A 57,671-nucleotide genomic window follows, 5' to 3' on the forward strand; every position below is an offset into this window, starting at 1 on the left:
TCGGTCTTGCGTTTCCGACTCTATCAGATCTTTCCGATCCGATTTCCTCGGTGCTTTCCAGGTTCCCGCTTTCGCGTTTCCCTTTCCGGCGACTCCGACTTTATCAGAGATTCTGAGTCGGATTTCCCGCCCCTTCCGGGTACTGGTTCCGACGCACGAGGTGGTCGGGTGCCCGATCGGGGGGAGTTGTAAACGTACTGGAGCGGGGCGCCTCGATGCAAATCGAGGCGCCCCGCTCCGGGTTCGCTCGTATGTGCGGCCCGACGGACCGTCAGACCTCCACGACCACGGGCAGGATCATCGGCCGGCGCCGGTAGTTGTCGGAGACCCACTTGCCCAGTGTGCGGCGGATGAGCTGCTGCATCTGGTGCGGTTCGACGACACCGTCCTGAGCCGACCGCTCCAGGGTCTCCGTGATCTTCGGGATCACCTCGCCGAAAACGGAGTCCTCGATGCCGGAGCCCCGGGCCTGGACGTGCGGTCCACCCGTGATCTTGCCGGTGGACGAGTCGATGACCACGAAGACCGAGATGATGCCCTCGTCACCGAGGATCTTGCGGTCCTTCAGCGCCGGCTCGCCGACATCACCGACGGACAGGCCGTCGACGTAGACGTATCCCGCCTGGACCTTGCCGGAGATCTTGGCCTTGCCCTCGACGAGGTCGACGGCCACGCCGTCCTCGGCGATGACGATGCGGTCGTGCGGGACACCGGTGAGGGCGCCCAGTTCGGCGTTGGCCCGCAGGTGGCGCCATTCGCCGTGGACCGGCATCAGGTTCTTCGGGCGGCAGATGTTGTAGAAGTACAGCAGCTCGCCCGCGGAGGCGTGACCGGAGACGTGCACCTTGGCGTTGCCCTTGTGGACGACGTTGGCGCCCCAGCGGGTCAGGCCGTTGATCACGCGGTACACCGCGTTCTCGTTGCCGGGGATGAGCGACGACGCAAGGATCACGGTGTCGCCGTGGACGATGCGGATCTGGTGGTCGCGATTGGCCATGCGGGACAGGGCCGCCATCGGTTCGCCCTGCGAGCCTGTACAGACCAGGACCACTTCGCTGTCCGGCAGGTCGTCCAGGGTCTTGACGTCCACGACCAGGCCCGGCGGGACCTTGAGATAGCCGAGGTCGCGGGCGATGCCCATGTTGCGGACCATGGAGCGGCCGACGAAGGCGACCCGGCGGCCGTACTCGTGGGCCGCGTCCAGGATCTGCTGGATGCGGTGGACGTGGCTGGCGAAGCTGGCCACGATGATCCGCTTGCGGGCGCCGGCGAAGACCTGGCGCAGCACGTTGGAGATGTCGCGCTCGGGCGGGACGAAGCCCGGGACCTCGGCGTTGGTCGAGTCGGCGAGGAGAAGGTCGATGCCTTCCTCGCTGAGTCTGGCGAACGCGTGCAGGTCCGTGAGGCGGTTGTCCAGCGGAAGCTGGTCCATCTTGAAGTCGCCGGTGTGGACGACCATACCGGCCGGGGTGCGGATGGCCACGGCGAGCGCGTCGGGGATCGAGTGGTTGACGGCGACGAACTCGCAGTCGAAGGGACCGATGCGCTCGCGCTGTCCTTCCGCCACCTGGAGGGTGTACGGGCGGATGCGGTGCTCCTGGAGCTTCGCCTCGATGAGGGCGAGCGTGAGCTTGGAGCCGATCAGCGGGATGTCCGGCTTCTCGCGCAGCAGGAAGGGGACGCCACCGATGTGGTCCTCGTGACCGTGGGTGAGGACGATGCCCTCGATGTCGTCGAGGCGGTTCCGGATGGACGAGAAGTCCGGCAGGATCAGGTCGATTCCGGGCTGCTCCTCCTCGGGGAAGAGCACTCCGCAGTCGACGATCAGCAGGCGGCCGCCGTATTCGAAGACCGTCATGTTGCGGCCGATCTCGCCGAGACCGCCGAGCGGGGTGACGCGCAGGCCGCCCTCGGCGAGCGGCGGCGGCGAGCCGAGTTCAGGATGCGGATGACTCAAAAGACTCTCCTCACCACACACGCCACGTACCGGTGGGGCACGTGGCGCGCATGACGTTCGTGCAGAAGCAGTTGTCGTTGTGGGGCGCGGGCACCGGTGGCCCGCTATTCAGTTGTGAAGTCCGTCTGCGCGAGCTGTCGCGCGAAGTCTGTTACTGGAGCTGTACCCCGCCGGCGGCAAGATCGATCTTGAGCTGCTCGATCTCTTCCGGCGTGCACTCGGCCATGGGGGCGCGCAAGGGGCCGGAGGGCAGGCCCTGGAGCGCGAGCGCCGCCTTGGCGGTCATGACGCCCTGGGTGCGGAACATGCCGGTGTAGACCGGGAGCAGCTTCTGGTGGATCTCGGTGGCCTTCTGGACGTCTCCCGAGGTGTACGCCTCGACCAGGGCGCGCAGCTCGGGGGTGACGAGGTGGCCGACGACCGAGACGAAGCCGACCGCTCCGATGGAGAGCAGCGGGAGGTTGAGCATGTCGTCGCCGGAGTACCAGGCGAGGCCGGAGCGGGCGATGGCCCAGCCGGCGCGGCCGAGGTCGCCCTTGGCGTCCTTGTTGGCGACGATGCGCGGGTGCTCGGCGAGGCGGACGATCGTCTCCGTGCTGATCGGGACGCCGCTGCGGCCGGGGATGTCGTAGAGCATGACCGGCAGCTCGGCGGCGTCGGCGACGGCCGTGAAGTGCCGGTAGAGGCCCTCCTGCGGGGGCTTGTTGTAGTAGGGGGTGACGACGAGCAGGCCGTGCGCGCCGGCGCGCTCCGCCGTGCGGGCCAGTTCGATGCTGTGGCGGGTGTCGTTGGTGCCGACTCCGGCCACGACATGGGCGCGGTCGCCGACCGCCTCCACGATGGCCCGTACGAGGTCCTCTTTCTCCGCGTCGCTGGTGGTGGGGGACTCGCCGGTGGTGCCGTTGACGATCAGGCCGTCGTTGCCTGCGTCCACCAGGTGGGTGGCGAGCCGCTGTGCGCCGTCGAGGTCGAGTGCGCCGTCCGCCGTGAACGGCGTGACCATGGCGGTGAGGACCCGCCCGAAGGGGGTCTGCGGAGTGGAGGTCGGAGCCATGGGTTACACGCTACTCGTTGCTCAGGTCGGGGTCTTCCCTCGGGGGAGGCGACGAGGTGGGGCACAGGGGGAGCCCGGCACTGCCTGCTCGGGGGTTCAGGCAGTGCCGGGCCCGTTTGATCAGGCTAGATGAACTTCACGAAATACCGCAATACGGACACTTCGCTCGACTGATCCGTACATATGTGCCGCCCTGCGGAACGGGCGCCGCTTACGGGGCCACGCGTCCGTTGGCGTTGAAGGCGGCGTACGTGAGCGGCATGAGACGGGCCCACTCGGCCTCCATCTTCTCGCCGACCATCTCGATCTCCCGCTGCGGGAAGGACGGGACCTTCGCCTGCTCGTGCTGGGTGCGCAGGCCGAGGAAGTGCATCAGCGAGCGGGCGTTGCAGGTGGCGTACATCGAGGAGTACAGGCCGACGGGGAGCACCGCGCGGGCGACCTCGCGGGCGACGCCCTCGGCCAGCAGCTTCTGGTAGGCCTCGTAGGCCTGGTGGTAGGTGTCACCCAGCACGTTCCGCACGGTCGCGTGCTGTGCGGGGGTGCCCTCGACGAAGACGTACTTGCCCGGGCGGCCCTCCTGGACCAGCTTGCGGGACGCGTCCGGGACGTAGAAGACCGGCTGCAGCTCGCGGTAGCGCCCCGACTCCTCGTTGTACGACCAGCCCACCCGGTGCCGCATGAACTCGCGGAACACGAAGATGGGGGCGCTGACCAGGAAGGTCATCGAGTTGTGCTCGAAGGGGCTGCCGTGCCGGTCCCGCATCAGGTAGTTGATCAGGCCCTTGGAGCGCTCCGGGTCCTTCTGCAGCTCCCCGATGGACTGCTCCCCCAGGGTCGAGACACGGGCGGCGAACAGGACGTCCGAGTCCGAGGCGCTGGACTTCACCAGCTCGACGGTGACGTCGCTCCGCAAGGTGACGTCGATGTGCTGTGACGGCTTGGGATCGTCGGCGGAGGTCAAGGGGGTCCTTCCCATCGCAACTGCAGGGCGGCGCCCACTCTACGTGGCGCCTCCCACGGCGGAGGAAGCGCCCTGCCGTGGAGAAATTTGCGGATCTGGGCACCTTTTCCGGCGTCCGTTCGTCTGTGTCGGTGACAGTGATCCGTTCGATCCCGAGGGGAGAAGCACCACTGATGTTCCGTCGGCGTGAACCCGTGCCGTTCGCCTTCGTCGCCGAGGCCGACAGGTTCCGCAGCAATGTCGCCCCGCCGCCCCGTGAGCGGGCCTCCGCCGGCCGGATAGCCGGGCGGTGGCTGCTGGGGCTCACCCTGGTCGCCGGGCTGGTGGGTTCGCTGGTCGTCGGCATGCCGGCGCTGTCCACCGGTCCGTCGGACGCGGGGACACAGCAGTCACAGGCGTCCGAAGGACGGTGAGCCGCCCGGCGGCCGGACGCCTGCGCCGTCCGGACCCCCGATGGTGGTGACCGGGAACACAGATCGGTAGCCTCACCGGGCACAGCCCATGCATGGATCGAGTGAGGACCCGCCGTGCCCCTGCCCTTCCTGACGGCCGACCGCGCTTTCGACACGGCGGACGACGTCGCCCTGCCGTACGACGACCGGGACCGCTGGCGGCGTCCGTACCGTCCCGGTCCGTGGCGCGTGGGGGCGGCGGCGCTCCTGCTGCTGCTCGCCTCGTTCGTGCTGTTCGCGGCGGTGATCATCGCGGCGACCGCGCCGCTGTCGTCCGCCGGAACGGTGTTCGCCCTCGCGCTGGCCGCCGTCGCCGGAGCGCTGCGGCTGCTGCGGATGGGGGTGTGGGTGAGCGCCCGGGGGCTGCGTCAGGTGGTCTTCTTCAGCACGCGGACGACGCCCTGGGAGCAGGTCGGCGCCGTGCGCACGGTGCAGCAGCCGGTGCGCTGGCTGGGGCTGCCGCGGACGGTGCAGGGGCAGGCGCTGGTCCTCACCCGGCAGGGGCGCGGCGCGGGCGCCCTGCCGCCGCTGCTGACCTCGCACAACGCGGACTTCCTGCACCGGGACCAGCTGGCCTTCGATCGGGCTGCCGACTCCGTGGAGGCGTGGACCGCCGAGTACGGGCGCGGCTGAGCCTCGGACGGGGCCTCCGGCGGCTCAGTGGGAGGTCTTGCGCAGGTTGATCGCCCGCTGCATCGCCTTGCGGGCGCGCGGGGTGTCGCGGGCGTCGTGGTAGGCCACGGCGAGCCGGAACCAGTTGCGCCAGTCGTCGGGGGCGTCCTCCGTCTCGGCCTTGCGCCGGGCGAAGACGGCGTCGGCCGAGTCGCGGTCGACCCGTCCGCTGGGCAGGCGCTCGAGCTCGTCGACGGGCAGTCCGCCCTCGGCGTCGAGCTCGGCGGCGAGCCGGTTGGCGGCGCGGACGAACTCGGTGTTCTTCCACAGGAACCACACGCCGATGACCGGCAGGATCAGCACCGCGACCCCGAAGGTGACGGTGAGGGGTGTGCCGGTCTCGATGAGCAGCACGCCACGGCTGCCGACCAGGACGAAGTAGACGACCAGGACGGCGGCCGTGACCGCGTAGGAGATCTTCGCGCGCATGGGGTTCGGCTCGTGCTCAGTTCAGGTCGAGGAAGTGTTCCAGGCCGAAGGTGAGGCCGGGAGTGGTCACCACGCGGCGGGCGCCGAGCAGGATGCCCGGCATGAAGCTGCTGTGGTGCAGGGAGTCGTGCCGGACGGTGAGGGTCTCGCCCTCGGCGCCGAGCAGGACCTCCTGGTGGGCGAGCAGGCCGCGCAGCCGGACCGCGTGCACCGGGACCCCGTCGACGTCCGCGCCGCGGGCGCCGTCCATGGCGGTGGTGGTGGCGTCCGGGGCCGGGGCGGAGCCGGCCCGGCGGCGGGCCTCGGCGATCAGCTGGGCGGTGCGGGTGGCGGTGCCGCTGGGGGCGTCCACCTTGTTCGGGTGGTGCAGTTCGACGACCTCGACGGACTCGAAGTACGGGGCGGCGATCTGCGCGAACTTCATGGTGAGCACGGCGCCGATGGAGAAGTTCGGGGCGATGAGCACGCCCGTCTCCGGGGACTGGTCGAGCCAGCCCTTCAGCTGTGCGAGGCGGTCGTCGGTCCAGCCCGTCGTACCGACGACGGCGTGGATGCCGTGACGCACGCAGAAGTCCAGGTTGCCCATGACCGAGGCGGGGGTGGTCAGCTCCACGGCGACCTGGGCGCCCTGCTCGGCGAGGGTCTCCAGCTTGTCGCCCCGGCCGAGGGCGGCCACCAGCTCCATGTCGTCGGCGGCCTCGACCGCCCGTACCGCCTCGGAACCGATCCGGCCGTTGGCGCCGAGGACCGCCACGCGCAGCTTGCTCATGTTCGTTCTTCCTTACCGGGGTGGGTCAGGCGACGGCGTCGTGCAGCCGGGACGCCTGCTTGTCCTTGAGCGGGCCGATGACCGACAGGGAGGGGCGCCGTCCCAGCACGTCGCGGGCGACGGCGCGGACGTCGTCCGGGGTCACCGAGGCTATCCGGGCCAGCATGTCGTCGACGGACATCTGCTCGCCCCAGCACAGTTCGCTCTTGCCGATACGGTTCATCAGCGCGCCGGTGTCCTCCAGTCCGAGGACGGTGGAGCCCCGCAGCTGGCCGATGGCGCGCTCGATCTCGTCGTCCGGCAGACCGTGCTCGGCGGCCCGGTCGAGCTCGTCGCGGCAGATCTTCAGCACGTCGTGCACCTGGGAGGGGCGGCAGCCGGCGTACACGCCGAACAGGCCGCAGTCGGCGAAGCCCGAGGTGTAGGAGTACACGCTGTAGGCCAGTCCGCGCTTCTCCCTGACCTCCTGGAAGAGGCGGGAGGACATGCCGCCGCCGAGGGCGGTGTTGAGCACGCCGAGCGCCCAGCGCCGCTCGTCGGTGCGGGCCAGGCCGGGCATGCCGAGGACGACGTGCGCCTGCTCCGTCTTGCGGCCGACGACCTCGACGCGGCCGGCGGTGCGCAGGGCCCGGCGGCCGGAGCGCGGGTCGACCGGCTCCACGTCGAGGTTCTTGAACGCGCCGGCCTTCTCGAAGGCGGCGCGGACCTGGCGTACGACCTTGTTGTGGTCGACGTTGCCGGCGCAGGCGACCACCAGGTGGGTGGGGTCGTAGTGCTTCTTGTAGAAGCGGCGGATGCGGTCGGCGGTGAGGGCGTTGACCGTGTCGACCGTGCCGAGGACCGGGCGGCCGAGGGGGTTGTCGCCGAACATGGTGTGCGCGAACAGGTCGTGCACGCAGTCGCCCGGGTCGTCCTCGGTCATCGCGATCTCTTCGAGGATGGCGCCGCGTTCGACGTCGACGTCCTCCTCGCGGATCACCGAGCCGGTGAGCATGTCGCAGACCACGTCGATGGCGAGCGGCAGGTCGGTGTCGAGCACGCGTGCGTAGTAGCACGTGTACTCCTTGGCCGTGAACGCGTTCATCTCGCCGCCGACGGCGTCGATGGCGGAGGAGATGTCCAGGGCGGAGCGGCGGGCGGTGCCCTTGAAGAGCAGGTGCTCGAGGTAGTGCGTGGCGCCGTTCAGGGCCGGGGTCTCGTCGCGGGAGCCGACGTGGGCCCAGATCCCGAAGGTCGCCGAGCGGACCGAGGGCAGGGTCTCGGTGACGATGCGCAGGCCGCCGGGGAGGGTGGTCTTGCGGACCGTACCGATGCCGTTCGCGCCCGGGATGAGGGTTTGGGTACGGGCGACGGCCCGCGCCTCCGAGGAGGTGCGGGCCGTCGCCTTGGAGCTACGCGACGTCACTGCTCGGCGTCGTCCTTCTGCTCGTCGGAGCCTTCCTCGCCCTCGATCACGGGGATGAGGGAGAGCTTGCCGCGGGAGTCGATCTCGGCGATCTCGACCTGGACCTTCTGGCCCACGCCGAGGACGTCCTCGACGTTCTCCACGCGCTTGCCGCCGGCCAGCTTGCGGATCTGCGAGATGTGCAGCAGACCGTCCTTGCCGGGGAGGAGGGAGACGAAGGCGCCGAACGTCGTCGTCTTCACGACCGTGCCCAGGTAGCGCTCGCCGACCTCGGGCATCGTCGGGTTGGCGATGCCGTTGATCGTGGTGCGGGCGGCCTCGGCGGCCGGGCCGTCGGCGGCACCGATGTAGATCGTGCCGTCGTCCTCGATCGTGATCTCGGCGCCGGTGTCCTCCTGGATCTGGTTGATCATCTTGCCCTTGGGGCCGATGACCTCGCCGATCTTGTCGACCGGGATCTTCACGGTGATGATCCGCGGCGCGTTCGGGGACATCTCGTCCGGCGTGTCGATCGCTTCCATCATCACGTCGAGGATGTGGAGGCGGGCGTCACGGGCCTGCTTCAGGGCGGCGGCCAGGACGGAGGCCGGGATGCCGTCCAGCTTGGTGTCGAGCTGGAGGGCGGTCACGAACTCCTTGGTGCCGGCGACCTTGAAGTCCATGTCGCCGAAGGCGTCCTCCGCACCGAGGATGTCGGTGAGGGTGACGTAGTGCGTCTCGCCCTCGATCTCCTGGGAGATCAGGCCCATGGCGATACCGGCGACCGGGGCCTTGAGCGGCACACCGGCGTTCAGCAGCGACATGGTGGAGGCGCAGACCGAGCCCATGGACGTCGAGCCGTTGGAGCTCAGCGCCTCGGAGACCTGGCGGATCGCGTAGGGGAACTCCTCGCGCGTCGGCAGGACCGGCACGAGGGCGCGCTCGGCGAGGGCGCCGTGGCCGATCTCGCGGCGCTTCGGGGAGCCGACGCGGCCGGTCTCGCCGGTGGAGTACGGCGGGAAGTTGTAGTTGTGCATGTAGCGCTTGCGGGTCACCGGGGAGAGGGTGTCCAGCTGCTGCTCCATGCGGAGCATGTTGAGGGTGGTGACGCCCAGGATCTGGGTCTCGCCACGCTCGAACACCGCGGAGCCGTGCACGCGCGGGATGGCCTCGACCTCGGCGGCCAGGGTGCGGATGTCGGTGACACCGCGGCCGTCGATGCGCTTCTTCTCCTTGATGACGCGCTCACGGACCAGGGTCTTGGTCAGCGAGCGGTACGCGGCGGAGATCTCCTTCTCGCGGCCCTCGAACTCCGGCAGGAGCTTCTCGGCGGCGAGCGCCTTGACGCGGTCCAGCTCGGCCTCGCGCTCCTGCTTGCCGGCGATGGTCAGCGCGGAGGCGAGCTCCGGCTTCACGGCGGCGGTGAGGGCCTCGAGGACGTCGTCCTGGTAGTCCAGGAAGATCGGGAACTCGCCGGTCGGCTTGGCGGCCTTGGCGGCGAGGTCGGCCTGGGCCTTGCAGAGCACCTTGATGAAGGGCTTCGCGGCGTCCAGACCGGCGGCGACGACCTCCTCGGTCGGCGCCTCGGCGCCGCCCTCGACCAGCTTGATGGTCTTCTCGGTGGCCTCGGCCTCGACCATCATGATCGCGACGTCGCCGTCCTCCAGGGTGCGGCCCGCGACGACCATGTCGAAGACGGCGTCCTCGAGCTCGGTGTGCGTCGGGAACGCCACCCACTGGCCGCGGATCAGCGCGACGCGGACGCCGCCGATCGGGCCGGAGAAGGGCAGGCCGGCCAGCTGCGTCGACGCGGAGGCGGCGTTGATCGCCACGACGTCGTACAGGTGGTCGGGGTTGAGCGCCATGATCGTGGCGACGACCTGGATCTCGTTGCGCAGGCCCTTCTTGAAGGACGGGCGCAGCGGGCGGTCGATGAGGCGGCAGGTGAGGATGGCGTCCTCGGAGGGCCGGCCCTCACGGCGGAAGAAGGAGCCGGGGATCTTGCCGGCCGCGTACATCCGCTCCTCGACGTCCACCGTGAGCGGGAAGAAGTCGAGCTGGTCCTTGGGGTTCTTGGAAGCGGTGGTGGCCGACAGCACCATGGTGTCGTCGTCCAGGTACGCCACGGCGGAACCGGCGGCCTGCTTGGCCAGGCGGCCCGTCTCGAAGCGGATGGTGCGGGTGCCGAAGGAGCCGTTGTCGATGACGGCCTCGGCGTAGTGGGTCTCGTTCTCCACCAGCGTTTTCTCCGTTACTTGTCGTCTTTCGTCCCTCTCCGCCCGTGTGGCGGGGGGACGGTGGCGGAGAAGCGCTCCACTGGTGCGGGCCGGTCTTCGATCGAAGCACCCGGGGTTCACTCTCCCGGGGGCCACTACCGAGGACCGGCGGCGGCGAGGTGCGCTTCTCCTCGTGCGTCGTGACGTCGGGTGACGTCGCCTGTTCTTCGGTGATGCCCATGATCCGCATACCCGATGCGGCACGGGTCATCACGCTGAGTCGTACCTCTTGCGTTGTGCTACCACACTACAAAGACGCGGTGACACTCCGCACGTACAGCAAAGGGAGCGGTCCCCTTCTCCCGGGGAACCGCTCCCTCCACGGCGTCTTACTTGGCGCCCGCCGCACCGCGGCGGATGCCGAGGCGGTCGACCAGCGCACGGAAGCGCTGGATGTCCTTCTTGGCCAGGTACTGCAGCAGCCGGCGGCGCTGACCGACCAGGATCAGCAGACCACGACGGGAGTGGTGGTCGTGCTTGTGGGTCTTGAGGTGCTCCGTCAGGTCGGAGATCCGACGGGACAGCAGAGCGACCTGGACCTCGGGGGAGCCGGTGTCACCCTCCTTGGTACCGAACTCGGAGATGATCTGCTTCTTCACTGCGGCGTCGAGCGACACGCGTACTCCTCATAGTCTGTGAGTGGCCACCGAGTGCCCCCGGTCTGCGTCTCGGGGGGTCTTCCATGACTCGGAAGGCGGGGATCCGCTGGGCGCGGCCTCCAGGGCGGGACTCGCTCCGGGGGTGCGTACACAAACGGCCGTCAGTCAGGGTACCAGGGCATCGACCGGCCCTGGTCCGGCCCCCTGCCCCGCCGGGCGGCGCCGGCCTCAGCCGGTCAGCGAACGGACGGTGCCGAGGACCCCCAGCGCGGCCAGGCACAGCGGCACCAGGGTGAGCAGGACGGCCGACTCGGTGAGGTCGAGGAAGCGGCCCCAGAAGGGGGTGAGCCCCCTGCGCGGGACGACCAGGCCGATGGCGGTGACCAGGGCGGCCCCGGCCGCGACGGCCGTCGACAGCCAGATCGTACGCAGGTCCAGCGCTCCCCTGTCGCCGTGCAGCACGAACTCGGTCAGGGCCTCGGCCGGCGGGTTCAGCACCATGCCCAGCAGCAGGAGGGCGACGGCGGCGATGCCGGCGACGAGGGCGCAGGCCACCTGCGAGGTGTAGCGGAACAGGCGGGCGCGGATCAGCAGGGACAGCCCGGCGGCCAGCGCCAGCAGCCGGCCCCACACGTCGTCCGAGAAGCCCAGGACCGCGGCGGACACGACGACGACGGCCGACGTGCCGCCCACCAGTCCCAGCAGCAGTTCGTGGCCCCGTCGCGCCTGGGCGGCGATGCGTTCCGCGTCGAGGGCCTCGGCGTCCGGCGTCCGGGAGGGGTCCGCGTCGAAGTCGTCCTGGAGCGCGGAACGCGGGGCCGCGTAGCCGATGGGCAGCCGCGCGAAGCGTGCGGACAGACCGGGCAGGAACGCGACCAGTCCGATCGCGCAGGGCGCGCACACGGCGGCGGCGGCGCTCGCGGAGGCTTCGGCGACCACCGCGAGGAAGGAGGCCAGAGTGCCCACCGCCGCGACGAAGGCGGCGGCCACGAACGGCGCGTCCGATCCGGGGGCGAGCGCGAGGAGGGTCACCGACGCCACCAGCACCGCCGCACAGCCGAGCATGAACTGCAGCCTGCCGGGCCCCTGCCCGTCCGGGGCGGCGATGATCCCGGACCCGGCGACGAGGACCAGGGGCAGGGCCCCCAGGCCCAGGGCGACGGCGGCGGCCCGGTCCTCGTACACCCGCGCGCGGACGCCCGCGAACGCGGTCAGCAGCAGGCCGAACCCTCCCGCGATCACGCCGGGCAGGGCGTGCATGTCGTGCCGTACGGGATCGGCGGACCACAGGACGAACGCGAGCAGCAGGAGGAGTACGGCGCCTCCGGTCAGGCCCGCCGCGCGCAGCAGCCCGTCGTTCCACAGGTGCCGGTCGCGGACGACCGCGGAGGCGACCGCGTCGGACACGTCGTCGTGGACGGCGGGCGGCAGCGACTGGGCGAACGGCCGCAGGCTGAGGACCTCCCCGTCCAGGATCCGCTCGTCGGCGAGCGTGCGGGCGCCCTCCAGGACCCTGCCGTCACGCCGCACCAGGTGGTAACCCGTGGGCGTGCCGACCGGCTGGGTCTGCCCCGTCAGGCGCAGGATCTCCGGGTAGACGTCGGCCACGGGGATGTCCACCGGAAGCGCCACGTCGATACGGCTGTCGGGCGCAACCACCGTGACTCGGCAGAACCCCGTCGCCGTGGTCGTACTCACCTTGCATGCCCCCCTGCTTCGCGGATGCGTACGCTGCGGAGCGCAACCCTACCCACTGGGCGTGTCGGTGACGGCACGTAGGATCACCGGCGTGCGGGGGACGACCGTCACCACGGGGGTGCGGTGTGCCAACCGATCACCCGCACAGGGGGATTGAGGCCTCGGTGAGCCAGCTCGTCATCAAGCGCCCACCACGCACGCTGCCGCCCGAAGTGCCGTCGGACGAGGTTCAGTTGGAGCCGCCTCCGGAGCTGCCGCGCGGGCAGCAGGAGGGCATGCTGATGCAGGTGCTGCCGACGCTCGGCATGGGCTCGTCGGTGGTCTTCTACTTCGCCTCCCCCAACGCGCACCCGTTCATGCGGATCATGGGCGTGGTCATGCTGGTGTCGACCGCAGCGATGGTGATCGCCCAGATCGTCCGCCATCGCCGCGGTACGCAGGGGCAAATGGCCGACGCGCGCCGCGACTACCTCCGGTATCTGGCGCAGACCCGCCGCAGGGTCCGCGGGACGGCCCGCCGTCAGCGGGACGCGCAGTTGTACCTGCACCCCGCGCCGGAGCAGCTGTGGGCCGTGGTCGCCGAGGGCAGCCGGGTGTGGGAACGCCGTGTCGCCGACGCGGACTTCGGGCAGGTGCGGGTCGGTCTCGGCCCGCAGCAGCTGGCCACCCCGCTGGCCGCCCCGCACACCGCGCCGGTCGACGAGCTGGAACCGCTGTGCGCCGGTGCCATGCAGCGTTTCCTGTCCGTGCACGCCCAGTTGGACGGCCTGCCGGTCGCCCTGTCGCTGCGCGCCTTCTACCACGTGACGGTCTCCGGTGACCCCGAGGTCACCCGGGCCGCCGCCCGTGCCCTGGTCGCCCAGGCGGTCACGCTGCACTCCCCCGACGACCTGGTGCTCGCCGTGGTGACCGCGCCGGGCGCCGTGAGCCGGTGGGACTGGACGAAATGGCTTCCGCACTGCCAGCTGCCGGGGTCCCTCGACGGCGCCGGCACCCGCCGTCTCTTCGGGGACGACCTCGGTGAGCTGGAACAGCTCCTGGCGGGCCGGCTGGACGGCCGTCCGCGCTTCAGCCGGGACGGCAGGCCGTTGCTGGACCAGCCGCACATCCTGATCGTCCTCGACGGCGGCATGGTCCCGCCGACCTCCGCCTTCGCGGCCGCGGAGGGTCTGCAGGGCGTGACGATCGTCGAGGTCGTGTCCGGCGAGCTGGACCAGCCCCGCGGGGACCTCTCGGTCGTCGTGCGTCCGCAGCGGCTGTGGCTCGACTCCGGCGCCGGTGTCGTCTACGAGGGGGAGCCCGACGGGCTGTCGCTGCCCGCCGCGGAGGCACTCGCGCGGCAGCTCGCCCCGCTGCGCCTGGGCGGCGGGGACGACGACGAACCCCTGCTCGCCAACCTGGACTTCACCGAACTGCTCGGCCTGGGGGACGCGGCGACGGTCGACGTCGGGCGGACCTGGCGGCCGCGGTCGACGCCTGAGCGCCTCAGGGTGCCGATCGGGGTCGGCGAGGACGGCCGGCCGGTGATGCTGGACCTCAAGGAGGCCGCGCAGGACGGCATGGGCCCGCACGGCCTGTGCGTGGGCGCCACCGGCTCCGGCAAGTCCGAACTGCTGCGCACCCTGGTGCTGGGCCTGGCCGTCACCCACTCCTCCGAGACGCTGAACTTCGTCCTCGCGGACTTCAAGGGCGGTGCCACGTTCGCCGGCATGTCACGGCTTCCGCACGTCGCCGCCGTGATCACCAACCTCGCCGACGACCTGACCCTCGTCGACCGCATGGGCGACGCGATCCGCGGCGAACTCCAGCGCCGCCAGGAGCTGCTGCGCGCCGCCGGCAACTACGCCAACATCCACGACTACGAGAAGGCGCGGGCCGCCGGTGCTCCGCTGGAGCCGCTGGCCTCGCTCGTCCTCGTGATCGACGAGTTCAGCGAACTCCTCACCGCGAAACCGGATTTCATCGACATGTTCATCCAGATCGGCCGCATCGGCCGTTCGCTGGGTGTGCATCTGCTGCTCGCCTCGCAGCGGCTCGAGGAGGGCCGGCTGCGCGGTCTGGACACGTATCTGTCGTACCGCATCGGTCTGCGGACCTTCTCGGCCGCCGAGTCGCGTGCGGCGCTCGGCGTGCCGGACGCGTACCACCTGCCCTCCGTGCCCGGTTCGGGCTACCTGAAGTTCGGCACGGACGAGATGGTGCGGTTCAAGGCGGCGTACGTGTCCGGCCCGTACCGCGCGGGCGGCGCCGACACCGGCCGGAGCACGATGCCCGTCGAGCGGCGGCCCGCGCTGTTCACCGCCGCGCCCGTGCCGGTGGTGTACGCGGCCCCGGACCCGGAGCGGACGCCTGTTCCCGGCCGGCGCGAGGAGGACGACGCCCTGGCGGACACCGTGCTGGACGTCGTCGTGCACCGGCTGGAGGGGCAGGGCGCGCCCGCGCACCAGGTGTGGCTGCCACCGCTGGACCGGGCACCGGCGCTGAACGAGCTGCTGCCCGCCCTGTCCGTCTCCGCCGGGCGCGGCCTCCACGCGGCGGAGTACACCCGGCCGGGCGGCCTGGCGATTCCGCTCGGACTGATCGACAAGCCCTTCGAGCAGAAGCGGGAAATTCTCCACCAGGACTTCTCCGGAGCGGCGGGCCACATGATGGTGGTCGGCGGCCCCCAGTCGGGCAAGTCGACCCTGCTGCGCACCCTGATCACCGCGTTCGCACTGACCCACACCCCGCACGAAGTGCAGTTCTACGGCCTTGACTTCGGCGGCGGCGGTCTCGCCTCGGTCGCCGACCTGCCGCACGTGGGCGGTGTCGCGTCGCGCCTCGACCCCGAGCGCGTACGGCGCACGGTCGCGGAGGTCGCCGGCATCCTCAACCGCCGCGAGCACTTCTTCCGCGTCAACGGCATCGACTCCGTCGCCACCTACCGCCGGCGTCGCGCGGCGGGCGATCTGCCCGGCGAGCCGTGGGGGGACGTCTTCCTCGTCATCGACGGCTGGGGCGGCTTCCGCAACGACTACGAGGGCCTCGAGGGCGTCGTCAACGACATCGCCGCCCGGGGGCTGGGATACGGCGTCCACGTGGTCCTCTCCGCCTCGCGCTACATGGAGGTGCGCGCGGTGCTCAAGGACCAGATCCTCGGCCGGCTGGAGCTGCGCCTCGGCGATGCCATGGACTCCGAGTTCGACCGCAAGGTGGCCCTGAACGTGCCGGCCGGGGTGCCGGGCCGTGGTCAGGTTCCCGCCAAATTGCACTTCATGACGGCGCTGCCGCGGATCGACTCGTCCCCCACCCCGGAGGACCTGGCCGACGCCACCGCCCAGCTGGTCCGGGCGGTGAAGGACAACTGGCAGGGCCCCGCGGCCCCCACCGTGCGCCTCCTGCCCCGCAAGCTGCCCGCCGACCGGCTGCCCAAGGGCTTCGAGTTCCCGCAGCACGGCATCGCGATCGGCATCGACGAGGCCAACCTGGAGCCGGTGTTCATCGACTTCGACACCGACCCCTTCTTCCTCGTCTTCGGGGAGAGCGAGTCCGGCAAGACCAACCTGCTGCGTCTGATCGCGAAGCAGATCGCGGAGCGCTACACCCCGGCCGAGGCGCGGATCGTGGTCGGCGACTACCGGCGCACCATGCTGGAGGCGGTGCCGGAGACCCACCTGCTGGAGTACGCGCCCATGGCGTCGGCCATGCAGGTGCACATGGACGCCGTACGCCAGTTCATGGAGAAGCGGGCGCCCAAGCCGGACATCACACCGCAGCAGCTGCGGGACCGCAGCTGGTGGAGCGGCCCGCAGCTGTTCATCCTCGTCGACGACCACGAGCTGGTCGCGACCAACTCGGGCAACCCGCTGTCCCAGCTGGTGGAGCACCTGCCCTTCGCGCGGGACGTGGGCGTCAAGTTCGTCATCGCGCGCAGCTCGGCCGGCGCGTCCCGCGCGATGTTCGAGTCGTTCATGCAGCGTCTGAAGGAACTGGGCGCCCAGGGCGTGGTCCTCTCGGGGGACCCGAGCGAGGGCGACATCCTGGGCAATGTGCGCGCCCGGCCCATGCCTCCGGGACGTGGCGTGTTCGTCTCGCGGAAGCGCGGTACGCCCCTGATTCAGGTGGGCTTGCTTCCGCAACGGCATTAGGGTGATCGACCGAGCCTCGGTCCGTGTCCTGTGGCGCGGGGCGAGGCGGTGGAACGGGGTGAACGGGGAGAACGGGGAGGCGGACGGGGTGAGTTCGAACGGGGGCAGTGGTTCGGGTGGTGCGCCGGACACGGGGAAGGCGTTCGACACGCTGTCCGGTGTGAACCCACAGATGGCGCTGGACATCCAGCACAGCGCCATGAAGAGCTTCAAGAAGCGCGTCGACGAACTGCTGCGCGAACTGGACGGTTCCGAGGCGGCCCCGACCAGGGTCGGCCAGGACCGTCTCTCACGCGCCCAGCTGGGATCCGCGGACTTCAAGGAAGCGCAGTTCCTCTACGACTCCTACGCCATCGTGCACGACGAGTTGGAGAACCTCTCCAAGGCACTCGGCGCGCAGATCGAGGGCATGGGGCTGGCGGTGCACGCGTCCCGGGTGGGTTACGAGAACCTCGACGCCGACATCAAGGCGCGGATGAAGGCGGTCAACGCGGAGGCGGAGAAGTATTACGTCGTGGGGCGGGATCCGTATGTGGAGGGGCCGAACCAGAACGCCGACACACCCGGATCCGCATCCGACAAGGGGGCGACCTACTGATGGGAGAGCAGGCGCGCCGCGGAACGCCGCGACCGGCCCGTACGGACTTCGAGTCCATGACCCACGAGCAACTGGCGGCGCTTCTCGACTCGGCGAGCCCTGAGGGGGCGTCCCAGCTCGCGGCCAAACTGTCCAAGGCCTCGTCGACGATCACCAAGATCGGCGACGACCTCATGACGTACGTCAAGGGGCTGGAGTGGCAGGGCGAGGGCGGTGACGCCTTCCGTGACTGGGGTGGACAGAGCGCGGCCGCGACGCTCCGTCTGGGCGAGTACGCCGAGGTGGCGTCGCGTTGGATGGCGACGGTGGCCCAGGCGGTCGCGGAGGCCAAGGCGGCGCTGCCGGACACCTCCGAGACCACCCGGGCCGAGGCGGACCTCGCCGACGCGAGGAAGACGCTGGCAGCAGCAGAGGACCCCGGTGCCCGCAACGATCCCGAGGCCCGCAAGCTGGCGCAGACGGCCCAGTCCGACGCGGCGGCGGCGCAGCAACGGATGGAGGCGGCGCGCGCGGAGGCCGTGCAGCAGCTGCGGAAGCTGGCTCAAACCTACGAGTACTCGGCGTATCAGGTGAACAGCGTGCCGCCGCCCACGTTTGCGCCACCGGCCGATCACCTTGACGAGGGGGAGTGGCGGCAGTCGGACCAGCACGCCGTTGCTGTGCCCGGTGGTTCCTCTGCGGCGACCACGTTCTCCTCCGGGACCAGTGGGTTCCAGGAGCGTACCGGGGCGCCCGCCCCCGTACCGACCGGCTCATACGTGACTCCCTCCGAGGGATCCCGGACGCCTGACAGGGAGCCGTCACGCCCTGCCACGATGGAGATCGACAGCGTGGCCACTGTGCCGGACACCCGATCTCCTTCTTCCACCAATGCGCCGACGCCGCCTAACGGCCCCGGTCCGCGTCCCGACGCCATGCAACAACCGGCTGTCGTCCCTCCTGGCGCACTGGGCCGGTTGAGCCCTCAAGGCTCACTCGGACCTCAGCAGTTGCCGTCGGTCACTCGGCCGCCTCTGCTGCCCGGCCAGGGAACTGCAGGCGGAGGCCGCCTCCGTGTGCCTGGAGAGACCGGGATCATCGGGGGACGTCCGGTGTCGCCCGGTGGGGGCAGGCTGTCGACCGGCATTCCTCAAGGGACGGTGATCGGCGGCGAACGACGTGCACCGCAGGGGTACGGGCCGATGGGGCGTGCTGTCCCTCCTGGCATTCCTGCGGCCGCAGGCCCGTCCTCCGGGCAGAGCAGTACAGGCGGGTCGCGACGCCTCGCGTCGGAGACCGGCGGTGTGTTCGGCAACCGGCCGGCCCAGCCGGGGCGTACCGGGTCTCGGCCGTTCACGCCCGGCGGCGCCGGCCTGGTGCGGCCACCGAGCGCCAGCGACCCGGCGCACGGTTCGGCGTCCGGTCGCACCGGCGGCACCGCGCTCGCACCCCATCAGCAGGTCCCCCGCCGGGAGACTCGGCAGGAGCAGAATCAACGACCGGACTACCTCGCTGAAGAGGAAGAGACCTGGAACCGCAGGGATTCGCGAGCGGTTCCGCCGGTCATCGACTGAGACCCCAGATCACGTCAGCACATAGGCAGGAAGGCACATGCGCAGCAGGAGCAAACGAACGCGGCGGCCTCTCTCGGTGGCATCGGCTGCACTCGGCCTGCTGCTCGTCGGCATCGCCGCCACACCCGCCCACGCCGAGTCGGTACGTGACATGCAATGGCACCTCGACGCCATGCATGCCGAGGAGATGTGGAAGGTCAGCAAGGGAGAGGGCGTCACCGTCGCAGTCATCGACTCCGGCGTCGACGACTCCCTTGCCGACCTGAAGGGTCAGGTCCTCGACGGCAAGGACTACTCCGAGCAGCGTGGTGACGAGCACACCGACATCGATCAGCACGGAACGTCCATGGCGGCACTGATCGCAGCCACAGGCGCACGGGGATCCCAGCAGGGCTCCTACGGCCTTGCGCCAGCCGCCAAGATCCTCCCCATTCGTATGCGCTACGCCACGGAGAACTACGGCCAAGTCGACAACAAGGCCGAGTACTCACGCGTTCTGACGAGGGCCATTCGCTACGCGGCGGACACCGACGCGCAGATCATCAACATCTCCATGGGCAGCTCCAACGCACCAGGCAGGAAGAACGTCGGCACGCCGGAACTCGCCTCCGCGGTCCGCTACGCCATCGCGAAGGGCAAGCTGATCTTCGCCGCCGTCGGCAACGCCGGCGACAGGTCGAACCTTCCGGAGTACCCAGCTTCCACACCGGGCGTCGTAGGAGTCGGGGCGGCGGACAAGAACGGCAACGTGCTGGAGACATCTCAGAGCGGTCCGCAGGTTGACCTCACTGCCCCCGGTGAAGACATCATCAACGCCTGCCTGGAAGGTACTCAGGTCTGCACAGGAAGCGGAACCAGTGCCTCGACAGCGCTGGCCTCGGCCTCGGCCGCGCTCATCTGGGCCCAGCATCCCGACTGGACCAACCACCAGGTACTCCGGGTCATGCTGAACACCGCGGGAAAGGCCAACAGCGGTGCACAGCGAACCGACTTCGTCGGCTACGGCATCGTCCGTCCCCGCATCGCACTGAAGAACCCGGGGGATCCGGGCCCCGCGGACGAGTTCCCCCTCCCCGACCTGGCCGCAGCCGCCTCGAAGCCGCCGTCGGCCGAGACATCCCCATCGGCAGGCGCAGGGGGCAACGACTCCGTCACCGACGAGGCGAGTCCCGCGACCGCCGCCTCGACCAACAGCGACGGCCTCAATTCCTCGTGGATTGCTCTGGGCGCAGCCGCCGGTACCCTCCTCGCGGCGGCCGTCGCCATACCGACACTCCGCGCCCGCCGCCGACGCTCAGCCCCGGTGCCGGCGTCCCCGCCCCTTCCTCCGCCGTACTCCCCCTACGGGCCCGCGCCTCAACAGCCCCCGGCCTACGGCCCCCCGCCGGGGCACATCGCTCCCCCGCCGCCGACCAGCGGCCAGGACAGGGGCCGGCGCTCCTGAGGGGCGCACGCACCGCAAGACCAGTCGTCAGCGACAGTTCGAAGGAACCGACGTGTCATTCGACGAGATGTGGGGCCAGGCCCGCAACGACGCACTCGCGCGGCAGCAGAGCAGCATGCAGCTGAACCAGCTCGCCGCTTCCGGGGGTGGTGGATCCGGCGGCAGTGACTACACAGTGACGTCACCGGACCTGAAGGCCGTCGGTAACGAGGCCCAGGAGCTGTATCACGGCTTGGAGGCGGGCGCGTTCCACGCAGGGGCCAACACCGACACGGCCGCGAGCAGCCTGGACGCGGACGGTTTCCGGACCGGCTCGGCCATGTGGGCCGCATGGGACACCTGGCGGTCACAGGCGGAAGCGCTCCTCAGCGCGTGCGCCCACATCCACAATCACCTGGAGGACACCGTCGTGACGCACGCCAAGCACGAGGAGCTTCTGGTGACCAACCTGTCCGTCGAGCAGATCACCAAGCACTTCAAGTAGGGCGGCGCCGTGTTGGACTTCGAGAAACTACTCAACGCACGCCTGGGCAGTCTCAAGGACGCCGTCGACGACTGGACGGAGACGGTCAAGAAGCTGGAAAAGCTGGAGGACCAGGCCGCCAGGGGCCTGTTGAAGAAGGCCGGAAAGGCCGACTGGTCGGGCGAGAACGCCGGCATCACGTTGCCCTTCGTGAAGAAGACCGCCAAGGAGTTCGGGGACGCCGCGAAGGAGGCGCAGAGCATCCGGAACGTCCTGCGCGACGCACTGGGTGAGTTCAAGGCGGCGAAGAAGGCGCTCCAGGAGGTCGTCGAAGCGGCGCACGGCAAGGGCCTTCACATCGGTGCGGACGGCACCGTCGGCTACCTGGTTCACCCGAGCCGGCGCAGTAAGGACTTCTCCGGGCCGGAACCCGCCGAAGCGGACTTCGAAAAGGCAAGGAGCGCCATCAAGGCAGCGCTGGACAGGGCCAACGATGCCGACGAGATCGCGTCTCGGGCTCTGCGCGCCTTGGTGGGCAAGGACAAGCACAACTTCTCCGGCACGGACTACGACTCTCTCAAGCAGGCGGGCAAGGCGCAGGATGCCCAGGACGCCAGGGCAGCCGCCAAGATCGTCGCCAAGGGGGACGACGCCTCGCCCGAGGAGATCGCCCGCCTGAACAGGTACTTCAAGGACAACAGGGGCGACCAGTACTTCGCCGAACGCTTCGCCCTCGAGGTGGGAGTCAAGGGCAACCTCGAGTACTGGGCCGACATGGGCGACCCGAGCGACGGTTCGAGGCTGGGAGTGGACCACGCCAAGGACCTCAAGGAGCTTCAGAAGAACTGGAGCCTCACACTGGCCGCCGCGACGCACTCGGACAGCGCTGAGATGACGCGCTGGAAGTCGGAGATGGTCAAGGCCGGTGACGACGTCATCCAGACCCGGGGTACATCGGCGTACGGCTTCCAGGTGATGAGCAACCTCATGCGCCACGGCGCGTACGAGACGAAGTTCCTCCGGGACTTCGGTGACGCTGTCGTCGTCGCGGAGCGGCGCATGACCGGGGACGGAAGGATCTCCTCGGGGCTGGCCTGGGGCTCCGGGCTGGCGATGGCGCCCAAGCTGAACTGGGACGGCAAGGACACGGGTTCGGATCCCATGGCCGGCTTCATGGAGGCACTCGGCCACAATCCGAAGGCGTCACTGGAGTTCTTCGACCGCTCGACGAAGCTGGACGGCGAAAAGCTCAGCAACTGGGACTACTTCGTCGGCCAGGGCAAGGACGCGCGGGATTGGCCGGTGGACGGTGACGGGAAGCCGCAAGGCTACGCCAACCTTGGTCATGCCCTCGAATCAGCCACTCTCGGCTACGCCTATGACGCGGAAGATCCCAGCATCCCTCCGTTGAAGACCGAGCAACAGATCGAGTCCCGAGAGGCCAGGACCGAACTGATGTCGAAGATCGTGAGCAACTACAACTCTGCCGACGCGATCGACAAACAGCCCGGGATGATGGAAAGCCTGTCGAGGATGGCGGCAGGCCACATCGACAGCCTCAACTACTCGGCCGCTGACTTCGGTGGCAGCAGTGACAGAAACGGCCGCGATGATCGCTTCGGTCACGAAAAGAACCATCTCGTCGACTTTGGCCCCACGCAAACAACGAACTTCCTACGAGCACTGGCCGGGGACGAAGAGGCATACAACACGCTCTCTTCGGCACAGCAAGCTTATGGAACCAGCGTCATGGCCGCTCAAGGTGACGACCACGGTGATGTGAAGCGCGTCGCGATGCACAGCATCATGATGCATGGAACACTCGATCAAGCCCGTTTCGAGAGCATCGGGCAGGAATTCGCAAATCAGAAGGAGGCTGCGAACCGAGAACTTGAGAAGCAGGGAGCCTGGCGCACATTCGCCGCAGGTGCCGTTATCGGCACCACCGTGGGAGTGGCCTCTGAGCTGATCATCCCCACGCGTGCCGCTGCAGCCATCGCAGTTCCCCTTGCTTTCGAGGTGGCTGGCGGAGCAGCTGAAACATACATGTCGAACCAGACACTCGACTGGCTCAAAGAGAACGAGTTCGACAATAAAAATGAGGCCCTCGAAGGAATCGAAAAAGCGAAATCCACTGGCCAGTACAACGCCATGATTCCACTGCTTAATTACGCAGAGACACAAGACTTGCCCGAAGATGACATCTGGGACCTCTCCGCAGAGGCGGAAAGATCCTACAACGACGGCCGTGCCCGTAGCGATACCAAGGACATCCGAGGTTACTGATGAAGCGAATCGCCGCCATCCCCGTGATCCTAGCTTCTCTCGCCTTTTCAGTGACATCGTGTTCGCCTGGAACGGGCGAACCGCATTCGGCTCCTGACGGCTGTGAAGAAGTACTCGGCGCCTCTGGGATCAAGTGGGTGAATGACCATGCTACCGGAGACACCGGCGAGACCATCGAAAGATCCACGATGAGCCTGAAGGAGAGTCGCGAAGAATACCTCAAGCAGATGCAGTCCTGGGACCCTGAGGGCACCCATTGGTCATCTGAGCTCTGCACGATGAGTAAGTCCGGCGCCGGGAAAAACGCAGTATTGAGGATAGAGTTCGGCCCTTCTTCCACCCCCTTCGATTTCGACTCGAAAGGCAGCGAAGGAACCACCACACTCGTGAATTCCGACGTGCGACTTCATCAGGTGAAGGATCACCGCGAGGTCACGCACTACGGCATCTACGTCAAGTGCAAGATGCCGGGCACTCCGCCACATCAGGCAAGCAGGACACCACTCGCCGGTGTATTGACCGACACTCTGACCGAGAACACGTCTACCGAAGCCCATGTGACCTACCTGTTGCGATCCACGCGAGCAGTGGTAAAAAGCCTGGAGTGTGAGAACAAGCCTACCGTACCCGTAAGTTACCCTGCACCGAAGCAGTAGGCCTGTCCGACCGATGCTCGAATGCAGGGCCTGCGAGCCCCTGTGCTTCAATGATGAAATCTACTGGGGAGGAGTACCCAGTTCCTCCTAATCCTGTCGAGCGTCCACTCGACTCGAGTATGGGCATCTCTCACCACGCCTTCGGACTCGCCCATCAGGATTCGGAACTCCAGAAGAGTGCTGAAGCCTTCCGGCCTCAATCAGGCCGAGGTCGAGGCCGCAGTTCGCGAAGGTCACTTCAAAGGCAACGACCGCACCCGTTCCGTTCTGCACGAGTATCGAGGCAATAGGCACAAGGCGTGACGCAAGGTCCGGGATGATCGGAAGAATCAGGTGACGAAAATGAGTGGGCGTCGGTTGCTGGTCATCATGTCAGCCGGTGCCTTGGCGGTCGTGGGTGTCGGATTGAGCGTGTGGGCCACTGCCTTCAGAGACGACACGAAAGAACTGAGGGCTTCGGAGACATGCAACGAAGGCGTCTTCTCTGCGAACGTCGAGCCCCTGGAGCGGCTTGTCTCACCTGACTCGCCGTTCGCATCGGACTGGTCCCGCAAAGCATCCGACAGCTCGCTGCTGCTCACGTGCGTGAATGCGACCGATCACGCATTTGTCAAGATGACTGCAGAGTTGAAGGACGGCTCCATCGATGAATGGCGGTCGCAGCTGAAGAGGCCCGATGGGGCTGACACTTTTTACTTCGACGTGGGCACGGAAGCGGTAGTCTGGAATCGACAGGCAGCTGTGTACGCCGAATGCAAGCCTCATTCGGTAGGGTCGAGCCATACGGCCGGTATGGACAGCCCGTACCTGTCCGTACTCGTTCGCGCCGGCGGATCGGCCGCTGAAGAGAAGAACAGCACGCAGCGCCAGGACCTCGCCCACTTGGCCAGTCGCATGTTTTTCGAAGCACAATTGCAGACCGGATGTCAGCAGGATTTCGTCGCCCCGTCGGGCCCACCTCGCATGACAAAATAACGTGCATCGCCATGCGCGGAACCTGAACTGATCTCCGCGGGCGTCTCATAGCAGCTGACCTTGCGCTTCCACCAAGCGGGCCGATATCGCGGTGCTGCGGGCCGAGTCGGCCGTGTTCGGGCCGGTCGCCTCCGACCTGACCGTCTCCCGGCTCGTCGACACCCTCGCCGCCGGCGGGATACTGGCCCCGACCGCCCTCCGCGCCGCCCGCGCCCCTGGTCACCCGCGCTTACGGTCGCCGCACACCGCCCGGTCCAGCAGGCGGACCGCGGCCTCCGCCTGCTCGAGGAGGCGCTTCTCGTCACCGAAGCGCGTGGTGAAGGCAGCGGCCGCGGCCGATACCCGGCCGTCGGGCGTGACGGCGGTCTCGGAGGCGGTGCCGAAGGAGGTGCCGCCGTGGTACCAGATCCCGCCCCCGCAGCCCTCGGCCGGGCGCCAGGCGAGGCCGAGCCCGTAGCGGGTCCTGTTGTCGGTGGCGTAGCCGGGCGCCGGGACGGTGGTGCGCATCTGCTCCAGCTGCTCCGGCGGCAGCAGCCGGCCGCCCATCAGGGCGCGCAGGAAGGTGTTCATGTCGCGGGTGGTGCTGATGATGCCGCCGTCCGCGCCGCCGCCCACGGCCAGCGTGGTGTCGGTGAGGTCGTCCCGGCCGGGGAACTGCGTGTACCCGGCGGCCGTCGGCATCGGCACGTACGGCGAGGTGTCCGGTATCAGCGTGCGGCGCAGCCCCAGCGGCTCGATGATCCGGTCGTGCACCTCCTGCGCCCAGGGGTTGCCAGTGGCCTTCTCGATGACCATCCCGAGCAGCACGTAGTTGGTGTTGGAGTACGCCCACTGCGTCTCGGCGCCCGGATCGTCCGCGTCCGGCAGCCAGCCGGGGGCGCGCTCCATCGCCATGGCGACCTGCTCCTCGGGGGTCTGCGAGCGGAACCGCTGTGCGTGGAAGCGCTCGGGTGTCAGCTCCGCCGGGTCCTCGAAGGCGATGTCCGTGTAGTTGGCCAGGCCGCTGGTGTGCTGGAGCAGGTTGCGCAGGGTGATGCGGCTGCCGTCGTTGCCGTTGCCGGCCACCACCCCGGGCAGCCACTGCTCAACGGTGTCGTCCAGGCTCAGTGTGTCCTCGCCGACGAGCTGGAGCGTGGCCACGGCCGTGAAGGTCTTGGTGTCGCTGCCGATGCGGTAGTAGGCGTCGAAGGGCACCCGGCCCCCGTCCTTCAGGCTCGCGGTGCCGGACCGGGCCTTCGTCTCGCGCCCGGCCGCGTCCCGGGCGAGCACCGTCAGCCCGGTGGCTCCCGTGTCCCGTACCGCGTCCGCGTCCCGCTGCAGCCGCGACCGCGCGTCCCCGCCGCCGGCGTCCATGGCCTCGGCCGTGGTGCCCGGCCCGAGAAGCGATGCGGTCCCGATCGTGGCGACCCCGGCCAGGGCCAGCCCCGCACGCCACCGTCCGGACCGGCCCCACCGGGTACTCTTCGTCATCTCCATGGCCGAAACGCTACGGAAGGCCGGTGCCCCGGACCATCCAGCTGGCTACCCGGTCGGGGGTGGTGCTGGCCCCCTAACCACCCGGCGGCCACCGCCCGCCTTGCCGCACCCCCTGCTGATTGTTCCGGTGAGAAGCAGCAACGCGTGATGGTGCGTTCTGAGAGGGCCTTCGATCTGTCCCATCCGTGTGTCCGCGTCGAGGGCAGCGGGCGCGGAGTGGTTGCGCAGGCCGGCGCGGTGCCGCTGGTCGAGACGGTCCGCAGGACCGGTTTGGATGCGGCGATATCGGCGGCGCTTGAGCCGTGGCGCGAGACTCGGGCGGTGCACGACCCGGGCAAGATCCTGCTGGAGCTGGATGTGGCGCTCGCGGTGGCGCTGGGCGGGGACTGCCTGGCCGATGTCGGACTGCTGCGTGCCGAGCCGGCCGTGTGCGGACCGGTCGCCTCGGACCCGACGGTCTTCCGGCTCGTCGACACCTCGCCGCCGGGGGTGCCCCTGTGTGTTTGGTCAACGGATCACAGTCGCGTTGTCGGCGATCCGGTGGTCTGGGCGCCGATCCGTCGGATCGCCGGAACGCTCGATAAGGCGCTTCCCGAGCGGAGCACGCTACGTCACGAACCAATCAGCTTCCTCCCTAAATTCATGACTTCCGTTGGGTTACTGCGTGCTACGCCTGTGGCACTTACTGGCCTGGGGTTTTCTGCTCTTCGGAGACCAGCACCACTCCGCGCGCCAGGATCGTCACCCCCGGCCCAGAGAAGACGACCTTCGCATTGTGAGGTGGATCAATGAAATCCACCCTCGCGCCGTAACGATAGATCTCTTCGAGCGTGACGTGCTGGTCAGCTTCAGCGGCGTCCGAAGGTGGAGCCGTCGTGAATTGATGGCCGGGGCGAACTACACCGCCTACGCAACGAACGACACAGACGGTGGAGTCACCCAGCCTTTCTTCGATTGAATGGATCTGCAATTTCCCTGACATGAACTCAGGTTCCATTCTTGTATGCCTCCGCAACGAAATTGGCTATCTGATCAGGCGTGAGCTTGGGTATGTCCCACTGAAGTGCGTCGCTGATTCCTTCATATGATTTCACTCGCGGTACATGTATACCCATCCCTTTGAGAATGTCGTGAGCAACGTCCACCGGGAGTTGGACGCTTGCCCGTCGGCCCAGTTCAGAAGCGTGCAGTCTGACGGCGACCTCGGCCTCGGCTCGAATGTACCCCGTCTCCAGCTGGACGCCTTCCAGTGCGCTCCGCGGAATCACCTGAACCACGGCCTCTCCGAATTGTTCCGAGTGTCTGGCGAAAGCTGTGGCCACACCCGGGTCGGTGGAGGTGGGTGTGAATCCTGAGTTTTGTGTTCCCTCACTGGCGTTGAAGCCCAGAGTCGTTCCTCGGAACAGATGCTCCTCATTGGGGCATCCCGCAGGTGCGAGCCCCAGGGGGTCGAACCACATATGCGGATTCGGGATGTAAGCGCGCGGATTCGGTGCCGGTGCCAGGCCCAGCGGATCCGGCGTCACATAGCGGGCCGTTTCCGGGTCGTAGTGGCGGAAGTAGTTGTAGTGGAGGCCCGTTTCGGGGTCGTAGTACTGGCCGGGGAAGCGGAGGGGGGTGTAAGTCGGGCTGTCGGCCGGCCAGGTGGTCGTGCCCCAGAGGGTGCTGCGGGTGCGCCAGGCGGTGTTGCCCTCGTCGTCGATCAGCTCCGTTGGGGTGCCGACGAGGTCGGTGACGATGGCGAAGAAGCGGGAGTCGATTTCCTGCTGAGGGGCGTCGGCGGCGGTGAGGCGCTCGGTCTGGGCGATGGGGTGGAAGCCCCGGTGGTCCCAGGTCAGGGTGACCGGGTGGGACAGGGCCGGGGAGGTCGTCGTCTGTTCGCAGAGGGTGGTGCCGTCCCAGGTGAAGCGCACCTCCTCCGTGATCGTCTCGCCGTCCTCCGCCAGGCGGAGTTTGGCCGTGCGGCGGCCCAGGGGGTCGTAGGTGTAGCGCCAGCGGGTGCCGTCGGGGGTGGTCACCGAGGTGAGGCGGTCTTCCGTGTCCCACTCGTAGTGCCAGGTGTCCGGCTTGCGGGAGAGGCGGGTCTTCTGACGCAGGACGATGCGGCCCAGGGAGTCGTGTTCGTAGCGGACGCGGCCGGCGCGGGTGATGCGGGTGCCGGTGTAGGCGCGTACGCCGGTGGCTTCCTGACCGGGGTGGGACGTCGGCCAGGAGGCCTGTGTCTGGTTGCCGGCCTCGTCGTAGGCGTACCGCTCCGTCCAGTTCTCGGCGTGCACCGCCGTCACGCGGCCCGCCGCGTCCAGGTCGAAGCGGCGCTCGCCGGTGAGTTGGTCGTCGATGCGGACCAGGGCTCCGTCGGCGCGGTAGGTGTAGGCGCGGTGCTGGAGGGAGCGGCCGTCGGTGCCGGTCACCGACTGGGATGTGAGGCGGCCCAGGGGGTCGAAGGTGTGCTCCAGGGTGACCGTTTCGCCTATGCGGCGGGTCAGTTCGCGGCCCGCCGGGTCGTAGGTGAAGTCGATCGCGCGGCCCGAGGCCGTCATGCCGGTGCGGCGGCCCGCCGGGTCGTAGGTCCACGTCGTGGTCGCGCCGGTCGGGGTGGTGCGGCCCGTGCGGCGGCCGAGGTCGTCGTAGGCGTGGGTCAGGGTGCGGTCGTCGACCGTCTCGGAGAGGGTGCGGCCGTGGGCGTCCCGCTGGATCGTCAGGGTCGCGCCGTCCGGAGCGGTGGCCTCCGCCAGTTGGTCGGTGACGTCGTAGGTGTACGTCGTGGTGCCGTCGGCGGTGTGCTTGCGGGTCACCTGGCCCAGGGCGTTGCGTTCGTACGACAGGGTCCGGGCCAGGGCGTCGCCGCGGGACGTCAGGCGGCCCGCCGCGTCGTACGAGTACGTGAGGGTGCGGTCGTCGAAGTCGGTTTCCGCGGTCAGTCGGCCGGCCGGGTCGTAGGTGTAGCGCCAGGTGAGGCCCTGTGGGTTGGTGACCTTCGTGAGGTTGAGTTCCGTGTCGTGTTCGAACTCGTGGCGCACGCCGTCCGGTCCCGTGCGGGCCGTCAGCAGGTCGAAGTGGGTGTACTCGAAGCGGGTTGTGCCGCCGAGCCGGTCGGTGTGGGTGGTGCAGTTGCCCTCGCCGTCGTAGGTCCACGACTCGGTGGTGCCGTCGGCGGCGGTGCGGCGGGCCAGGCGGCCCTCCACAGTCCATGCGAGGCGGGTCACGGCACCAGTGGGGTCGGTGATGGTGACGGGCCGGCCGAAGGTGTCGCGTTCGTACGACGTCGTCGCGCCGAGCGGGTCGGTGATGCGGACGGGGAGGCCGGCGTCGTCGCAGACGACGGTCGTGGTGTGGCCCAGGGGATCGGTGACAGCTGTCAGGTGGCCGCGCTCGTCGTGGGCGAAGCGGGTGGTGTGGCCCGTGGGTGTGGTGACGGTGGTTCTGTTGCCCCGGTCGTCGTAGGTCTGGTGGGTGGTCGTGCCGTCCGTGTTCCAGACGTTCACGGGGAGGTGGAGGGCGTTGTACTCCGCCCGGGACACGCGGCCGTCCGGGCGGATCACCGAGGTGAGGTTGCCTGCCTCGTCGTAGGTGAGGTGCGTCGTGTGGCCCAGGGGGTCGGTGCGGGAGAGCAGGCGGTTGTGGTGGTCCCGTTCGAAGCGGGTGATCGCGCCGAGGGGGTCGGTCTCGGCGACCACCTGGCACCGGTCGTCGACGAGGTAGCGGCGGACGTGGCCCGACCCGGTGGTGGCCGTGGTGATGCGCAGCCCGGTGTCGAGGGCGCGTTCGCCGTAGTGGAGGCGCAGGGTCATGTGGCCCTCGGTGCCGCCTTCGGCGACACAGCGGTCACGGTCGTCGTATGCGTAGGTGTAGCCGCGGTCGTTGGTGTCGGTCCAGGAGGTGATGCGGCCGGCCGGGTCGTAGGTGAAGCGCAGGGGGCGGCCGGAGGAGTTGGTGACCTCGGTGAGGTCACCGTCCGGCGAGTAGCCGTAGCGGATCAGTTCCTGGTCGGTTCCGTCGGGGCCCGCACCGGTCAGGTGCAGGGCCGTGATCCGGTGGTCCCGGGTGGTGATGCGGATGTGGTGGCCCGCGCTGTGGGAGAGCGCGGCCGGGGCGCCGGCGGGGTCGTACTCGACGGTGACGCGGTTGCCGTTACGGTCCTCGATCCGCTCGAGCGGGGCGTGGTCCTCCGCGCGAGTGGTGAAGTGGCGGACCGTACCCGTGAAGGGGTCGGTGACCGTGTAGCCGTCCTGTGTGGTGCGCAGGGGCCAGCGGGGGCCCTCCGTGGGGAGGGCGGTCTCGCCGGGCCCGGGGTGCGGGTAGGCGAGGAGCAGTCCGTGCTCGTCGACGAGGACGACGCGTCCGGGTTCGATCTCCAGGCGCTGGTCCACGGTGGAGGACCAGGACGGGCCGAACCAGCGGCCGGCGCGGTAGCCGGATTCGGCGCGCCGGGTGAAGACCAGGGGCAGGGCGCCGGGCAGGGCCACGTCGGTCTGCGGCAGGTACATCTTGCCGGTGGCCAGGTTGACGGGGTCGGTGGGGTCGTGGTGGGCGGGCGGGCTGTTGTCGCTGTGGGCGCCGCGTTCGCCGGCGTCGAGGTGGGATCCGGCGGTGCCCAGACCGGTGGGCCTGCCCACGCCGTTGGTGCCGTCGAGGCGGCGGGCCAGGCCGCTCGCTCCGCGCAGGCCGGCGCCGCCGGCCAGGCTGGGCGCCATGTAACCCAGCATGCGCAGCGGGTCCTTCTCGAACTGCTCCCAGGTGCTGGAGGCGCCCTGGTAGACGTCCTTGGAGAAGCCGACGGGGTCCCTGACCGCGCCGATGCCGCCGTCGAGGACCATCGCCCCGTCGTGGAGGTAGGCCTTCGGTTCGGTCAGCAGCCGGCCCGGGTTGACCGCCAGGCCGAACTCGACGAGGTCGTTCCAGCCGTCCTTCGCTCCGCCGGTGACCCGCTGCCAGCCGCTCGGACGCTTCGGGGCCTTCTCGGCGGCCTTGTGGAGGGTCCGCTTGGCGGTGCCCGCGGCTTTCGCCACCTCCTCCTGCGCGCCGTTGATCGCGGCGACCAGTTCGGCCATGGCGGTCCTGCCCGGGTCGGCCTCGGGGGGCCGGGTGGGCAGGGTGGTCGCGCCCGCCTTGACCGCCGTGTTGTAGTCGTCCACGGCCTGGGTGTACTGGCGGGAGAGGTCGCGGGCCACGGGTGCGTCGTGGTCGAGGATCTGCCGGGTGAGCCGCTGGGCTTCGTCGAGGACGTTCCGGTACGCCAGTACCGCGACGCCCGCTTCGACGAACGCGTGCATGGCGCCGTCGAGTTCCTTGGGCAGCTTCTTGACCGTCTTGCGGAACTCCTCCGCGGCCTCGCCCTGCCAGGGGTCGGTGTTGAGCTTGCGCAGTTGTTCCGCGCCCTCGCCGAAGTTGGCCGCCGCGGCGGCGAGTTTCTTCGTCAGCCGGTCGAGTGCGGAGGGCTTGCCCGGGATCCAGTCCTGGACGGTGTCTTCCGGGCCGATCCATATCCGGCGGAAGACGTACCGCTTGTCGGTCATGCTGGGCTCCCCCGCTCCTGCCGCTACCCCTGGCCCCGGTCCTCGCCGTCGCGGTCGACGGGCTCCAGACGGCCACGGAACTCGGTGCGCTTCTCGGTGATGCCGTGCTCCTCCAGGAAGGTGGAGACGGGGTGGTCCTCTTTGTACTGTTCCTGCCGTTCGAGCATCATGACCTTGTACCGGGCCTTGGTCTCGGCGACCAGGAAGTCGTTGATGGTGGCGCTCAGCGCGGAGACGATCACGTCGGCGTCGTCGGCGATGCAGCCCAGGCCGTGGCACCATTTGTCGAGGAAGTCGTTGACCGCGCCGGTCACTTCGCTCGCCCCGGTCCTGTCCTCTCCGGCCAGGGACGCGAGGTCGAACCTCGCCTCCGCGCGTTCCTTGGAGATCGCGCGGGCCGCGTCCGTGGACTCTTCGAGGGGCCGGGCGATCGACTGGAGGAACGTGACCTCCCACTTGAACTCGCCGCCGTCCGCGCCCCGCGGGATGAGCCAGCTCTGCCCGTCGCTCATGCGGCGCTGCCCCGTGGCCGGTACGAGACGTGCAGCACGGGCTCGGTCCTCGTGGCGGCCGACGAGAGCCGCACCGCGTGCTCGGCGGCGGGGTCCAGCCACACGTCGAGGCCGGGTGGCAGCAGGTCGAGGACGTCGGCGCCCGTCGTCGAGAACCAGGCTCCGCCGCCCGTGAACAGCTCGAACCGCTCCAGTGACGTGAACACCGGCACCAGCCGGTCGGGCGGCGTGACGCCGGCGGACGGGTCGGGCGCGGTCGCCAGGTCGAGGATGCGGGAGCCGCTGGACGTGCCGGCGGCGGGGCGTGCCGGTGCGGTGACCGTCAGGAAGCCCGGTTCTTGCGGGCGTTCGCAGTAGACGCGGGCACGCAGGAACGCGTCGAAGACGTCCTGCGGTGACGCCTCACCGGCCTTCGCCCGCCGTACGACCTCCGCCAGGCCGGCCGCCTCGTCCGGCGCGGTGCCGACCATGCCCTCCGGCTGCCGTGGCTCCGCCGGTGGCGTCGTGCCGGCGCTGCCCTCCGATGCCGTATCGGCGTCACCGGTCGCCGGTTCGTCGGCGCCGCCCCCGTTCGTACGCATGTGCCCAAAGATCACACACGCTCTTCGCGATGCGCAACGCGGCTGTGCGGGCGCGCACTTGTGCGCCGCGTGCGTACGGCGGGGAGGCGGCCCGGGGCCGGGCCGCCTCCCCTTCTCCGTCCGGGCGGGACGGTGCCGTCTCTCAGCCCATCAGCATGCGGAAGCGGGCCGCGTTGCCGTGGTCGGTGTCCTGGTAGCCGATGACCGACTGGTCCAGGAGCTGGGCGATGCGCGCCAGCTTCTGGCACATCTGGTCCATCTCCGAGCTGCTGCTGCGCTGGATCTCGGCGTAGGCGGTCTTGGCCTCGCCCTCCCAGGTCTCGGCGACGGCCTTGACCTTGCGCATGAGGATCTCGAGCTGCTCGGCCAGCTCCTTGGCCGTCTTGCGCACGTCCTGGGCGGCCTGGGTGACGGTGTCGTAGTTGACCGCAGTGCGGTCGTAGTTGACGCTCACTGTGTGTTCTTCTCCTGGTGGCGGGCGGCGCTGGGGCAGGTCAGGCGAGGTCGGTGATGCGGCTGGTGACCTGGTAGGAGTTGTCCACCCGGCGGATCTCCGTCACCCGCTCCTGCTCGTGGGAGGTGAAGCCCTTGACGCTCATCCGCATGACCTCCTCGAGGTCGACGAGGTCGTCCTGGATCTTCTTCAGGTGCTGGTTGACACCGCGCTGGACGGTGTCGAACTCCTTGCCCGCCGCGCCCTGCCAGCCCGCCTGGATCATGTCGACGACGCTGTTGAGCGACGTCACCCTGCTGCTCACGTCCGTGTGGAAGTCACGGATCCTGTCCGCGAGGTCCGTCAGGTCCGAGTCGCTGTAATTGACGCTCATGGTCTCTTGCCCTCCTCGTGAAGCACCGGTGGCTGGTCACCACCGTGACGGGCCGCCGTGGACGGATATCCAGGCTGTCCTGGCGGACAAGAACCGCTGCGCCCCCGCGCGACGCGTGGTCGCAGCCTCGCGCCGCCCCCGTGCCGTACCACACTCGTGGTACCCGGAGCCACTTTAGTCACTTGACATGGGGGTTCCAACTGCAAAGCGAATACAGGCCGGTTCGGGGCGGGTACTGTCCGCCAGAACCGCGTGATCCGGTCATCGGGCGGGCCCTCCCCGTGGAGGCGTTCAGTACGGTGACCGTGGATCGTACGTACGTCACGAAAGGACACCGTTCCGCCATGGCTGAGCTGCCGGACCAGGAACCCGAGACGCGCCAGGAGATCAGAGCGCGCAAGGAGCGCGAGCGGGACGAGTTGTACGCCCTGGACATCTCCGGCGTCGAGTGGCACAGCGCTCCGGGCACGGAGACGCACGAGGAGCGGGTGGAGATCGCCTACCTGCCCGGCGGTGCGGTGGCCATGCGGTCGTCGCTCGATCCGGCGACGGTGCTGCGCTACACGGAGGCGGAATGGCGTGCCTTCGTCCTGGGCGCGCGGGACGGCGAGTTCGACCTGGAGCCGTCGCCGGGGGGCCCGGCGGGCTCCGAGTGACGTCGTTCCGGGGCCGTGGGGGCCGGGGGCGTCACGCCCCTCGGTCCTCTCCCCGGCGGCGGCGCAGGTCGCGCAGGGCGACGGCCGTTCCGGCGATGACGGTGATCAGGACCGCGGTGATCCCCAGCGCGTAGGTGGCGTGGCGCTCGTCGCGTTCCGCCGGGGTCTCGGCCAGGGAGAACGGGGCCACGTCGGGGGCGCGGGCCTCGGTCGCGCCGGGGTCGGGGACGGGGGACGAGGGAGGGTCGGCGACGTCGGACTCCTGTACGGCGCGGACCGGGTCGACCACGCCCCAGCCGACGAAGTCGTCGTGTCCGTTGACGGAACGCTCCGCCGTCTGCTCGATCCGCGTGACGATCTGGGCCGTGCTCCAGTCGGGGTGCTTCTCCTTGAGCAGGGCCGCCACGCCGGCGACGAAGGGGGCGGAGAAGCTGGTTCCGCTGTCGGTGCACTGGCCGCCGCCGGGGACCGTGGAGACGATGTCGACTCCGGGTGCGGCCACTCCGACGAAGCTTCCGGCCTGGGAGAACGCGGCGCGTTCGTTGTTCCGGTCGGACGAGGCCACGGCCAGTACGCCGTCGAAGGCCGCCGGGTAGGTGTTCCTGGCCTTGCCGTCCAGACCGTCGTTGCCCGCCGAGGCGACCACGACGACCTTCCGCGCGATGGCCTCGCGGACGGCCTCGGCCAGGGCGGAGGTGGCGGACAGGGGCTTGGTGGTGTCCTGGGAGATGTTGATGACGTCGGCGCCCTTCGCCACGGCGTGGTCGATGGCCCGGGCCATGCTGTCGGAGTCACCGCTGCTGTCGGCGTCGTTCTGGCGGACGGGGATGACGGTGGCGTTCGGGGCCAGACCGACGAAGCCCGTTCCTTCGCGGGGCCGGGCCGCGATGATGCCCGCGACCTTGGTTCCGTGTCCCACCTCGTCGTTGGTGGGGTCGCCGCCCTTGCCCCCGGCGAGCAGGTCCAGTCCGGCCGCCTTGTCGACGGCCGTCGCGAGCTGGGGGTTCTCGTCGTCGACGCCCGTGTCGATGACCGCCACCCGCACTCCCTTGCCCTTGTCGGTGCCCTGCCAGAGCTCGTCCAGCAGTACGCGCTGGAGCGACCAGGGGCGTGCCTTGAACTGTTTCTCGCTGGGATAGGTGCACGCACCGCTGCCGGCGAGCCGGACGCGCTCCCCGGGGTGTCCCGGCACGCCCTGGGCGGACGCGGGCGCGCTGCCTCCTAGGGCGGGCACGGGCGCGCTGCCTCCGAGGGCGAGGGCGGGCGCGCCGGCTCCGAGGGCGGGCAGGAGTACGGCGAGTACGGCGGCCGGCAGAGCGGCCTTGGTCGGCGTCACCGGTACGGTCCCTTTCGAGTGTGCGTGCGTGCGAACGGTTGCGTGCCGGGGGTGCGGCGGTCGTGGCTGCGCACGCGCGGCCGGGTCACGAACCCTGTGGCTGCCGGGCGCTGTTGGTGTCGAGGCGGGGCCCCTTCGCCAGGAACTCGGACCAGGCCAGCGGAACCTTCGTCGGCCGGACGTTCCGGTAGCCGAGCTTGGCCTGGGCCTCGCTGGGCTCGGGAGTTCCGTCGCGGCCCTTGCGCTGCCCATCGGCACCGATGTCCGAGGCCTCGCTGTCGCTGTCGCCGTTCGCCTGAACGGCGTACCGCAGTCCGGTGTCCGTCACGAGGAAGAGTGATCCGGCCTCGGACGCCATGCCCTGGATCTGTGTGTAGAGCTGGCCCGTCCCCGGGGTGACGTACGTGCTCGTGCCGTCGGCCGTGGTGCCGACGGGATAGCCGCTGCCCGCCCAGGTGCTGAGGGAGGTGGAGTTGTCCTCGCCGACGCCGCGCAGCACGCTGCACACCGTGTCCCGCCCGCCGTCCGCGGAGTTGACCTGGCGGACCCGCCGGTCCGGCCAGTCGGCGGGCCGGCCCCCGAAGGGTTCCGTGTCGGCGGTGAAGTCCTGCAGACCCACGGTGCGGGCCTCGCCGTTCAGGTTCAGCACGGCCGTCTGCGGCGAGGAGATCAGCAGCCAGGCGGTGAACTCGCTGACCGGCCGCACCTTGCCGGGGAGCACCACGTAGTGCTGGGTCCCCTCGCCGGTCTCCGTCCGGAGGACCATGCCGACCCTGTTCTCGTCCGCCGACAGCTGTCCCGGCACGCCCGCCGGGTCGCCGACCCCGGACGGCAGCACCGGGAAGCGGATCGGGTCGCCCTCGTGGAGGGTGGCGAGCCACTCCTCGGTGACGGGCTGGGGCTTGCGGGAGCCGACGAGGGCGATGGTCAGCGGGTCGGTCTCCGCTCCGGTGACGGCGTACGCGGTTCCGTGCGCGTCGACGAGGAAGCGGTCGCCGGTACGGGTCGTCACGTACAGGGCCTCGCCGCCGGAGAGCCGTTCCGGTCCGTCGGTCCTCTTCTCGTCGGGACCGGCGAGTACGAACGCCGCCTCCTGCACCGTCCCGTTGCCGTCCTTGCCGCCGGGCTGCTCGCACACGGCCCAGCGCTTGGCCCGCCCGGCCTCGTCCGGGGAGGGCAGGCGGTCGGGTGCGTAGGGGACGCCGAGGATCGGTCCGCGCGGCAGTTCGCCGGAGTCGAGGATCTTGTCGCTGACCTGCACGACCTGGTACTGCGCGTCGTTCATCAGCAGGCGCGCCGAGGCGAGGTTGAGCACCGGGTGCAGACGCTCGACGCCGTCAGTCTTGAGGACGACGTAACGGGTCGTCGACTGCTTGCCCACGATCACCCGCGTACCGGGTTCGTCCCAACCGGGAGGAGCGGTGGGCTTGAACATGCCCCACGCCCCGAAGACGCCCAGCACCAGCACGCCGGCCACCAGGCTCGGCACGACGGCCCGCAGCGGCCTGGGGGCTCCCTCCTCGGATCCCGACGGTGAGGGCTGCAGAAAGGCGGCCAGCATGCGCCGCTTCGCGAACGTGTAGGCGTTGAGTTCGTCCCGCCGTGATGCCATGAGTGACTGCCGCTCCCCCGATACCGCCCCGGGGTCCCAGTCCCCGGCCGCCCGTTGTCGGACCGGCCCCCTACTATGCCTGGTGATCGTCCGTGTGCGTGGAGCAGGTGGGGTACGCGGGCTTTCCGAGCCGTAGTGGTGTTGTTGCTCGGGCTGTTGTGACCAGAGCGGGGGATGGAGTGAGGGCTTCGGGGACGCGGGCGCGTGGTCCGGCGGGCGTGCGGGGAGCGTCTGCGGACGGGCGCGGAGGGAGCGGGCGGCCGTCGGCCGACGGGCCGTCCGCGCGGGGTTCGCTTCGGCTCGGGGCGCGTCCGGGACAAGGCGGTTCGTTCCGGTTGCAACGGCTCGTGCTGTTGGAGATCGCGGCGGCCGCCCTGCTCGTGGGCTGGGTGATCGGGCCGGTGGCCCTGGTTCCGGGCGGGGCCGTCGCCGTCGCGCTCGTGGCGCTCGCCCTGGTCCGCCGCCGTGGGCGCTCGCTGCCCGAATGGCTGGCCACCGCGCGGGCGTTGCGGGCGCGGCGCGGGCGCGCCGCGACGGCGGAGGTGGCGCCGGGGACCGAGCCGGGCCTGGTTCCGGTACTGGAGTGCGACCCCGCCCTGCGGACGTACTCCCACGGCATACGGGACCGCCGGCCCGTGGGGATGATCGGGGACGGCACCTTCGTCACCGCGGTCGTGCGCGTGGAGGCCGGTGTCACCGCGCTGCGCGCGGAGCGCGGCCGGCAGCCGCTGCCGCTGGCTCTGGTGCGGGACGCCCTGGAAGTGGACGGGATCCGGCTGGAGTCGGCGCAGGTCGTGCTGCACACGCAGCCCGCTCCCGCCCTGCACCTGCCGCAGCAGTCCGTGGCGGTCGCCAACTACGCGCCGTTGCAGGAGCAGGTCGCGGCGCCCGCGGTGCGCATCACGTGGATCGCGCTGAAGCTGGACCCCGAACTGTGTCCCGAGGCGGTGGCCGCGCGGGGCGGCGGGCAGGCCGGAGCGCAGAAGTGTGTCGCGCGTGCGGCACACCACCTCGCCAGCCGGCTGACGGGGGCGGGGTTCCGGACGACCGTCCTGGACGAGGAGGAGCTGATCGCCGCGCTCGCCACGTCGGCGGGCGCCAATCCGCTGGTGACGGCGGAGGCGGGGCGGACCGGGGCGAGGGAGCGGCGGACCGAGGAGTCCGGCCGCAGCTGGCGCTGCGACAACCGCAGGCACACGACGTACTGGATACGCCGCTGGCCCGGGGCGGGCGGCGACAGCGGGCCGTCGCTGCCCCGGTTCGTCGCGCGCGTCACCGCCGTGCCCGCGCTCGCCACCACCTTCAGCCTCACGCTCACGCCCGGTCAGGGGCAGGAGGTGTCCCTGCGCGGCCATCTGCGGGTGACCGGGCGGAGCGACGACGAACTGGCGGCCGCGCGCCGCGCGTTGGAGGACGCCGCGCGGCAGGCCGGTGCGGGCCTGGTCCGTCTGGACAGGGAACAGCTCCCCGCCATGCTGGCCACACTGCCGCTGGGAGGTGCGCGGTGACGACACCCACCACGGGGACGGCCGGCGATCCCCCGGCGTACGGTCCCGCCGACGGGGGCGCCCCGTCCCCGGACCGGCCGGCAGCGGTCCGCAGGCTGCTCAGCGGGTTCGGGCTGATCGGGCCCCGGCACGGGCGGCATGTGCTTCCCGCCGACCAGGTGGACACGCTGTCGCTGCCGATCGGGGACGACGGGGTCATCGCCGGTGTGGACGCCGGGGGACGGCCCGCGGTGCTCGGGCTCAACCGGCCCACACCGTACGACGTCGTGCTGATCGGCGGGCTGTGGACGGCCCAGGTGCTCGCCCTGCGGGCGGCGGCGACGGGGGCCCGTGTCGCCGTGGAGACGGGACGTCCGCAGTCCTGGTTGCAGATGGTGCATGCCATGGGGGGCGGGCAGAACGGGCTGGCGGTGCACGACGTGGGACGGGTGCCGCCGCAGGGCGCGTCCGCGGGGACACCGGTGCTGGTGGTGCGGGACTGCGGCATGCGGCCGCCCCGGGGACGGGTCGTCTCCGGTCCCTGGCAGTCGGTGCTCACGCTGCTGCCGTACCTGAGTCCCGTCGCTCCCGGGCTCCTTCGGCGGGCGCGGCTGGCGGGCATCCAGCGGGTCTCTCCCGACGAGGCCACGGAGCTGGGCCGCACCATGGGGCTCTCGCCGGCGGAGGTGGAGTCGCTGCCCACCCTCGCCGACGGCGTGACGCTCTGGTGCGCCGACGGCGACCGGCAGTACGTGACGACCCGGCCCACGGATGCCGAGACCGGGCTGCTGGGCACGCCACGGCGCATGGACTGACCGGCCCCCGACGGGAGATGCGCGGGGACCCGGGTCCCCGCCCGCTGTTCGCCTCATGTGCACTTGTCCTGCGCACTTGTCCAAGTGACGGCCCTTCACACCCGGTTTGTACGGTGATGCCGGGTGATCGCCTCTCGGTTGTGTTCCATTCGTCGGCGCGAACCGGCGCGAAGGGCCGAGGAGGGTGGACGCTGGACGGACGGGCCTGCCGATGTGGGGCGTGTGGTGATTAGGCTGGGAGTGGGCGTGACGCCGGAACCCGTGACCCGGGCGGCGGCGTCCCGGGTGAGAGCGGGGGAAACCGGTGGCATCGGACGACCTCGCACGACCTCGAACGGCTCCGGACCGCGGAGCACTTCGGACGACGAGCACGGTCGTCCCAGCACGGCATGAGGGTGCACGACCACACCAGGAGGAACTGTGAGCAGCGACCGGGACGGGACGCGCGGGGGCTGGGCGACACCCGGCGATGACCAGCCCGACGCGGAGTCCGCCATCGAGACGACGGGCGAGTTCACCATCGACTACGCACCGCCGGCCTGGTACACGCAGAACGCTTCGGGGAGTTCGGACTCGGGAGCGGCGTCGCCCGCTTCCTCCGCTTCCTCCGCTTCTTCCTCTTCTTCTTCCGATTTCGGTTCCGGTTCCGGTTCCGGCAGTTCTTCCGGTTCGTCGCCTTCCTCGTCTTCCTCGCCCTCTTCGCCCGCCTCGTCTCCTTCGCCCACCTCGCCCACTTCGGTTCCTTCGGTTCCTTCCCCCAACGGGCCCGTTCCGCCGCTGCCCGGGCTGACTCCGCCGCCGCACGCGGTGGGGGCCTCGGGGCCGTCCTCGTTTCCGGCGCCGGCTCCGGGGGCGCCCTTCACGCCCCCCGCACCCGCGCCTGCACCGAGCGCCCCCTTCACGCCGCCCGCGCCGTTCACCCCGCCCGCGCCGCCTTCCGGGGGACCGGTGGCCGTGCCCAGGCTTCCGGTGGGAAGCGGGTTCGAGCCGCAGCGGCCGGAGCCGGAAGGGGAGGACCAGCGCACGGAGTCGGGTTCGGCCTCCCCTGCGGCCGTGCCGGACATCCCGGTCGGGGGGTTCCAGTCGTCGTGGTCCGCACCGGCGGCCGCGGGGAACGCGGAGAAGCGGAGCGACAACGGTGACCTGGAGAGCGGTGCCACGATCCGCTTCTCCGCCGCCGCGCTGAAGCGGGAGATCGCCGAGCCGCCGGCGGCGGCTACCGAGGCCGAGGCCGAAGCCGGGACCACGGCGGTCGCCGACGCGGCGGAGGTGCGGCCGGAGCCGGCCGGTGACGCGGAGACGGACGACGGCGGGAGCGCCACGGCCTCCGCCGACGGGGAGGCGCCGGATGCGGCGATCGCGGAGGAGTCCTCCGACGCGTCCGACGGGACGGCCGCCGAGGAGGCGGAGGGGACGGCGGATGCGGAGGGGTCCGAGGACGTCGTGGCCGAGGGCCTGACAGCCGACGACTCCGGATCCCCGGTGACCGACGTGGAGGACGAGGGCGCGCCCGAGGAGCCGGAGGCCGCGCCCGAGGACGCGGTGCCCTCGGAGGACGTACCGCCGGCCGACGAGCCCGAGGACGCCAAGCCGGTGACCGACGCCGTGCCCGGCGCCGCCGTCCCGGCCGCGTCCGACGCCCCGACCGCCTGGACCCCCGCTCCCCCGGCGCCCCAGGTGCCCCCGGCCTACCCCGCCGCTCCCGCGCCCGCGAGCCAGTGGCCCGTACAGCCACCGCAGGCCCCGCCGGTTTCCGCGCCGCCGGTGGACGCGGGCGGGGCCGGGCAGCCGGGGTCCCAGCCCGCGGCCGCCCAGGAGCAGCCGGGCGGTCCTGGCGCCCAGCAGCCACCGTTCCAGCCGCAGGCGCCGCAGCCGGCGCCCGCCGCGTGGAACCCGCCCGCCGCCCCGGTCCAGCCGGCACAGCAGCCCGGCCCGCAGCCCGGGTACGGGTTCCCGCCGGCCGGAGGCCCCGGTGCTGCGGCCCCGCAGCCTCCCGCTCCGCAGCCGCAGACCCCGCCCGCGCCTGCCCCGCAGGCCGGATACGGCTTCCCGCAGCCGGCCGGGTACGGCTTCCCGCAGCCGGGCACCCCGCAGCACCCCGGGCAGCCTCCCGCGCCCCAGGCCGGTTACGGCTTCCCGCCGGCGGGAGCGCCTGGTGCGGCCGCACCGCAGCCCGACACCCCGGCCGCTCCCGCACCCACGCCTGCCCCGCAGGCCGGATACGGCTTCCCGCCCGCAGGGCCCGCCCCCGCGACGCCTGCTCCCCCGGCCCAGCCCGGCGGTTACGGCTTCCCCCTGCCGCCGCAACAGCAGCCCCAGCAGCCGGGCATGCCGCCGCAGCAGCCCGGGGTACCGCCTCAGGCACAGGCCCCGCAGCTCCCCCAGACCCCGCACGCCGGGCAGGTGCCCCCGCAGGCCGGGCAGGTGCCGCCCCAGGCCGGGCAGGTGCCGCCGCAGCAGCCCGTCGATCCACGGACCGGGGCCGCCTGGCCGCAGCCGATTCAGCACGACCAGCGGCAGCCGACCAACCCCGGTGCCGCGCCCCTCGGTTACACCGCGGCCGTGGAGCTGTCCTCGGACCGGCTGCTCAACAGCAAGCGGCAGAAGGCGAAGAGCAGCCGCCCGGCGGCCGGCGGGTCGCGTTTCAAGCTGGGCGGGAAGAAGGAGGAGGCCGAGCGGCAGCGCAAGCTGGAGCTGATCCGTACGCCGGTGCTCTCCTGCTACCGCATCGCCGTCATCAGCCTCAAGGGCGGTGTCGGCAAGACGACCACGACCACCGCGCTCGGTTCGACGCTCGCCACCGAGCGGCAGGACAAGATCCTGGCGATCGACGCCAATCCGGACGCCGGTACGCTCGGCCGCCGTGTGCGGCGCGAGACCGGGGCCACCATCCGTGACCTCGTCCAGGCGATCCCGTACCTCAACTCGTACATGGACATCCGGCGGTTCACCTCGCAGGCGTCCTCCGGTCTGGAGATCATCGCCAACGACGTCGACCCGGCGGTGTCCACGACGTTCAACGACGAGGACTACCGGCGCGCGATCGACGTGCTCGGCAAGCAGTACCCGATCATCCTGACGGACTCCGGCACGGGTCTGCTCTACAGCGCGATGCGCGGGGTGCTGGACCTCGCCGACCAGTTGATCATCATCTCCACGCCGTCCGTGGACGGTGCGAGCAGCGCCAGCACGACGCTGGACTGGCTGTCGGCGCACGGGTACGCGGATCTGGTCTCGCGGTCCCTCACCGTCATCTCCGGGGTGCGCGAGACCGGAAAGATGATCAAGGTCGAGGACATCGTGGCGCACTTCGAGACCCGGTGCCGGGGCGTGATCGTCGTACCGTTCGACGAGCACCTGGCCGCGGGTGCGGAGGTCGACCTCGACATGATGCGGCCGAAGGTGCGGGAGGCGTACTTCAACCTCGCGGCGATGGTCGCCGAGGACTTCGTCCGTCACCAGCAGTCGCACGGGCTGTGGACCTCGGACGGCAACCCGCCGCCGGTCGCCGCCCCGCCGATGCCGGGCCAAGGGGTCCCCGGCCAGCCCTTCCCCGGTCAGCCGCCCTTTCCCGGTCACCCCGTTCCGGGCCACTCCGTCCCCGGTCAGCCCATGCCCGGCCAGCCGGGCCCGTACCCCCAGCAGTCGGGACAGCCCCCGGCGCAGCCCGGCCACCCGTATCCGCAGGTCCCGGGCCAGCCCTATCCGGCGGCCCCGCCCGGGCAGCAGCCGCCCCCGCAGCAGTAAGGGGCGCTCCGACGCGGCAGGGGCGGGTCTCCCGGGTGACGGGAGACCCGCCCCTGCCGCTGTTCGCGGCGGGGTCAGCCCTCGTGGCCGACGACGGCCGTGACGCGGATCTCGACGCGCATGCCCGGTGCGCCGAGCGCCGCCACCCCGATCTGCGTCCAGATGGGCGCGCGCTCACCCATGCGCCGGCGGAACTGGTCGACCATGACCCGGTTGTGGTCCTCACCGATGGAGTCCGTGGCGCCGGGGATGTGGAACGAGTCCACGGCGATGACGTCGCGCCAGGTGGCGCCCGCCTCGGCGAGGGTCCTTTCGACGTTGTCGAAGGCCCGGACGATCTCGTCCTCCAGGGCCTCCGGGAAGTTCGTGTCGTCGTCCCATCCCCCCTGGCCCGAGATCTCGACACGGTCGCCGACGCGCACCGCCTGGCTGTAGTGCAGCAGGTCCAGGTGTTTCGGGCCGTAGCCGGGGGTGACGAAGAACTCGGGGGCACGGGAGACGTCCGTGGTGGTGCCAGACATGGGGAAATCCTCTCGATTGACTTCACGCATGAAGTGAACGTACCACGGTTGACTTCACGCATGAAGTCATGCCCGATTGGTAACCTGTCCGGATGAGCAGTGCCCCAGTCCCCGACCCCGGCGGTGCCGCGCCCGACGAACCCCAGTGGCTCACCGCGGACGAGAAGGAGGCCTGGACCGGCCTGATCTCACTCGTCCTGCTGCTGCCGGGGCGGCTCGAGTCGCCGTTGCAGCGCGAGGCCGGTCTCACGCTCTTCGAGTACCTGACCCTCAGCCACATCTCCGAGACCCCGGAGCACCGGCTGCGCATGAGCGAGCTGGCGTATCTCACGAACGGCTCGCTCTCCCGGCTGTCCAACGTCGTCAAGCGGTTCGAGGCGCGCGGGTGGGTCGAGCGTTACCCCGACCCCGACGACGGCCGCTTCACCATCGCCGCCCTGACCGACGCGGGCTACGAGGTCGTCGTCGCGGCCGCGCCGACCCATGTGGACGCGGTGCGCCGGCTGGTGCTCGACCCGCTGACCGCCTCGGACCAGCGCGCCCTGGCCCGCATCGCCGCCAAGCTGCGGACACGACCGGTCGACCTGGCCTAGGTGAGCGACCGGGCGGACCGGCGGCCCCCTGACCGGCGGCCCCCGACCGACCGCCCCTCCCGACCGACCGCCCCTCCCGACCGGCCGTCCCTCCCAGCCTGCGGTTCCCTCCCAGCCTGCGGTTCCCTCCCGACCTGCGGTTCCCTCCGGTCTCGGTCCGGGGAATCCGCCGTCAGGCGTTGGCCAGGGACGCGTCAGTGGTCTCGACCAATGGGTGGCGCCCATGTGCGTCAACTCCTCGTTTTCGCAGGCCACATGGGGTGCGCGCGCCGTTGACGCTCCCTGCTGTCGCTGATAGACACACTCATCACTCCTCTGATCAGCCCGTCCTTCCCGTGCGAGCGATGACACGAGGTCAGCGACCATGGACACGAACGATCAGTACGGCGTCCGGCACCGCACCCCCGGCCGCATCCGGTTCGTCGTCGCGGCCGGCGCCGCGGCGCTCACCCTCACCGCCGGACTCGCCACCCCCCTCAACCCGGCGCCGCACCGGGCCGGCGCGGCGGACGACGGCACGAAGGTGCTGACCGTCGCGGTGGCGCAGAGCGTCGACTCGCTCAGCCCGTTCCTGGCCGTACGGCTGCTCAGTACGAGCATCCACCGGCTCACCTACGAGTACCTCACGAACTACGACGCCGAGGACAACCACGTCGTCCCCGGCCTGGCCACCGCGTGGGAGTCGTCGCCGGACAAGCTGACCTGGACGTACACCATCCGGTCCGACTCCATGTGGTCGGACGGCGAGCGGGTCACCGCCGAGGACGCGGCCTGGACGTTCAACACGATGATGAACGACCCGGGCGCGGCCACCGCCAGCGGCAGTTTCGTCGCCAACTTCGAGGAGGTCACCGCCCCGGGCCCGACCGAGCTGGTCATCAGGCTGAAGAAGCCGCAGGCGACGATGACGGCGCTGGACGTGCCGATCGTGCCCAAGCACGTGTGGGAGAAGGTCGACGACTTCTCGGAGTTCAACAACGACGAGGGCTTCCCGGTCGTCGGCAACGGCCCCTTCGTCCTCACCGACTACAAGGCGGACAGCCATGTGCGGCTGAGGGCGAACAAGGACTTCTGGCGCGGCGCGCCGAAGTTCGACGAGCTGGTCTTCCGCTACTACAAGGACCAGGACGCGGCGGTGTCCGCCCTGCGCAAGGGCGAGGTGTCCTTCGTCGCCGGGTCGCCGTCCCTGACGCCCGCCCAGGCCACCTCGCTGAAGGGCGAGAAGAACATCCGCGTCAACGACGCCCCGGGCCGCCGCTTCTACGCCCTGGCCACCAACCCGGGCGCGCGGGCGAAGAACGGCGAGAAGATCGGTGACGGGCATCCGTCGCTGCTCGACCGGCGGGTGCGTCACGCGCTGTTCATGGCGGTGGACCGGAAGACCCTCATCGACAAGGTGTTCCAGGGGCACGCCGTCGAGGGCGCCGGTTACATCCCGCCCCGCTTCTCCGACTACTTCTGGGAGCCCTCGCCCGAGCAGGAGCTGGCGTACGACACGGCGGAGGCGGCCCGGCTGCTGGACCGGGCCGGCTACCGGAAGAACGGCGACGGCCGGCGCGTCGGCAAGGACGGCGAGCCGATCGACTACCGGGTGCTGTGCCACGCCACCGACCCCAACGACAAGGCGGTCGGCCAGTACCTCCAGGAGTGGTGGGGCGACCTCGGTATCGGCGTCACGCTCAACTGCCTGGACAACGTGACCGATCCCTGGCTGGCCGGCGAGTACGACCTTGCCTTCGACGGCTGGTCGGTCAACCCGGACCCCGACTTCGTGCTGTCCCTCCACACCTGCGCGGCGCTCCCGGCGACCCCGGAGGAGACCGGCGCGACCGACAACTTCATCTGCGACAGGACCTACGACGAGCTGTACGCCCGGCAGCTCGCCGAGTACGACGCCGGCAAGCGGGCGGACATCGTCCGACAGATGGAGTCGCGGCTGTACGACCTCGGGTACATGAACGTCATGGCGTATCCGAACGCGGTCGAGGCCTACCGCACGGACCACATCGAGTCGATCACCACCATGCCGGCGAGGGCGGGCAACATCTACGGGCAGGACGGCTACTGGAGCTGGTGGTCGGCGGTGCCGGCGGCGGACTCCGGGGACGGTGACGGTGGTTCGTCGTCGACGGGCGTGGTGGTCGGGATCGTCGCGGGTGTCGTCGTCCTCGCGGGGCTGGGGGCTATCGCGGCGGTGCGGCGGCGGGCCACGGCCGAGGACCGCGAGTAGGCGGCGGACGGGGACCCATGACCTCCGACGCGACATCCGCATCCGCCGGCGGGGGCACGGAGGCCGCCGCCGGTCCGCCGAAGGACGGGCCGGCGGCGGTCGGCGGCCGTGTCACCACCGCCTACCCCCGGTACGTGGCGGGCAAGGTGGCCGGAGCCGCCGTGTCCCTCCTCGCCGTCCTCGTCACCAGCTTTTTCCTCTTCCGGCTGATCCCCGGCGACCCGGTGAAGTTCATGACCGGGGGCCGGCAGGTCTCGGCCGAGCAACTGGCAATGTACCGCGAGCAGTTCGGGCTGGACCTGCCGCTGTGGCAGCAGTTCACCGACTACTGCGGCAAGGCGCTGACCGGCGATCTGGGGACGTCGTACCAGTTCAACGCGCCCGTGGTCGACAGGATGGGCGAGGCGTTGCCGAACACCCTGCTGCTCACCGGTACCGCCTTCGTCCTCTACACGGTGCTCGGCGTCGTCCTCGGCACCCGGTCCGCCTGGCGGCACGGGCGGCTCGGGGACCGGATCGGCACGGGGCTGGCGCTGACCCTGTACTCCCTGCCCTCCTTTTGGCTGGGGCTGCTGCTGATCATCACGCTGTCGGTGGGGATCGGTCCGCTGCCGGGCCTGTTCCCGACCGGTGGTATGGAGTCCGGTGGCGAGGAGGGCTTCGCGTACGTCCTCGACGTGGCGCACCACCTGGTCCTTCCGGTGGTGACGCTGGTGGCCGTCGAGTACGGGCAGACGCTGCTGGTGACACGGGCGGCGCTGCTGGACGAGATGGGCAGCGACTATTTGACCACCGCGCGGGCGAAGGGGCTGCGCGACGACCTCGTACGGCGCCGGCACGCCGTGCCCAACGCGCTGCTGCCGACCGTGACGCTGATCTTCATCAACCTCGGGCGGACCGTGGCCGGGGTGATCCTGGTGGAGACGGTCTTCTCCTGGCCGGGTCTGGGCGGGCTGTTCTACCAGGCGTTGAGCGTGCCCGATCTGCCGCTGGTGCAGGGGCTGTTCCTCGTGTTCGCCGCCGCGGTGATCGTGATGAACACGCTCGCCGACCTCGTGTACCCGCTGTTCGATCCCCGGGTGGGCCGATGACGAGCGAGAAGGGTCCGGCCGCGCGCCCCCGCGCCCTGGCGTGGCAGCGGCGCCGGGCCTCGGCGGTGCGGTTCTGGCGGCAGTACCGTACGCACCGGGCGGGCGTCCTCGGTCTGGCGGTGCTCGCCCTGTTCGCGCTGCCGGCCCTGGCCGCTCCGCTGCTCGTCGGCTCCGACGTGGCCGATGTGACCGACGCGCCGGGCCGTCCGCTGGAGCGCCCGAGCCCCGAACTCCCGCTGGGCGCCGACCGGTTCGGGCGCAGTCTGCTCGGCCTGGTGGTCTGGGGCGCGCGGGTGTCGCTGCTGGTGGGGCTGCTGGCCGCGGTGCTGTCGGTGGCGATCGGCTTGGTGATCGGGGTGACGGCGGGGCACTTCCGCGGCTGGTACGCGACGGTGCTGATGCGGATCACCGACTGGTTCCTGGTGATGCCGACGCTGGTGCTGGCGATCGCGCTGGCCACGGTGATGTCCCGCTCGCTGCTGACGATCGTCGTGGCGATCGGGGTGACGACCTGGCCGACGACGGCCCGGCTGGTGCGGGCACAGACGCTGGCCGTGGAGACCCGGCCGTACATCGAGCGGGCGCGGGCGCTCGGCGGCGGGCACTGGCACATCATGACCCGGCACGTGCTGCCCAACGTGATGCCGCTGGTGCTGGCCCAGACGACACTGATCATCTCCTCGGCGATCCTCGCGGAGGCGACGCTGGCCTTCCTGGGGCTCGGTGATCCGACCGTGGTGTCGTGGGGCGGGCTGTTGCAGGACGCCCGCGAGGCGGGCGCGGTCAGTGCCGGGCACTGGTGGTACCTGGTGCCGCCGGGCATCGCCATCGCCGTGGTGGCGCTGGCGTTCACCCTGTGCGGGCGGGCCGTGGAGTCCGTCCTCAACCCGCGGCTGGGGGTGTCCCGTTGAGCCTGCTCGACGTCAGGGGACTGACGGTGACGTACGCGGACGGGGCGGCGGCCGTGCGCGGGGTCGACCTGCGCCTGGACGCGGGCCGCAAGCTGGGGGTCGCCGGGGAGTCGGGGTGCGGCAAGTCCACGCTGGCCCTGGCCCTGCTGCGGCTGCTGCCCGCGGGGACCCGGGTCGGCGGCGAGATCCTGCTGGACGGCGAGGACGTGCTGGCCATGAAGTGGGGCCGGGTACGGGCGGTCCGCTGGGCCGGTGCCTCCATCGTGTTCCAGGGGGCCATGCACTCCCTCAACCCCGTGCGGCGCGTCGGCGACCAGATCGCCGAGCCGATCCTGCTGCACCGCAGGGCGACTCCCGCCGGGGCGCGGAGGAGGACCGGGGAACTGCTGGAGCAGGTCGGCCTCCCGGCCGCCCGCGGGTCGGCCCATCCGCACGAACTGTCCGGCGGGCAGCGCCAGCGCGTCATGATCGCCATGGCGCTGGCCTGCGACCCCCGGCTGATCATCGCCGACGAGCCGACGACCGCGCTCGATGTGATGATCCAGGCGCAGATCCTGCGGCTGATCGAGCAGGTGGTCGCCGACCAGGACGTCGGGCTGATCATGATCAGCCACGACCTGGCGGTCCTCGCGGACACCTGTGACCGGCTCGCGGTGATGTACGCGGGCCGGGTCGTCGAGGAGGGCCCCGCCCGGCGGGTCCACGAGGACGCCCGTCATCCGTACGCCCGGGCGCTGTCGGCCGCGTTCCCGCGCATCGGCGACCCGGCGTCGCGCTTCGCGCCGCGCGGTCTGCCCGGCGATCCGCCGGACCCGTCGGCGCTGCCGGCGGGCTGCGCCTTCCATCCGCGGTGCCCGGTGCCGCTCGACTCCTGCGCCGTGGAGGACCAGCCGCTGCGGGACGCGGGACCGGACCGCCGCGCGGCGTGCGTACACGTCACCGCACAGGACCGGGCCCCCGCGCAGGACCGGGCCCCCGGTCGGGCCCGGGACACCGATCAGCCCCCGGACACCGGTCGGAGCTGGGCCGGGGACTCGGGCGGGAGCGGGGATCGGGACACGCCCCCGGCCGGACCACACGACACCGTCGGAGACACCTCCCACGCCCCGGACTCCCCCGAGGAAGCGAGGCGCCCCGCCCCATGACCACCTCCTCCCCCCTCCTCAGCGCCCGGGGCGTACGGGTCTCCTTCCCCGGCCGCCACGGCGCCCCCGCCGCCCGGGCCGTGGACGGTGTCGACCTCGACATCCGCTCCGGGGAGATCGTCGCCCTGGTCGGTGAATCGGGCTGCGGCAAGACGACGCTGGCCCGCGCCCTGCTGGGCCTGGTCGAGCCGGCCGCGGGGCGGGTCGCCTTCGACGGGCGGCCGCTGGAGTACTCCGGCCGGGCGCTGAAGGCGTACCGCAGGCGCGCGCAGCTGGTGTTGCAGGATCCGAGCGGCTCGCTCAATCCGCGGCACACGGTGTACGACGCCGTCGCCGAGGGACTGCGGATCCACGGCTACGGCGGTGACGAGCGGGCCGCGGTCGCCGGGGCGCTGTCCCGGGCCGGGCTGCGGCCGCCGGAGCGGTTCTTCCTGCGGTATCCGCACGAGCTGTCCGGCGGTCAGCGGCAACGCGTGGTGATCGCGGGCGCGTTGGTGCTGGAGCCCGAACTCCTGGTCGCCGACGAGCCGGTGGCCTCCCTCGACGCGTCCGTGCGCGGCGAGATCCTGGCCCTGCTGCTGCGTCTGCGCACCGAACTGGGGCTGGCCGCGCTGGTGGTCACGCACGATCTCGGGCTGGCCTGGAACATCGCCGACCGGGTCGCGGTGATGTACCTGGGCCGGATCGTGGAGACGGGGGCGGTGGAGCAGGTCCTGACGGCTCCGAGGCATCCGTACACGCGGGCCCTGCTGTCCGTGCTGCCCGAGGCTCCGGGCGAGCCGGTGATCCTCACTGGCGAGCCACCGGATCCGGCCCGCGTGCCCTCCGGCTGCCGGTTCCACGCCCGCTGCCCGGTCCTGGCGGGCGGCGAGGCGGACCGCGCGGGGGTCGCCGGGGCGTGCCGCGGCCGGGATCCGGGGATCCTCGACGGGAGCGGCACGGCCCAGGTGGCGTGCCACTGGGCGCACGCCGGGACGGTCTGACCGGGGCTACGCCTTCTCGGCCGCGGCCACCAGTTCCTTGCAGCGCTCGACGTCCGCGGCCATCTGCTCCAGCAGCGCCTCCAGCGTGTCGAACTTGGCCTGGCCGCGCACGAAGGCGAGGAAGTCGACGGCGACGTGCAGCCCGTAGAGGTCGAGTCCGACGCGGTCGATGGCGTACGCCTCGACCGTGCGCTCGGTGCCGTCGAACTGGGGGTTGGTGCCGACGGAGATCGCGGCGGGCATGGCCTCGCCCTGGGCGTGCAACCAGCCGGCGTAGACGCCGTCGGCGGGGATCGCGGTGTGCGGGAGCGTCTCGACGTTGGCCGTGGGGAAGCCCAGGTCGCGGCCGCGCTGGGCGCCGCGGACGACCACGCCCTCCACGCGGTGGGGGCGGCCCAGGATCTCGGCGGCGCCCTCGACCGCGCCCTCGGCGACCAGGCGGCGGGTGAGCGTCGAGGAGAACGGCTCGCCGCCGCCGGCCTCTCCGGTCACGTACAGGTCGACGACCTCGACGTCGAAGTCGTAGACCCGGCCCTGCTCGGCGAGGAACTCCACGTTGCCGGCGGCCCGGTGGCCGAAGCGGAAGTTGGGGCCCTCGACGACCGCCTTGGCGTGCAGCTTGTCGACCAGGACCTTCACCACGAAGTCGGCCGCGGACAGCTTGGAGAACTCGGTGGTGAAGGGGAGGATCAGCACCGCGTCGACGCCGAGCCCGGCCATGAGTTCGGCGCGCCGGTGGTGCGGGGCGAGCAGCGGCGGGTGGCTGCCCGGGCGGACGACCTCGCTGGGGTGGGGGTCGAAGGTGACGACGACGGCGGGCACGCCGAGGGCCCGGGCGCGGTCCACGGCATGCCGGATGATCAGCTGGTGCCCGCGGTGGACTCCGTCGTAGGAACCGATGGTGACGACGCTGCGCCCCCAGTCCTGGGGGATGTCCTCCAAGCCACGCCAGCGCTGCACTGTGCCTGCTCCTTGTCGAAACCTCGTCGAGACCGAGTCCGTGGACCTATCCTGCGCAGCTCTAAGGGTGCCATGCCGCCTGCCCGGCGCCCGCATCGGCATCGGGGCTGTGACCGGGTGCACGCGCGCCCCGGCAACAGGGGAACGGCCGTCGTGCTGCCGGTGGCCCGCATCGACGGCATGGCGGCGGTGATCGGGTGCACCGTACGCCTTGGGTCAGGCGGGGACGGTCGTGTCCGCGAGGTGTCCGATCGTGCGGCGGGTGGCGGGGCCGACGAGCGTGTCCCACTCGCGCGGGGCGTCCGCCAGCCAGCCGGCCACGGCGGCGGCGAAGCCCGGGACGTGGCGGCCCAGGTCGGCCAGACAGTGGTCGAGGCGGGCGGCGCCCTCCGGGGTGCGGGCGAGCATCAGTCCGGTGCCGTGGACGAGGACGCGCAGCTCGGGACCGGTGGTGCGGGCGGCGGCCCGCAGCACCGCGTCCAGCACGCCGGGGTCGCTCTCGCGGGTGAGCAGGAGGTCGAGCAGTTCGCGGCGCAGCGGGCGGGAGGCCGGCGTGCCGGGGGCGGCGAGGACACCGGCGAGGGCCACCCGGAGCGGCTGCGGGCCGCCGTCCAGCAGCCCGGCGATCAGGCTCCGGAGGACCGCACGGTCGGCGGGGCCCCGGTCGAGCCGCCGGTCGGCGTAGGCGGCGACGTGCCCGGTCAGTTCCGGCCGCCGCTCCACGGACTCCCGCAGGAGTGCGGCGACCGGGCGGGCCAGGGCGGGGGTGGTGGCGTCGGCGAGGGTGCGCAGCGTCCGGCCCGCGTCCGCCCCGGCCAGCCGCGCCCGGAAGGCGTCGAGCACGGGCTCCGGGTGGGTGGCGAGGGCGTCGGTCAGGGCGCTCGGCGGGAGGTGCGGGTCACCGGCCGCGAAGTGCTCCAGGGCGCGCGGGAGGTGCCGGTCCCTGCTCTTCGGGTCGCGGACGAGGAGGGCGAGCGCGGCCCCGTGCAGCGCGCGGTCGGCACTGCGGACGAGCACGGCGAGCGCCGCGTACCGCAGCAGGGTGCGGTCGGTGTCGTCGCGTACGTGGGGTGCGACCCGCAGTCCGTAGGTGAGCGCGGCGGCCCGGCGCGCGGGGCGTTCGTCCTGCGCCCACCGGTCGACGGCCCGGCAGAGCGCCGCCGGCTCCTCCTCCGCCAGCACGGTGAGCAGCTGGTCGGCCCGCCGGTGGGCGCTGTCGGCGAGCGCCTCGGTCAGCGCGTCCAGGGCCTGGTGCCGGTGGGTGTGCAGCAGCGCCTGCGCGGCCGTGGCCACGGTCGCGTGCGGGGTGGCGGGCAGCGGCCGGTCGTCCTCGAACCAGCGGACCAGGTACGGCAGTACGGTGACGGGGTCGGCGGCGAGCAGACCGGCGGTGGCGTCGAGGAAGCGGGGCCCGCTCTCGCACGGGGGGCCGTCGGCGTGGACCAGCCGGCGCAGCAGGGCGCAGCGTGCCTCCGGCGGCAGCCGCAGGCCGGTCCAGAAGGCGGGCCCCAGCTCCGGCCGCACCGCCCGCCGCTGCTCCCGCCAGGCCACGATGCGGTCGGTCAGCAGGTGCAGCACCTCGGTGTACGGGGTCGCGTCGGGCACGCGCGCGAGGGTGCCGGTGAGCAGGCGGGCGGCCCACCAGGCGTCGGGGCGGGCGTCCAGGGCGTGCGTCAGGTCCGCGAGGCGTGAGGCGAGGCGGGCGGTGCCGTGCTGGCGGGCGAGGAGCAGCAGGGCCTCGACGACGGGGCCGAGGCGGTGGTGGGCGACGGGGCCGGGGTCCTGCGGGGTGCGGTGGTCGTGGACCAGGGCGCGCAGGGCACCGTCGACGTCGAGGTGGCTGCCCTGGAGCCAGTCGGCGAGCTCCTCGTGGGCGAACCGGTATCCGGTCCCGGCCGGGACGAGGAGGCCCTCGGCCAGGACGGCCGCCGCCCAGCCGGTGCCGCCGCCGAGCCGGTCCGGAGCGGGGCCGGGCGGGAACACCGTCTCGAACGTCTGCCGGTCCAGGTCGCCCTGTCCGGTCCCGAGGCTGCGCCGGGCGGCCTCGTGCACCTGCCCGGCGACCTTGGCGGCCAGCCGGCGTACGGCGGTGCCGCGGAGCCCGTGCCCGGCGGCGAGGCGGGCGGCCACGCGCAGGCACATCAGGTCCAGGTGGGCCGAGAAGACCTGGTCGCGGCCGACGGGGACATCCGGAACGGCACTGGCAATGGCAATGGCACCGGGGTGATGCGGGGCGCACGATGCCGGGATGTCGCCGGTCCCCGTGGTCCCGCCGGTCCCCGGGGCCCCGTCGGCGAGGGCGGCCCGGACTTCGGCGAACAGCCGCAGGGTCAGCGGGTGCCGGGCGTCGGCGTCGGCCACGGCGCCCTCAGGGATGCCGAGGCGGGCGCGGGCCTGCCGGGCCTCCTCGGCGGTGAGGTCGCCGAGCGTCACGCACGGGGGCAGCCCGTCGGGTCCGTCGTCCCCGGCGTGCAGGGCCGCCTCCGGGAAGCCGGCCTCCTCCCAGTACTCCGGACGGCAGGCCACCGCCAGCCGTGCACCCGTCGCCCGCAGCCACCGCACGGTCGCGGCGGTCCATGCGGCACGGTGGTGGGCGGGGGCGGGCGGCATCTCCTCGGGGCCGTCGAGGAGCAGCAGCAGCGGGCGCCCGGCCGCGCGCGAGAGCTGGGCCAGGCGCTCCGGGCCGAGGTCGCCGAGGGCCTCGGCGGGGGCCGGGAACGGGGCGAGGGAGGCGGCGGCGCGTGCGGCGGCACGGTCCAGTGCCCGGCGGGCGGCGTCCGCGACCGAGCCGTCGTCCGCGCGCAGCTCGGCGCCGCGCAGCCACAGCGTGGGCAGCCCGGCGCGGCGACGGCGGGCGGCGAGCGCCGCGAGTTCCGTGGTGCGGCCGGAGCCGGGCGGTCCGACGAGGCCCAGTACAGGTGCCCCGCCCCGCTCGAACGCGGCGAGCTGTGCGAGGACGGCCGCCCGTGCGACGGGCTCCCCGGGTCCGGGCGGCCCGCCCCCTCCCGGCGAGGTGGCGGTGAGCGCCACGATCCCGGCGAGGTTGAGGTCGGTGCCGTACGCCGGGACCGTCGCCGCGTTCTCGGCGAGCACCGCGGCGAGGGCGCCTTCGTCGGCGACCCCCGGGAGCAGCGGTACGGCGAAGCCGACGTCGCGCTCGTCGGAGCGGAGGGCGGTGCCGAGGACGCCGAGCACGGTGCCGGTGGCGGCGTCGAGCACCGGGCCGCCGGCGGCCCCGCCGCCCAGGCGCAGGGCGTCGCGCCCCGCGGTGCCGACCGCCAGCTCCAGGGCGGCTTCGAGGGCGTGCGGACGGTCGGTGGCGGTGTAGGTCACGGCGCTCGTGCCGAGCACGCGCGCCTCCCGCCAGCCTCCGGCGGCGATCCGCACATAGGTGCCGGTCTCGATGTGCCCCCGCGTGGTGACGGGCAGCGGCGCGACCCCGAGCCCTTCGCTCCGGACGAGGGCCAGGTCGAGCCGGGGCAGCGGGGTCACCGCGTCGGCGCCCACCACGCGGCGGCGGTCCCCCGCGGCGGACAGCACGAGTCGGGGCAGACCGTCGACGGCCTCGTGGCTGGTGATGACCGTGCCGTGGTGGTCGGCGACGAAGCCGGTGCCGCGCGGGCGGCCGGCCAGGTCGTGGATCCGGACCAGGACGTCCGGGTGGCCCTGCGCGCCGGCCGAGTCACCTGAGCCCTGCGGCTCCCGGGAGTCCCGGCACTCCCCCGCACTCCCACCCCAACCGTCCCGGCGGTCCCCCGCGTCCCACCCGTCCTGCGCTTCCCGGGCTGCCCGGGGTCCGTTTCGCGACGGCATCGTCGAGCCTCCCGCCGTACATCCGTGCCCTTGTCCGTGACAGTAGGGCCGGGATGATCAGCGGGACAGATCGCTCGGTGAACGCGCCCCCTTCCGCTCCCCCGCTTCACTCCGAGCGCCCGCACTTACGGGTGAACGGAGCGGGGTGGGTGGATACACCCTAGGGGTGGGGGAACCGAGGGGGACCGTGGAGCGGCGGCATGTCCGTCCCCGTGACGCCGCTCCACGGACGGATCCGCGGTCCCTGTCCCTCAGACGAAGACGGCGAGGCTCTTGGCCTTGCCGCGGTGCTCCTCGACGAGGGCCAGGAAGCGCCCCTCGGGGTCGAAGACGGCCACGGCTCCGGAGCCCGCGTACTCCTCGGGCATCTCCAGCCGCACCCCGTTGGTGAGCAGCCGGGCCCGGCGGGTGTCGACGTCCCAGCGCGGGAAGGCGGCAGCGGCGGCCTCGGCGACCGGCATCACGGTCAGCTCCTGCTGGAGCTGGTCGAGGGTGCGGGCCGCGTCCAGCTTGTACGGGCCGACGCGGGTGCGCCGCAGCGCGGTCAGATGCCCGCCCACGCCCAGGTCGGCGCCCAGGTCCCGGGCGAGGGCGCGGATGTACGTGCCGGAGGAGCAGACGACGGAGACCACCAGGTCCAGCACGGCGGTGCCGTCCTCGGCGACGGCTTCCCGGACGTCGTACACGGAGAACGAGGAGACGGTGACCGGGCGCGCCGGGATGTCGAACTCCTCGCCCTCCCGGGCGCGCTTGTAGGAGCGCACCCCGTTGATCTTGATGGCGCTCACCTTGGACGGCACCTGCATGATGGCGCCGGTCAGCTTGGCGACGCCCGCGTCGACCGCCTCGCGGGTGACCCGGGACGCGTCCGTGGAGGAGGTGATCTCCCCCTCGGCGTCGTCGGTGACCGTGTTCTGCCCGAGCCGGACGGTGCCCAGGTACTCCTTCTCGGTCAGCGCGAGGTGGCCGAGGAGCTTGGTCGCCCTCTCCACGCCGAGGACGAGGACGCCCGTCGCCATCGGGTCGAGGGTGCCGGCGTGGCCGACGCGCCGGGTGCGGGCGATGCCGCGCATCTTGGCGACCACGTCGTGCGAAGTGAAGCCCGACGGCTTGTCGACGATGACAAGGCCGTCGGGCGTGGTGTGCTTCTGCGTCATTCGGCGGTGTCGTCCGTCTCGTCGTCGCCCGGCTTGCGGTACGGGTCGGCCTCGCCGGCGTACTTGGCGCCGGCGGACGCCTCGCGCACGGCGGCGTCGGACTGGCGCGCCTTGTCGAGGAGGTCCTCGATGCTGCGCGCGGTGTCCGGCAGTGCGTCCATGACGAAGGTCAGGGTCGGCGTGAACTTCACGCCCGCCGCACGGCCCACCTCGGAGCGCAGGACACCCTTGGCGCTCTCCAGACCGGCCGCGGCGGCCGTCCGTTCCTCGTCGTCCCCGTACACCGTGTAGAAGACGGTCGCCTCCCTGAGGTCACCCGTGACCCGGGTGTCCGTGATGGTGACGTGCGAGCCGAGCCGCGGGTCCTTGATCCCGCGCTGCAGCTTCTGGGCCACCACCTCTCGGATGAGGTCCGCCAGCCTTTTCGCCCGCGCGTTGTCGGCCACTGGTCCGTCTCCCGTTCTTTCCTGTGTGCGTATCTCTGGGCTGTGGTCGTCAGTCGTCTTCGCCGTGGAAGCGCCGCCTGACGGACAGCAGTTCCACCTCGGGGCGCCCGGCGACCAGCCGCTCGCACCGGTCCAGTACGTCGGTCAGATGCCCCGCGTCGCCGGACACCATGGCCAGGCCGATGACCGCCCTGCGATGGAGGTCCATGTGATCCACCTCGGCCGCGCTCACCGCGTACTTGCGCTGGAGCTCGGCGACGATCGGGCGGACGACGGAGCGCTTCTCCTTCAGCGACCGTACGTCGCCGAGGAGGAGGTCGAAGGACAGCGTCCCCACATACATGTGTGCAACCGGTTCACCCGCCGGTACGGGATCGATGGCCCCGCCATCCGTGGTGGGCAGGGACATCAGAACCGTACATCGAAGCGGGCGGGCCGATCGACGGATATTGCGCCCGGCGGAGGGCACCGGGACCCGTACACGCGCCGGCCGGCGGGACCCGGGTGGGTCCCGCCGGCCGGCACACGCCGTGGGGTGTTACACCCGCGGCTTCTCGCGCATCTCGTACGTCGCGATGACGTCGTCGACCTTGATGTCGTTGAAGTTTCCGAGGTTGATACCGCCCTCGAAGCCTTCGCGGATCTCGGTGACGTCGTCCTTGAAGCGACGCAGACCCTCGATGTTGAGGTTCTCCGCGATGACCTTGCCATCGCGCAGCAGGCGCGCCTTGGTGTTGCGCCTGACCTCGCCGGAGCGGATGAGCACACCCGCGATGTTGCCCAGCTTGGACGAGCGGAAGACCTCGCGGATCTCCGCCGTGCCGAGCTCGACCTCTTCGTACTCCGGCTTGAGCATGCCCTTCAGGGCCGCCTCGATCTCCTCGATCGCCTGGTAGATGA

General features: G+C 71.1%; 44 protein-coding genes and 2 pseudogenes (1 of these 46 only partly in view). 22 read left to right on the forward strand and 24 right to left on the reverse strand.

Annotation, left to right across the window (positions count from 1 at the left end; translation table 11 throughout):
* Positions 1 to 271: 271 nt before the first annotated feature.
* The 3 genes from FHX78_RS08895 to thyX form a co-directional block, all read right to left on the reverse strand.
* Positions 272 to 1,957, reverse strand: coding sequence for a ribonuclease J (locus FHX78_RS08895; protein ID WP_145866909.1), 1,686 nt, complete (start codon positions 1,955 to 1,957; stop codon positions 272 to 274).
* Between the two features lie 151 nt (positions 1,958 to 2,108).
* Positions 2,109 to 3,011, reverse strand: coding sequence for a 4-hydroxy-tetrahydrodipicolinate synthase (gene dapA / locus FHX78_RS08900; protein WP_145866910.1), 903 nt, complete (start codon positions 3,009 to 3,011; stop codon positions 2,109 to 2,111).
* Positions 3,012 to 3,222: 211 nt separating this feature from the next.
* The gene (thyX, locus tag FHX78_RS08905; RefSeq protein ID WP_425282231.1) at positions 3,223 to 3,975 is read right to left on the reverse strand and encodes an FAD-dependent thymidylate synthase; all 753 of its coding nucleotides are present in this window, start codon (positions 3,973 to 3,975) and stop codon (positions 3,223 to 3,225) included.
* Between the two features lie 173 nt (positions 3,976 to 4,148).
* Between thyX and FHX78_RS08910 the strand changes: the two genes are divergently transcribed.
* Both FHX78_RS08910 and FHX78_RS08915 read left to right on the forward strand, forming a co-directional pair.
* Positions 4,149 to 4,388, forward strand: coding sequence for a hypothetical protein (locus FHX78_RS08910; protein WP_145866912.1), 240 nt, complete (start codon positions 4,149 to 4,151; stop codon positions 4,386 to 4,388).
* A gap of 114 nt (positions 4,389 to 4,502) precedes the next feature.
* Complete coding sequence (locus FHX78_RS08915; RefSeq protein WP_145866913.1) at positions 4,503 to 5,060, forward strand: hypothetical protein; 558 nt, start codon at positions 4,503 to 4,505, stop codon at positions 5,058 to 5,060.
* A 24-nt stretch (positions 5,061 to 5,084) separates the two neighbouring features.
* Here FHX78_RS08915 and FHX78_RS08920 read toward each other — a convergent pair whose 3' ends face one another.
* The 6 genes from FHX78_RS08920 to eccD form a co-directional block, all read right to left on the reverse strand.
* A complete protein-coding gene (locus FHX78_RS08920) occupies positions 5,085 to 5,528 on the reverse strand; it encodes a tetratricopeptide repeat protein (protein ID WP_145866914.1) in 444 nt (147 codons plus the stop codon).
* 16 nt (positions 5,529 to 5,544) lie between these two features.
* Positions 5,545 to 6,297, reverse strand: a complete 753-nt coding sequence (dapB, locus tag FHX78_RS08925) for a 4-hydroxy-tetrahydrodipicolinate reductase (RefSeq protein WP_145866915.1) — start codon at positions 6,295 to 6,297, stop codon at positions 5,545 to 5,547.
* Positions 6,298 to 6,322: 25 nt separating this feature from the next.
* Positions 6,323 to 7,702 (reverse strand): M16 family metallopeptidase, encoded by a 1,380-nt coding sequence (locus FHX78_RS08930; RefSeq protein WP_145866916.1) that lies wholly within the window; start codon positions 7,700 to 7,702, stop codon positions 6,323 to 6,325.
* Positions 7,699 to 9,918 (reverse strand): polyribonucleotide nucleotidyltransferase, encoded by a 2,220-nt coding sequence (locus FHX78_RS08935; protein WP_145866917.1) that lies wholly within the window; start codon positions 9,916 to 9,918, stop codon positions 7,699 to 7,701. The genes FHX78_RS08930 and FHX78_RS08935 overlap by 4 nt, the downstream gene beginning before the upstream one ends.
* 368 nt (positions 9,919 to 10,286) lie before the next feature.
* Positions 10,287 to 10,574 (reverse strand): 30S ribosomal protein S15, encoded by a 288-nt coding sequence (rpsO, locus tag FHX78_RS08940; RefSeq protein ID WP_004924725.1) that lies wholly within the window; start codon positions 10,572 to 10,574, stop codon positions 10,287 to 10,289.
* A 210-nt stretch (positions 10,575 to 10,784) separates the two neighbouring features.
* Positions 10,785 to 12,254, reverse strand: coding sequence for a type VII secretion integral membrane protein EccD (eccD, locus tag FHX78_RS08945; RefSeq protein WP_145866918.1), 1,470 nt, complete (start codon positions 12,252 to 12,254; stop codon positions 10,785 to 10,787).
* Positions 12,255 to 12,418: 164 nt separating this feature from the next.
* Between eccD and eccCa the strand changes: the two genes are divergently transcribed.
* The 9 genes and pseudogenes from eccCa to FHX78_RS38150 form a co-directional block, all read left to right on the forward strand.
* Positions 12,419 to 16,381, forward strand: coding sequence for a type VII secretion protein EccCa (gene eccCa / locus FHX78_RS08950; RefSeq protein WP_145866919.1), 3,963 nt, complete (start codon positions 12,419 to 12,421; stop codon positions 16,379 to 16,381).
* 160 nt (positions 16,382 to 16,541) lie between these two features.
* Positions 16,542 to 16,979 (forward strand): hypothetical protein, encoded by a 438-nt coding sequence (locus FHX78_RS08955; protein ID WP_373313141.1) that lies wholly within the window; start codon positions 16,542 to 16,544, stop codon positions 16,977 to 16,979.
* A gap of 56 nt (positions 16,980 to 17,035) precedes the next feature.
* Complete coding sequence (locus FHX78_RS08960) at positions 17,036 to 18,532, forward strand: WXG100 family type VII secretion target (RefSeq protein WP_229924204.1); 1,497 nt, start codon at positions 17,036 to 17,038, stop codon at positions 18,530 to 18,532.
* A 37-nt stretch (positions 18,533 to 18,569) separates the two neighbouring features.
* Complete coding sequence (gene mycP, locus FHX78_RS08965; protein WP_145866922.1) at positions 18,570 to 19,976, forward strand: type VII secretion-associated serine protease mycosin; 1,407 nt, start codon at positions 18,570 to 18,572, stop codon at positions 19,974 to 19,976.
* A gap of 52 nt (positions 19,977 to 20,028) precedes the next feature.
* A complete protein-coding gene (locus FHX78_RS08970; RefSeq protein ID WP_145866923.1) occupies positions 20,029 to 20,460 on the forward strand; it encodes a hypothetical protein in 432 nt (143 codons plus the stop codon).
* Between the two features lie 9 nt (positions 20,461 to 20,469).
* Positions 20,470 to 22,725: a hypothetical protein gene (locus tag FHX78_RS08975; RefSeq protein WP_145866924.1), complete on the forward strand. Its 2,256-nt coding sequence runs from the start codon at positions 20,470 to 20,472 to the stop codon at positions 22,723 to 22,725.
* Entirely contained in the window at positions 22,725 to 23,381 is a 657-nt protein-coding gene (locus tag FHX78_RS08980) for a hypothetical protein (protein WP_145866925.1), read from the forward strand. The genes FHX78_RS08975 and FHX78_RS08980 overlap by 1 nt, the downstream gene beginning before the upstream one ends.
* Before the next feature lie 357 nt (positions 23,382 to 23,738).
* Positions 23,739 to 24,356 carry a hypothetical protein gene (locus FHX78_RS08985; RefSeq protein WP_167531721.1) on the forward strand — a complete coding sequence of 206 codons (618 nt, stop codon included), beginning with the start codon at positions 23,739 to 23,741 and terminating at the stop codon, positions 24,354 to 24,356.
* A 79-nt stretch (positions 24,357 to 24,435) separates the two neighbouring features.
* A pseudogene (locus FHX78_RS38150) lies at positions 24,436 to 24,594 on the forward strand (IS1380 family transposase); the annotation flags it as partial.
* Here the strand turns inward: FHX78_RS38150 and FHX78_RS08990 are convergent.
* On the reverse strand, positions 24,576 to 25,826 hold the full coding sequence (locus FHX78_RS08990) for a serine hydrolase domain-containing protein (RefSeq protein ID WP_167531722.1): 1,251 nt from the start codon (positions 25,824 to 25,826) through the stop codon (positions 24,576 to 24,578). The pseudogene FHX78_RS38150 and the gene FHX78_RS08990 overlap by 19 nt on opposite strands.
* A gap of 153 nt (positions 25,827 to 25,979) precedes the next feature.
* Between FHX78_RS08990 and FHX78_RS08995 the strand changes: the two are divergent.
* Positions 25,980 to 26,306, forward strand: a pseudogene (locus tag FHX78_RS08995) (transposase); the annotation flags it as partial.
* Between the two features lie 512 nt (positions 26,307 to 26,818).
* On the opposite strand, the gene FHX78_RS09000 reads toward FHX78_RS08995, so the two are convergent.
* The 5 genes from FHX78_RS09000 to FHX78_RS09020 all read right to left on the reverse strand — a co-directional run bounded on the left by FHX78_RS09000 (position 26,819) and on the right by FHX78_RS09020 (position 33,268).
* Complete coding sequence (locus FHX78_RS09000) at positions 26,819 to 31,348, reverse strand: DUF6531 domain-containing protein (RefSeq protein WP_145866927.1); 4,530 nt, start codon at positions 31,346 to 31,348, stop codon at positions 26,819 to 26,821.
* Positions 31,349 to 31,371: 23 nt separating this feature from the next.
* Positions 31,372 to 31,860 (reverse strand): hypothetical protein, encoded by a 489-nt coding sequence (locus FHX78_RS09005; RefSeq protein ID WP_145866928.1) that lies wholly within the window; start codon positions 31,858 to 31,860, stop codon positions 31,372 to 31,374.
* On the reverse strand, positions 31,857 to 32,441 hold the full coding sequence (locus FHX78_RS09010; protein WP_145866929.1) for an SseB family protein: 585 nt from the start codon (positions 32,439 to 32,441) through the stop codon (positions 31,857 to 31,859). The genes FHX78_RS09005 and FHX78_RS09010 overlap by 4 nt, the downstream gene beginning before the upstream one ends.
* A gap of 142 nt (positions 32,442 to 32,583) precedes the next feature.
* On the reverse strand, positions 32,584 to 32,895 hold the full coding sequence (locus tag FHX78_RS09015) for a WXG100 family type VII secretion target (protein WP_145866930.1): 312 nt from the start codon (positions 32,893 to 32,895) through the stop codon (positions 32,584 to 32,586).
* A 40-nt stretch (positions 32,896 to 32,935) separates the two neighbouring features.
* A complete protein-coding gene (locus FHX78_RS09020) occupies positions 32,936 to 33,268 on the reverse strand; it encodes a WXG100 family type VII secretion target (RefSeq protein ID WP_145866931.1) in 333 nt (110 codons plus the stop codon).
* 344 nt (positions 33,269 to 33,612) lie between these two features.
* On the opposite strand from FHX78_RS09020, the gene FHX78_RS09025 reads away from it, so the two are divergent.
* Positions 33,613 to 33,924 (forward strand): DUF397 domain-containing protein, encoded by a 312-nt coding sequence (locus FHX78_RS09025; protein WP_145866932.1) that lies wholly within the window; start codon positions 33,613 to 33,615, stop codon positions 33,922 to 33,924.
* A 31-nt stretch (positions 33,925 to 33,955) separates the two neighbouring features.
* Here FHX78_RS09025 and mycP (FHX78_RS09030) read toward each other — a convergent pair whose 3' ends face one another.
* Together mycP (FHX78_RS09030) and eccB are read right to left on the reverse strand one after the other, a co-directional pair.
* On the reverse strand, positions 33,956 to 35,260 hold the full coding sequence (mycP, locus tag FHX78_RS09030; RefSeq protein ID WP_145866933.1) for a type VII secretion-associated serine protease mycosin: 1,305 nt from the start codon (positions 35,258 to 35,260) through the stop codon (positions 33,956 to 33,958).
* A gap of 85 nt (positions 35,261 to 35,345) precedes the next feature.
* Entirely contained in the window at positions 35,346 to 36,872 is a 1,527-nt protein-coding gene (eccB, locus tag FHX78_RS09035; RefSeq protein WP_145866934.1) for a type VII secretion protein EccB, read from the reverse strand.
* Positions 36,873 to 37,051: 179 nt separating this feature from the next.
* Between eccB and eccE the strand changes: the two genes are divergently transcribed.
* From eccE to FHX78_RS09050, 3 genes are all read left to right on the forward strand, one after another.
* Complete coding sequence (gene eccE, locus FHX78_RS09040) at positions 37,052 to 38,380, forward strand: type VII secretion protein EccE (RefSeq protein WP_189908746.1); 1,329 nt, start codon at positions 37,052 to 37,054, stop codon at positions 38,378 to 38,380.
* Complete coding sequence (locus FHX78_RS09045; protein WP_145866936.1) at positions 38,377 to 39,174, forward strand: hypothetical protein; 798 nt, start codon at positions 38,377 to 38,379, stop codon at positions 39,172 to 39,174. Before eccE ends, FHX78_RS09045 begins: the two co-directional genes overlap by 4 nt.
* Before the next feature lie 420 nt (positions 39,175 to 39,594).
* Positions 39,595 to 42,921 (forward strand): SCO5717 family growth-regulating ATPase, encoded by a 3,327-nt coding sequence (locus FHX78_RS09050; RefSeq protein WP_145866937.1) that lies wholly within the window; start codon positions 39,595 to 39,597, stop codon positions 42,919 to 42,921.
* Between the two features lie 74 nt (positions 42,922 to 42,995).
* On the opposite strand, the gene FHX78_RS09055 is transcribed toward FHX78_RS09050, so the two are convergent.
* Positions 42,996 to 43,442, reverse strand: a complete 447-nt coding sequence (locus FHX78_RS09055; protein WP_145866938.1) for a Rid family hydrolase — start codon at positions 43,440 to 43,442, stop codon at positions 42,996 to 42,998.
* Positions 43,443 to 43,534: 92 nt separating this feature from the next.
* On the opposite strand from FHX78_RS09055, the gene FHX78_RS09060 reads away from it, so the two are divergent.
* The 6 genes from FHX78_RS09060 (at position 43,535) to FHX78_RS09085 (ending at position 50,395) form a co-directional block, all read left to right on the forward strand.
* Positions 43,535 to 44,035, forward strand: a complete 501-nt coding sequence (locus FHX78_RS09060; RefSeq protein ID WP_145866939.1) for a MarR family winged helix-turn-helix transcriptional regulator — start codon at positions 43,535 to 43,537, stop codon at positions 44,033 to 44,035.
* A gap of 364 nt (positions 44,036 to 44,399) precedes the next feature.
* Complete coding sequence (locus FHX78_RS09065) at positions 44,400 to 46,265, forward strand: ABC transporter substrate-binding protein (RefSeq protein WP_145866940.1); 1,866 nt, start codon at positions 44,400 to 44,402, stop codon at positions 46,263 to 46,265.
* A 17-nt stretch (positions 46,266 to 46,282) separates the two neighbouring features.
* Entirely contained in the window at positions 46,283 to 47,356 is a 1,074-nt protein-coding gene (locus FHX78_RS09070; RefSeq protein ID WP_145866941.1) for an ABC transporter permease, read from the forward strand.
* Positions 47,353 to 48,267 carry an ABC transporter permease gene (locus FHX78_RS09075; protein WP_145866942.1) on the forward strand — a complete coding sequence of 305 codons (915 nt, stop codon included), beginning with the start codon at positions 47,353 to 47,355 and terminating at the stop codon, positions 48,265 to 48,267. The genes FHX78_RS09070 and FHX78_RS09075 overlap by 4 nt, the downstream gene beginning before the upstream one ends.
* Positions 48,264 to 49,412: an ABC transporter ATP-binding protein gene (locus tag FHX78_RS09080; protein WP_229924200.1), complete on the forward strand. Its 1,149-nt coding sequence runs from the start codon at positions 48,264 to 48,266 to the stop codon at positions 49,410 to 49,412. Before FHX78_RS09075 ends, FHX78_RS09080 begins: the two co-directional genes overlap by 4 nt.
* Positions 49,409 to 50,395: an oligopeptide/dipeptide ABC transporter ATP-binding protein gene (locus tag FHX78_RS09085; RefSeq protein WP_145866943.1), complete on the forward strand. Its 987-nt coding sequence runs from the start codon at positions 49,409 to 49,411 to the stop codon at positions 50,393 to 50,395. The genes FHX78_RS09080 and FHX78_RS09085 overlap by 4 nt, the downstream gene beginning before the upstream one ends.
* Before the next feature lie 6 nt (positions 50,396 to 50,401).
* On the opposite strand, the gene FHX78_RS09090 is transcribed toward FHX78_RS09085, so the two are convergent.
* From FHX78_RS09090 to infB, 6 genes are all read right to left on the reverse strand, one after another.
* Positions 50,402 to 51,355, reverse strand: coding sequence for a bifunctional riboflavin kinase/FAD synthetase (locus FHX78_RS09090; protein WP_145866944.1), 954 nt, complete (start codon positions 51,353 to 51,355; stop codon positions 50,402 to 50,404).
* A 216-nt stretch (positions 51,356 to 51,571) separates the two neighbouring features.
* Complete coding sequence (locus FHX78_RS09095; protein WP_145866945.1) at positions 51,572 to 55,168, reverse strand: trypsin-like peptidase domain-containing protein; 3,597 nt, start codon at positions 55,166 to 55,168, stop codon at positions 51,572 to 51,574.
* 251 nt (positions 55,169 to 55,419) lie between these two features.
* The gene (gene truB, locus FHX78_RS09100; protein ID WP_145866946.1) at positions 55,420 to 56,325 is read right to left on the reverse strand and encodes a tRNA pseudouridine(55) synthase TruB; all 906 of its coding nucleotides are present in this window, start codon (positions 56,323 to 56,325) and stop codon (positions 55,420 to 55,422) included.
* On the reverse strand, positions 56,322 to 56,771 hold the full coding sequence (gene rbfA / locus FHX78_RS09105; protein ID WP_145866947.1) for a 30S ribosome-binding factor RbfA: 450 nt from the start codon (positions 56,769 to 56,771) through the stop codon (positions 56,322 to 56,324). Before rbfA ends, truB begins: the two co-directional genes overlap by 4 nt.
* Positions 56,772 to 56,820: 49 nt before the next feature.
* Positions 56,821 to 57,114 carry a DUF503 domain-containing protein gene (locus FHX78_RS09110; protein ID WP_073941243.1) on the reverse strand — a complete coding sequence of 98 codons (294 nt, stop codon included), beginning with the start codon at positions 57,112 to 57,114 and terminating at the stop codon, positions 56,821 to 56,823.
* 195 nt (positions 57,115 to 57,309) lie between these two features.
* Positions 57,310 to 57,671: the 3' end of a translation initiation factor IF-2 gene (infB, locus tag FHX78_RS09115; protein WP_145866948.1), read on the reverse strand. Its footprint extends 2,725 nt past the window's final position; the window shows 362 of its 3,087 coding nt (coding positions 2,726-3,087); its start codon lies beyond the right edge, outside the window — the gene reads right to left on this strand; the stop codon is at positions 57,310 to 57,312.

The organism is Streptomyces capillispiralis (genome assembly GCF_007829875.1).
Classification (GTDB): Bacteria; Actinomycetota; Actinomycetes; order Streptomycetales; family Streptomycetaceae; genus Streptomyces; species Streptomyces capillispiralis.

Bases quoted from the DNA above. Each gene is read 5' to 3' on its own strand.
- FHX78_RS09055 (WP_145866938.1), bottom strand. From the start codon at position 43,442: ATGTCTGGCACCACCACGGACGTCTCCCGTGCCCCCGAGTTCTTCGTC.
- truB (WP_145866946.1), bottom strand. From the start codon at position 56,325: ATGACGCAGAAGCACACCACGCCCGACGGCCTTGTCATCGTCGACAAG.
- FHX78_RS09010 (WP_145866929.1), bottom strand. From the start codon at position 32,441: ATGCGTACGAACGGGGGCGGCGCCGACGAACCGGCGACCGGTGACGCC.
- FHX78_RS08920 (WP_145866914.1), bottom strand. From the start codon at position 5,528: ATGCGCGCGAAGATCTCCTACGCGGTCACGGCCGCCGTCCTGGTCGTC.
- FHX78_RS08910 (WP_145866912.1), top strand. From the start codon at position 4,149: ATGTTCCGTCGGCGTGAACCCGTGCCGTTCGCCTTCGTCGCCGAGGCC.
- dapB (WP_145866915.1), bottom strand. From the start codon at position 6,297: ATGAGCAAGCTGCGCGTGGCGGTCCTCGGCGCCAACGGCCGGATCGGT.
- eccB (WP_145866934.1), bottom strand. From the start codon at position 36,872: ATGGCATCACGGCGGGACGAACTCAACGCCTACACGTTCGCGAAGCGG.
- FHX78_RS09065 (WP_145866940.1), top strand. From the start codon at position 44,400: ATGGACACGAACGATCAGTACGGCGTCCGGCACCGCACCCCCGGCCGC.
- FHX78_RS09110 (WP_073941243.1), bottom strand. From the start codon at position 57,114: ATGTATGTGGGGACGCTGTCCTTCGACCTCCTCCTCGGCGACGTACGG.
- FHX78_RS09020 (WP_145866931.1), bottom strand. From the start codon at position 33,268: ATGAGCGTCAATTACAGCGACTCGGACCTGACGGACCTCGCGGACAGG.
- FHX78_RS08960 (WP_229924204.1), top strand. From the start codon at position 17,036: ATGACCCACGAGCAACTGGCGGCGCTTCTCGACTCGGCGAGCCCTGAG.
- FHX78_RS09000 (WP_145866927.1), bottom strand. From the start codon at position 31,348: ATGACCGACAAGCGGTACGTCTTCCGCCGGATATGGATCGGCCCGGAA.
- FHX78_RS09060 (WP_145866939.1), top strand. From the start codon at position 43,535: ATGAGCAGTGCCCCAGTCCCCGACCCCGGCGGTGCCGCGCCCGACGAA.
- FHX78_RS09025 (WP_145866932.1), top strand. From the start codon at position 33,613: ATGGCTGAGCTGCCGGACCAGGAACCCGAGACGCGCCAGGAGATCAGA.
- FHX78_RS08990 (WP_167531722.1), bottom strand. From the start codon at position 25,826: ATGACGAAGAGTACCCGGTGGGGCCGGTCCGGACGGTGGCGTGCGGGG.
- FHX78_RS09085 (WP_145866943.1), top strand. From the start codon at position 49,409: ATGACCACCTCCTCCCCCCTCCTCAGCGCCCGGGGCGTACGGGTCTCC.
- FHX78_RS09070 (WP_145866941.1), top strand. From the start codon at position 46,283: ATGACCTCCGACGCGACATCCGCATCCGCCGGCGGGGGCACGGAGGCC.
- FHX78_RS08980 (WP_145866925.1), top strand. From the start codon at position 22,725: ATGAAGCGAATCGCCGCCATCCCCGTGATCCTAGCTTCTCTCGCCTTT.
- FHX78_RS09095 (WP_145866945.1), bottom strand. From the start codon at position 55,168: ATGCCGTCGCGAAACGGACCCCGGGCAGCCCGGGAAGCGCAGGACGGG.
- FHX78_RS09005 (WP_145866928.1), bottom strand. From the start codon at position 31,860: ATGAGCGACGGGCAGAGCTGGCTCATCCCGCGGGGCGCGGACGGCGGC.
- mycP (WP_145866922.1), top strand. From the start codon at position 18,570: ATGCGCAGCAGGAGCAAACGAACGCGGCGGCCTCTCTCGGTGGCATCG.
- dapA (WP_145866910.1), bottom strand. From the start codon at position 3,011: ATGGCTCCGACCTCCACTCCGCAGACCCCCTTCGGGCGGGTCCTCACC.
- FHX78_RS09075 (WP_145866942.1), top strand. From the start codon at position 47,353: ATGACGAGCGAGAAGGGTCCGGCCGCGCGCCCCCGCGCCCTGGCGTGG.